Source organism: Streptomyces sp. SAS_270 (genome assembly GCF_052543295.1).
Map to the genome: position 1 here is coordinate 1 of NZ_JBMNDS010000055.1, position 55,420 is coordinate 55,420.

The following is a 55,420-nucleotide window of genomic DNA, read 5'->3' on the forward strand; positions in this document are numbered from 1 at the left end:
GACTCCGGGCGACGGCGCTTCGCCGTCCGGCGTCCGTCTACTCGGTGTCCGTGGAGGCGGGCGGGTGCGGCAGGAAGCCGCACATCGCGTCCCGCTGGGCGGTGCTGATGGTGTGGTCGAGGGCGTCGGTGACGGCGTTGGCCAGCGGGGCCGAGGCCTCGGTCAGCAGGCGTCGTGCCTTGTCGGTCAGCGCGACCTCGACACCGCGTTTGTCACCGCACACCGACTGTTTGGTGATCAGGCCCGCGTGCTGGAGACAGGCGACCTGGTAGGTGAGCCGGGTCTTGGGCCGGCCCAGGAGTTCCGCGATCTGCGTCATGCGCAGGCCGCCGGTGCCGGGCTGGTCGGCCAGCAGGCACAGCACCAGGAACTCGTCGTGCGAGACCCCGAAGGCGTTCTTGACGACGGGGCGCAGTTGCTGCTCGATGGCGCCCGTCGCCGCCAGCAGCAGCATCCATGCCCGCAGCTCGGGCGGCAGCAGCCCGCCCGCCTCGGGCGAGGACGACGAGGAGGGCGGCAGGTCCGCGGGGGCAGAAGGTTCGGGCATGCCCCGATTCTACCGGTCGTCCATTTTTGGATGAGAGGGTTGTTCAGATTTGGATAATGGGCTACCGTCAACTTATTCAAATTTGGACGACAGGCATCTGTGGGAGCCCCGTCAGTGGTGCGGGCGCCTCCTGTGGCCCTCAGTCGTCATCCGCCGCGGCGCGCGCCCGGCCCCTACGTCCCCAGGAGAACGCTCATGACCGTCGCCGTAGAAACCGGCCTGTGGCAGCTCGACCAGACGGCCACCACCGTCGCCGTCCGGCACAAGACGATGTGGGGCCTGGTCACCGTCAAGGGAGCCTTCACGGCCGTCAGCGGTCAGGGCGAGGTCCGGCCCGACGGCACCGCCCACGGCAGCATCACCCTGCACGCCGCCTCCGTCGACACCAAGCACGCCAAGCGGGACACCCACCTGCGCTCCGCCGACTTCCTCGACGTCGACAACCACCCCGAGATCACCTTTGCCGTGCGCGGTGCCGAGGCCGGCCAGGACGACTCCGTCCAGGTCACCGGTCAGCTGACCGTACGCGGCATCAGCCGGCCCCAGTCCTTCACCGCCAAGGTTTCCGACGCGGGGGCGGACGCGGTCACGCTGACCGCGGAGTTCACCGTGGACCGCGACCAGTTCGGCATGGGGTGGAACCAGCTGGGCATGATGCGCGGTCTGACCACCGTCACCGCGACCCTCCGCTTCAGCCGCGTGACGGCGTAGCCGGCACACCGCCGCTGCGCACCATCAGCGCCGAGGGGCGTCAGTCGACCGGATGGCCGGGGTCGATGCCCTGCGCGTCCGTCAGCCGGAACACCGCCGCTTTGCCGTCCCTGGCCCCGCCGTTCTCCAGCGGGGTCAGGACGAATCCCACGTGGTCGCCCCCGTCGACGCGCTGCTCGACCGCGCCGACGAACCAGGCGGGAGCATCCCGCAGGACGACGGTGCCCTCAGGGCCCGCCTTCCAGGCGACCCGCGCGAACTTGTCCACCTCGTCGCCGGTCTCCCCGCCGAACAGGGCCGCCAGCTCGGTCTGTTCGCGCCGGAGCAGATGCACGGCGAGCCGATCGGCGGACCTGGCCACGCGAAAGGTGTGGTTCTCCTTCGACAGCCAGACCACGAACCGCACCGGCCGGATCGAGCACTGGGAGGCGAACCCGACCAGACACCCCGCCCGCTCTCCGTCCGCTACGGCGGTCACCACGTACATGTCGGGATCGAGCAGGTCGGTGAACGCGTCCATGGCCGTCACGTCGTCACTCCTTCGCCTTCGCTCCCACCCACCTCACCACACATGCCACATCCGGCAACCGGCAACCCGCCAGGGCCTGGGAGTGTCGATGCCGGAGCGGAGCGTGGCCCGCGTACGCGGGTGAGGGGCGAGCACCGAAGTGCTCCCCCCTCACCCGATGCCGCGCCCTGGCGCTCACGCGGCCAGCACCACCGCCTCCACCGCCGGTGTCCGCAGCGCCCGCCGGGCCGTCACCAGGACCGTGCCCAGGGTCACCGTCGCCGCGACCGCGACGACGGAGAGCCAGATCCCCAGCCCCTGGTCCGGCCACACGGACTCCGTGCGAACGAGCGTGAACGGGACGATCCCGGCGATTGCCGCCACCGTGCCGAGGAAGACCCCGGTGACGGTCAGGATCAGACCCTCGACACCGACCATCCCGAGCACCTGGTTCGGCGTCGCCCCGGCGAGGCGCTGCCCGCCGAACTCACGGGCGCGGTAAGTCGTCGCCGCGTAGAGGGAGTTGATCAGCATGATGCAGGAGAAGGCCACGATGATGCCGACGACCACCAGGTTGAGGGTCTCCAGGTTCTTCGCGTCGATGGACTTCGGGACGCCCGAGGCCTTGATGGCGTCGCTCTCGACTCCCTGCATGTAGAGCGTCGCCGTCGCGATGCCCGTGAAGAGGATCAGCGGCATCAGGACACCGGACAGCTCGGCCGCCCGCCGCCGCATGTTGCGTACGGCCAGATAGCCGCTCGGCCCCGACAGCGGCAGCAGGTCGAGCAAGCCGCCGAGCAGCCGCGGAGCGAAGAGTGCGAACCCCACGGACAGCAGGATCGCCCCGTACGCGGCGGGCGCCATCAGCGCCGCATCCTTGGCGGAGAAGGCGAACGTCGAGGAGGCCGACACCCCGCCGAGGGCCAGGGTCGCGTAGGCGAGGAACTTCCGTGCCCCGCCCCGTTGCTGACGGCCACGCGTCGCCCGGCGCACCGCGAGGAAGGCCGCGCCGGCCGCCGCGAGCGCCGTGATACCGACGCCCGACATCAGAGCCGTGGAACCGAAGGAGTAGTCCACGGACCTCTTGACCTGGCCGCTGTCCTGGAAGATGTCCAGCAGCGCCCGGCCACCGAGCATCGCCGGGCCGATCGCCAGCAGTGCGCCCACCAGTGCCACGGCCATCGACTCGCCGACGACCATCCGCTTGATCTGCGCCGGGGTAGCCCCCGAACAACGCAACAGCTCGATCTCAGAGGTGCGTTGACGCACGTTCACCGTCAGCGTGGAGGCGACGGCGAAGAACACCAGCAGGCTGCCGTACCCGCCCACGACAGTCGCCGCGGTCGACAGGGACTCGGCGCTCCGCGAGTCGACGCCCGGCTGTCCCGCCGTGTCGTGCAGGGAGTTGAACATCATCAGGATCGCCGCGCCGAGGAAGGCGGACAGCAGGGTCGCCGTGAAGCGCCCGGGGCGCTTGCGGATCGAGCGAAGGGCCAGAGCGAGCATGGTTCACACCCCCACGAGTACGTCGTCGCCGAGGTGTGCCAGGCGCTCGGCCACCGCGTCGGCCGTCGGGGCCGCCATGCCGCCGGCGATCCGACCGTCGGCCAGGAAGACGACGGAGTCGGCGTACGAGGCGGCCACCGGGTCGTGCGTCACCATGACGACGGTCCTGCCGTGCAGCCGTACCGCTTCCTGCAGCAGGCTCAGCACATCCCGCGCACTGCGGGTGTCCAGCGCGCCGGTCGGCTCGTCCGCGAAGATCACGCTCGGCTCGGTGACCAGCGCGCGGGCGATGGCGACACGCTGTCGCTGGCCACCGGAGAGCTGGTCGGGCAGATGGCCGAGCCGGTCGCCGAGACCGACCGACGTCAGGACCTCCCGCACCCGCGCCCGGTCGACGCGCCGCCGCGCCAGCTTGAGCGGCAGGACCGTGTTCTGCGCCACGGTGAGCGTCGGCAGCAGGTTGTACTGCTGGAAGACGAAGCCGATCCGGTTGCGCCGGAACTTCGTCAGCTGCGCCTCACCGCTGCCCGTCATCTCCGCCCCGTCGACCCGCACGATCCCGCTGTCCGGCCGGTCCAGCCCGGCGGCGCACTGCAGCAGCGTCGACTTGCCCGACCCCGAGGGGCCCATGATCGCGGTGAAGCTGCCCCGCGCCAGGCTGAGGGTGACCCCGTCGAGCGCCGTCACGGCGTTCTCCGCGCTTCCGTAGGTCTTGCTGACCTTGACCAGCCGCAGAGCCTCTGAGGCGGGTCCCGAGTCGTTCGTACGCCGCGCCGTGTTGCGAAACATCGTCATCACTCTCCGTCCGGCACGCCCTGTGCCATGCCCAAGACGCTACGGAGATGAGGAGTCCGTCACATTGGGCGCAGGGCCCGTATCGGGGGGTGTACCCAGCGACACCCCGCATGGGTCACCAGAACGAGCCGACTGCCCGGTACGCCCGATGCAATGGACGGGTGACCGCGCCCCCGGACGACTGCCTCGCGCGCAACGAGTGGATCTGCGGCGCCTATCTGAGCACCCGCCGCCACATCCTCGTCGACGCCGTGATCCAGCACCTCCAGCTGACCTCGATCGCGGTACTCATCGGCCTCGTCCTCGCCGTCCCGCTGGCGGTGGGGGCCCGCCGCTGGGGGTGGGCGGCCGGCCCCGTCCTCGCCGTGACCACCGTGCTGTACACCGTCCCGTCGCTGGCCATGTTCTCGCTGCTCCTGCCGGTGTACGGGCTCTCGGCCGCACTGGTCGTCGCAGGGCTCGTCCTCTACTCGCTCACCCTGCTCGTGCGCAACATCCTCGCGGGCCTGCGCGCGGTCCCCGAGGAGACCCGGCAGGCCGCACGCGGCATGGGATACGGCCCGATCCGGTTGCTGCTCACCGTGGAGCTGCCGCTCGCCCTGCCCGCCGCGATGGCCGGACTGCGGATCGCCACCGTCTCCGCGGTGTCGCTGGCCACGGTCGGCGCGATTGTCGGCTTCGGAGGGCTCGGCAACCTCATCTACGCGGGCATGAACACGTACTTCAAGGCACAGGTGCTGACGGCGTCCGTGCTCTGCGTGCTGATCGCGATCGCCGCCGACCTGCTGCTGCTCGGCATGCAGTGGCTGATCACGCCCTGGACGAGGGCGGCGCGCGGATGACCGGGCGCCGGGCGCGTGCGGTGCGCCGATGAACACGCTGGCCGACGCCTGGGACTGGCTCACGGACTCCGCGCACTGGTGGGGCGACGACGGCATCTGGCACCGGCTCGCCCAGCATCTCCTGCTGACCGTCGTCTGCCTGGTCATCAGCTGTCTGATCGCGCTGCCGGTCGCGCTCGTCCTCGGTCACCTCGGCAAGGGCGGCGCACTCGCCGTCAACATCTCCAACGTCGGCCGGGCCGTGCCCACCTTCGCCGTTCTGGTCCTGCTGCTGCTCACCCCGCTCGGCGACTACGGCCAAGGGCCCACGGTCGTCGCCCTGGTCCTGTTCGCCGTGCCACCGCTGCTCACCAACGCGTACGTCGGGATGCGCGAGGTCGACCGCAATGTGGTCCGGGCGGCGCGCGGGATGGGGATGACCGGGAGACAGATGCTGTTTCAGGTGGAACTGCCACTTTCACTCCCGATGGTCCTGAACGGGGTGCGGCTCGCCGCCGTGCAACTCGTCGCCACCGCCACCATCGCCGCGCTCGCGGGCGGCGGCGGTCTCGGACGGATCATCACCGCGGGCTTCAACCTGGCGAGCACCCCGCAGGTCGTCGCCGGTGCCGTCCTCGTCGCCCTGTTCGCGCTGATCGTCGAGGGGCTCTTCGAGGTCGCGGAACGGCTCGCACCGCACTGGACGCGGGGCTCGCGATGAGACGGCACCGCTCGGCCCTGCCGCGGACGGGCGCCGGCCTCACCCTCACGGGCCTCCTGCTCCTCACCGGCTGCACCACCGGCCCCTCCCTGGAGAGCCGCGGCGAGGTCACCGCACCGCCCGGCGACAGCAAGCACCTCACCATCGGCTCGGCCGGTTTCACCGAGAGCGACCTGCTCGCCCAGATGTACGCGCTGTTGCTGAGGGAGGCCGGCTACCGGACCTCCCTGCTCACCGTCGTCAACCGCGAACTGTACGAACCCGCTCTGGAATCCGGTCAGATCGACGTCGTCGCCGAATATGCGGCCACCTTCGCGGACTGGCTGAACGCCAAGACCAACGGAGCCGACACACCCCCCGTCGGCTCGCCCGACCTCGGCGCCACGATGGCCGGCCTGAGGCGCCTCGCCACGCCCCGCGGCCTCACCGTCCTCGACGCCGGACAAGCCGTGGACCAGAACGCCTTCGCCGTGACCAAGGCGTACGCCCGGCAGCACGACCTCGAAACCCTCAGCGACCTGGGCGCTTCCGGGCTGCAGGTGCGGCTCGCGGCGGGCGACGAGTGCGTCCAACGGCCGTACTGCGAACCGGGATTGAAAAAGACCTACGGCATCGACGTCACCGCCGTCGATCCCAAGGGAGTCGGCACCACCCAGGCGAAGCGGGCCGTGCAGAACGGTCAGGACCAGCTCGTCCTGACCACCACCACGGACGCCACGCTCGGCGACTTCGGCCTCGTGCTGCTCGCCGACGACAAACACCTGCAGAACGCCGACTGCATCGTGCCCGTCGTCAACCGCTCCCGCGCGGGCGGCGAAGGCGTCACCAAGGCGCTCGGGGGACTCGACGACGTCCTCACGACGGCGGACCTGGCGTCGATGAACGAGCAGGTGGACAGCTGGCGCAGGCTGCCCGAGGACGTGGCGCGGACGTATCTGAAGGGCAAGGACCTGCTGAAGTGACGAGTCCGTGACGACAGTGACCGGACTGGTGCGGTGGACGGGTTCCCGAAGGTGGCCCAGGTCGGTAAACCATCTTCATGAAGGACAACGGGGGAGGTCACCGGACAAGGTGGCCGGCATTACGTGAAACGGTCGAAGGGGCGCGCACCGAGCAGCAGCCCAAAGGACTCAAGGACCTGGTCGAGCCCGGGTTCGACGGCGCCTACATGCAGTTCGGCGACGCCTTTCCGCAGCACCAGCTGGAGCTGCAGATCCTCTACGGCGACGCGCAACGCGCCTTCGAGGAGCGGACCCGGCAGTCGCTGCGGATCACCGTGCAGAGCGTGCTGCGCAACGTTCTCGGTGACCAGCGTCTGGGCGACTCGCCGCCCAACGCGCACCTGGCCAACTACCTGGACCGGGAGATCGACCGCATCAAGGTCCGCCTCAACCAGGACGGCGAACTCGCCGTCAGCCGGGGCCTCAACTTCGGTCTCGGCCTCGGTGTGGTGCTGCTGCTCGTGCCGCTGCTGACCGGGGAGAAACTGCTCGGCGCCCTGGGGATCGCGCTGAACTGCAGCGACCGGTGGAGCCTGACGGGTGCGCTCGTGTGCGGCGGCGTCGGTGCGTTCGGGGCGGTGCTCAGCGTTCTTGTGCGGCTGCGCAACAGCGGCGACCAGCTGATCCGCCGACCGGCCAACGGGCACAGGGAGGTGGCCGTCCCCGGCCAGGTCTCCCGCAGCCTGCGGCGCGGCGGCGTCTACCGCGTCTTCGTCGGCTGGTTCCTCGCGGTGGCCACCTACTTCCTGCTCAGCGCCGGTTTCGTCACCGTCGTCGACATCCCGGCCACGCCCGCCGACATCTGCCCCGCCCACGCGGGCCCGGCCACCGCCGGGAACGGCACCACCTTCTGGGGATTCTGGTGCGCCGTCGGCTTCGTGGCCGGCTTCAACGAACGCTGGGTGTACGGGTTGCTGGGCCACGAGGCCATGACGAAACAGTCGGGACCGCGCGCCTAACCGGGGCCCCTGCGCGCCGGGCCGGCCGCCGCTCCCGCCGCGGCCAGCCGTTCCCGTACGACGCTCAGCACGGGGTCCGCCTCGGCGCCCGCCCGGACCGCCGCGAACACATGACGGCCGGGTGGCTGCCCCTCGGGCTCGCGGATCACCAGGCCGGGCCGGTGCAGCGGCTGCACCAGACGCGGTACGAGTGCCACGCCCGCGCCCGCCTCGACGAGAGCGGCGAGCGACTGCCAGTCGTTCACGGCGTGCCGGATCTCCGGGGTGAACCCCCCGGCCGCGCAGACGGAGCGGGTCACCGCGCCGCAGCAGCTGCCGCCGTCCCCGACGACCCAGGGATCAGCGGCGAGTTCCCGCAGCGGGATCCGGTCGAGGTGGGCAAGACGGTGCGTGGCCGGCAGCGCCACGTCGAGGCGGTCGACGAGCAGATCGGTCCGCGAGTACCGGCGATCGGTGAACGGCGGCGCCGCGGCGAAGTCCACGGCCACCGCCAGATCGATGTCTCCCGCGTCCAGCCGGGTGAACAGATCCGGCGGCTCGGCCTCCACGACGGCGATGTCGAGCTCGGGCCGGGTCTCGGCCAGGTCCGCCAGCACGGCGGGCAGCAGTCCCGAGATCGCGCTGGAGAAGGCCCCGATGGTCAGGGCGCCACGCCGGCCGAGCTCCCAGGCCGCGAGATCGGCCCGCGCCCGCTCCAGCTGGGCGGCAATGACATCCGCGTGCTGGAGCACGACCCGGGCCTGCCCCGTGAGCCGCACTCCCCGCCCGCTCCGCTCGATCAGCGGAACGCCCAACTCGCGGGAAAGCGCGGCGAGTTGCTGCGAGACCGCAGAGGGCGTCAGATGCATCGCCGCCGCGGTCCTCGCCAGAGTGCCCCGCCGGTCCAGCTCCCGTAGGGCACCGAGGCGGCGCAGATCAATACTGAAGGTTCCACTTGCCTGTTCCATCGACAAACATTAACTGGACCTGAAGAACCGGCAGGACCGATCATCACCTCCATGACCTCGACCTCCACTCCGGCCTCCCGTTCCTTCCTGATCCTGCACGGCTGGCAGAACCACCGGCCGGAGGGCCACTGGCAGCGCGGGCTCGCCGACGAACTGGTCGCACGCGGCCACCGTGTGAGCTACCCGCAGCTTCCCGACCCGGACGACCCGGACGCGGAGGTGTGGCTCGCCGTACTGCACGCCCTCCTCGGCGCGGAGCGCGACTCCCGCGAGCGCGTGGTCGTCTGCCACAGCCTGGCCGTCCTCCTGTGGCTGCACGCGGTGGCCCGCGGCGGAGTACGGGCCGACCGGGTGCTCCTGGTCGCGCCCCCGTCAGCCGACGTACTCGCCGGGTACGAAGAGGTCGCCGCCTTCGCCCGGCCCGAGGTCACCGCCGCGCAGCTGCGGGACGCCGCGGGCACGACCCGACTCGTGGCCGGGGACGACGACCCGTACTGCCCGGGCGGCGCGGACCGGCACTACGGCCTGCCGCTCGACCTCGACACCGACGTCGTACCGGGCGGCGGACACCTCGACCTGGACGCGGGGTACGGGCCCTGGCCGTCGGTCCTCGACTGGTGCCTCGACCCGACCGTACGGATCTTGGGGCGGACGGACGGCGGAGCGAGCTCCTGACCGGACCCGGTGAAGTCCGCCACGGTTCGGGCGAGCGCTCACGCGTCGGCGACGGAGTCGAACGGCACCTGCCCCCGCGCCACGCCCCGCGCGTCCGCGTCCACCGAGCGCCGCAGCGCCTCGTGCAGCTTCGCCGGGGTGAGTACGCCGAGGAAGCGTGCCCCGTCCAGCACCGCGACCCAGCCCGCGTCGTGCTGGAGCATGACTCCGAAGGCCTGCTTCAAGGGGACGCCCACCGGCACCCAGGAGTTCATCCGGTGCGCGAGGTCGCGGACCGAGCCGCCGGTGGCGAGTTCGTCGACGCCGACCCATCCGTGCAGGTCGCCCCCCTCGTCCAGCACCACGGCCCATCTGGCGCCTTCCGTTCGCAGCCGGGCGGCGGCCCGCTCTGCGGGCTCGTCCAGGCGGGCGATCGGCGGCTGTTCGAGGTCGTCGGCCTGGATCTCGGTCACCGACAGCCGCTTCAGACCGCGGTCCGCGCCCACGAACTCGGCGACATAGGGCGTGGCGGGCGTGCCCAGCACCGCTCCCGGCGTGTCGAACTGCTCGATGCGCCCCTGCCCGTACACCGCGATCCGGTCACCGAGCCGCACCGCTTCCTCGATGTCGTGCGTGACCAGCAGCACCGTCTTGTGCACCGACGCCTGCATCCGCAGGAACTCGTCCTGCAACTGCTCCCGCACCACCGGGTCGACCGCGCCGAACGGCTCGTCCATGAGCAGGACCGGCGGCTCGGCGGCCAGCGCCCGCGCCACCCCGACCCGCTGCCGCTGACCGCCGGACAACTGGTCCGGATAACGCGAGCCGTACGTCTTCGGGTCCAGGCCCACCAGATCGAGCAGCTCGGCCGCGCGCGCCCGCGCCCTCGCCTTCTTCCAGCCGACGAGCGACGGCACGGTCGCCGTGTTGTCGAGGACGGTCCGGTGCGGGAACAGCCCGACCTGCTGGATGACGTAGCCGATGCGCCGCCGCAGTTGCACGGGGTCCACCGCGGCGATGTCCTCGCCGTTCACGAAGATCCGCCCGGACGTCGGCTCGATGAGGCGGTTGACCATCATCATGGTCGTCGTCTTGCCGCAGCCCGACGGGCCGACAAGGGTGACGAGTTCGCCCTCGGCGACCTCGAAGGAGAGATCGTCCACGGCCGTCGTACCGTCCGGATAACGCTTGGTGACCTGCTCGAACCGGATCATTTCCTCACGCTAACGGCGCCGCTGGGCCCCCGCCGTGTGGGCGGTGCCGGAGGGGGAACCCGTGGATGATGGACGAGCACGCTGGCATCCACGGGTCGTACTGGATCGAGACGGCGCCGCCCGGCGAACCAGCGCCCACGGCAGAGGGCGAGATCGCCGTCGACGTCGCCGTCGTCGGCGCGGGCATCGCCGGGCTCAGCACGGCCTGGGAGCTGGCGCGGCGGGGCCTGGGCGTCGCCGTACTGGAGGCCGATCGCGTCGCCGCCGGCGTCACCGGGCACACCACGGCCAAGCTCAGCGCGCTCCACACACTGGTCTACGAACAGCTCCGCAGCACCCGTGGCGCCGAAGCCGCGCGGCTGTACGCGCGCTCGCAGACGGAGGCGATCCGGCGCGCCGCCGAGATCGTGGACCTGCTCGGCATCGACTGCGACTGGGAGGACACGTCGGCGTACACCTACGTCCAGGATGCGGCCCGCGCCGACGAACTGCGGGCCGAGGCCGCGGCGGCAGCGGAGGCCGGTCTGCCCGCGGAGTACGTGACCGAGACGGAGCTGCCGTTCCCGGTCGCGGGCGCGGTCCGGGTCGACGAGCAGGCCCAGTTCCACCCCCGCAAGTACCTGCTGGCGCTTGCCGACGACATCCGGCGGCTCGGCGGCGTCGTACACGAACGGACCCGGGTGGTCGGCCTCAAGGAGGGCGAACCCTGTGTGCTGACGACCGAGACCGGGGCGAAGGTGCACGCCAACGACGTGGTGGTCGCCACCCACTACCCGGTCTTCGACCGGGCGCTGCTCTTCAGCCGTCTCTCGCCGCGCCGCGAACTGGTCGTGGCCGCTCCCATCGACGAGACCAAGGCACCGGGCGGTATGTACATCACCCCCGAGCAGAACACCCGCTCACTGCGCACGGCTCCGCTCGGCGACGGAAAACGCCTGCTCATCGTGACCGGGGACCACTTCACGCCGGGCGCCGGCGGCGACGTGGAGGCACGGTTCGAGAACCTGGCGAACTGGGCGGCGGACCACTTCGGCGACATCACCGTCACCCACCGGTGGGCCACCCAGGACAACGACTCCACCGACTCCGTGCCGCTCGTCGGACCACTGCACCCCGCGAGCCGTCACGCGTACGTGGCCACCGGATTCGGCGGCTGGGGACTCAGCGGCGGCATCATGGCGGGTCGCCTGCTCTGCGACCGCATCACCGGGCGGACCAACCCGTGGAGCGGTCTGTACGACCCCCGCCGCATCGCCTCCGTCGTACGCGAGGGCGCGACCTTCCTCAAGCACCAGGCCGGGGTGGCGCGGCACTTCGTCGGCGACCGGCTGCCACCCCAGTCGGGACCCTCGGTGGACGACATCGCCCCGGGCGACGGCGCCGTCGTCCAGGTGTCCGGCGGACGCTGCGCCGTCCACCGGGACAAGGCGGGAGAGCTGCACGCGGTCTCCGCGCGCTGCACGCACCTGGGCTGCCTCGTGGCGTTCAACCGCGCCGAACAGGCCTGGGAATGCCCGTGCCACGGCTCCCGGTTCGACCCGGACGGCCGGATCGTGCAGGGCCCCGCCGTACGGCCGCTGGAGCCGCGCGACCTCTGAACGCGCAAAGCGCCGGTTCGGTCCCGACGCCCTTTCAGGTCACCAGGATGACCTCAAGGGTGCGGGGACCGTGCACGCCTTCGACCCGGTCCAGTTCGATGTCGCTGGTGGCCGACGGACCGGAGATCCATGTCAACGGGCGGGCCGGGTCGAGGCGTTCGAGGGCCTGGGGCACCGAGGAGACGACCTGGTCGGGCACGCGGACGACACAGATGTGGTGGTCGGGCACCAGGGTGATGCGGCGGCGGCCCTGGTCGGGGCTTCCGTCCAGTACGAGGGTGCCGGTCTCGGCGATGGCCACCGCACACGCCGTGACCACACCGGCGACCCCGTCGAGGTCGTGCGGTGTGCTGTCGGCCCGGTCCGGGACACGGGTGACATCCGTGCCGGCCAGCCATGTCTCGTCCAGGCCGGGCGGAACGAGCACGGACGACGCCTTCCGGTCCGCCAGCAACCCGGCGATCACATCTGCCAGTTCACCGGCGGTGCAGCGGTGCACGATCGCCCGGTACTCCGCCAGGTTCTCGGCGAGCAGATCCACCGTCTGCTCGACGTTCCGCTCGCCGTGCTCGCGGACGTAGCCGCGCTCGATGGCCTGCTCGTACGGCGGGTCGTCGGGCCGTGCGGCCGGTACGTCCGCGAGCGCGCGCCGTACCCGGCCCAGGATCCGTTCCCTGCTGCTCACTTGGCGTCCTTTCCACCGTGCGTGCGCTGCCACCAGTCGCGGAACGGCTCCGCGGGCACCGCCGGCAGGTCCCGGGTACCGCTCCACGCCTTGCCCGGGCCGGGCAGCGTGCGCGGATGGAAGCGTCGGGTGCGCGACGCGAGCCGCTGGCCGGTGCGCAGCGCGCCGGGGTGGCTGAACGCCCAGCGGGCCGCGCGCATCGCGGCCCGCTCGGCGGCGTGCCCCTTCGCGGGGCGGAGCACCACCTTGTTGCCGTCCCGGGTCACCGGCCCGCCCTGCGCGACGCGTTCGCGCAGGTGCACCAGCACCTCGGGGATGTCGATGGCGACCGGGCACACCTCGTAGCAGGCGCCGCACAGACTCGACGCGTACGGCAGCGAGGCGTCGATCTCGCTCTGCGTGCCCCGGAGTTGGGGACTGAGGATGGCGCCGATGGGCCCCGGGTAGACCGAGCCGTAGGCGTGGCCGCCCGCCCGCTCGTACACCGGGCAGACGTTGAGGCAGGCCGAGCAGCGGATGCAGCGCAGGGCCTGGCGGCCGACCTCGTCGGCGAGGGTGTCGGTGCGGCCGTTGTCGAGCAGGACCAGGTGGAAGACCTTCGGGCCGTCCCCGTCGGTGGTGCCGGTCCAGGTCGAGGTGTACGGGTTCATGCGCTCGGCCGTCGAGGAGCGAGGGAGGGTCTGCAGGAACACCTCCAGGTCGCGCCAGCTGGGCACGATCTTCTCGATGCCGACCACCGAGATCAGTGTCTCCGGCAGGGTCAGGCACATCCGTCCGTTGCCCTCGGACTCGACGACCACCAGCGTGCCGGTCTCGGCGACCATGAAGTTGGCACCGGAGACGCCGACCTTGGCGCGCAGGAACTTCTCGCGCAGATGCAGCCGGGCGGCCTCGGCGAGTTCGGCGGGCGAGTCGGTGAGTCCCTCGGGTGCCGGGCGGCCCCACTCGCTCATCTCACGGGCGAAGATCTCGCGGATCTCACCGCGGTTGCGGTGGATCGCGGGGACGAGGATGTGCGAGGGGCGGTCCTTGCCCAACTGCACGATCAGCTCGGCGAGATCGGTCTCGTAGGCGAGGATGCCCTCGGCCTCCAGCGCTTCGTTGAGGGCGATCTCCTGCGTCGCCATGGACTTGACCTTGACGACCTCGCTCTCGCCGGTCGCCTTCACGAGTTCGGCGACGATGCGATTGGCCTCCTCGGCGTCGGGCGCCCAGTGCACGATGCCGCCCGCCGCTGTGACCGACTCCTCCAACTGCACGAGGTAGCGGTCGAGATGACGGAGCGTGTGGTCCTTGATCTCCTTGCCGGCCTCGCGCAGCTCCGCCCAGTCGGACACCTCGGCGACCGCGTTGGCGCGCTTGGCGCGGATGGTGTGCGTGGCGTGGCGGAGGTTGCCGCGCAGGGTCTGGTTGTTGACGGCTTCGTGCGCGGCCTTGGGGAAGGCCGGCATGCCGACGAACGTCCCGCTCATGTGCTCGGCTCCACTTCCGTGCTCCCGCTCATACCAGCGGCTCCTCTTCCGTGCTCGCCAGGATCTCCGCGATGTGCACCGGCCGCATGCCGGTCCTCAGCCGGGTCATGGTCCCGCCGATGTGCATCAGACAGGAGTTGTCGGCGGCGCACAGCACCTCGGCGCCGGTCGACTCGGCGTGGCGCACCTTGTCGGCGCCCATCGCCGCGGAGACATCGGAGTTCTTCATGGCGAAGGTCCCGCCGAAGCCGCAGCACTCCTCGGCGCCGGGCAGTTCCCGCAGCTCAAGCCCCTTGACCGCCTCCAGGAGCCGCCGGGGGCGGTCGCCCAGGCCGAGGCTGCGCAGGCCGTGACAGGTGGGGTGGTAGGTGACGGTGTGCGGGTAGTGGGCGCCCACGTCCGTCACGCCGAGCACGTCCACGAGGAACTCGGTGAGTTCGTACGTCTTCGGCACCACCGGCGCCACCGCCCGGGCGAGCGTGTCCCCGCGCCCCTCGGCACGCGCCCGTTCACCCATTCGCGGATACAGCTCGCGCACCATGGCCCCGCAGGACCCCGAGGGCGTCACGATCGCGTCGTACTCCCCGAAGACATCGGAGAACTTGCGGGCCAGCGGCTCGGCCTCATGGCGGTACCCCGTGTTGTAGTGGGCCTGTCCGCAGCAGGTCTGCCCCTGCGGGAAGTCCACATCGACGCCTAGCCTGGTCAGGAGTTTCACCACCGCACGGCCTGTGTCCGGATACAGCGTGTCGTTGACACAGGTCAGGAACAGGGCGACACGCATCGCAGCTCCTTGTGCTCGATCATCGGATGTATGCAGAGTACGCGCCGGGCGGGCCGAGTGGGAGTCCGGGTCACCGGCCGGTGAGCCGGTTCTCCGCCGCGCGCCACGCCGCCGTGTCGCCCCGCGGTACGTACCGCTCCAGTGGCTGCGTACGGGCCAGCAGCTCGCGCATCGCCGTACGGTCGCCGACCAGCCCGTGCGCACGGGCCTGGACGAGGACGTTGCCGAGTGCGGCCGCCTCCGCCGGGCCCGCCACGACCGGGAGGCCGCAGGCGTCGGCGGTCAGCTGGCACAGCAGGGTGTTGCGGGTGCCGCCGCCGACGATGTGGACGACGTCGACCGGGTGGTCGGCGAGCTCCTGGGCCTCGGCGATCGCCCGGCGGTGGGCGAGTGCGAGGGAGTCCAGGATGCAGCGGGTGATCTCGGCGCGGGACCCGGGCACCGGTTGGCCGGAGGTCCGGCAGGCGTCGGCGATCCGCTCCGGCATCCGGCCCGGCGCCAGGAACGCCGCGTCGCCCGCGTCCACGACCGACCGCAGCGCCGGCACGTCGGCGGCGGCCGACAGCAGCTCCCCGAGGTCGGGGTGCCCCCATTCCCGTAGGCACTCCTGGAGCAGCCACAGTCCCATGATGTTGCGCAGATAGCGGACGGTGCCGTCCAGACCGAGCTCGTTGGTGAAGTTGGCCAGCCGGCTCGCCTCCGACAGGACCGGCGCGTCCAGCTCCAGGCCCGCCAGGGACCAGGTGCCGGTGCAGATGTAGGCGAAGCGCTCGTCGGAGCCTGCGGGCACCGCGGCCACCGCGGAGGCCGTGTCGTGCGAGCCGACCGTGGTCACCGGGACCGGACCGCTCAGCCCGGTCGCCTCCAGCACCTCGGGACGCAGCAGGCCCGCCGGATCGCCCGGCTGCCGCAGCGGCGGGAACAGGCTGAGGTCGATGCCCAGCCGGGCGGCGAGGTCGTAGGACCACGCGCGCGTCCGGGGATCGATCAGCTGGGTGGTGGAGGCGTTGGTCAGCTCGGTGCCCGCCTCGCCCGTGAGCCAGTAGGTCAGCAGGTCGGGGATGAGCAACAGGCGCCGGGCGGAGGAGAGTTGGGTCGAGGCGCGAGCCGCCGTCAACTGGTAGAGCGTGTTGAACGGCGCGTACTGCAGGCCGGTGGCCGCGTACAGCTCCGCGGCCGGGACCGTCGCCCACACCTTCTCCGCCACGCCTTCGGTGCGCTCGTCGCGGTAGTGCACCGGGTTGCCGAGCAGTGCCCCGTCCGCGTCGAGGAGCCCGTAGTCGACGGCCCAGCTGTCGATGCCGACGGAGTCCACCCGGCCGGCTGCGCGCAGCCCGTCGAGGACCCCGGCGTACAGGGCGAGGATGTCCCAGCGCAGGCCCTCGGGGACGCGCACCGGCCGGTTGGGGAACCGGTGCGCCTCGGTCAGATCAAGGGAGTCCGGCCCGACCCGGCCGACCATGACGCGCCCGCTGGACGCGCCGAGGTCGACGGCGGCGTACGACTTCACGCCGGTGCTCATCGCAGGAACGCGGCGGCCACGCCGGCGTCGACCGGTACGTGCAGCCCGGTGGTGTGCGTCAGCTCGCCGCCCGTGAGGGCGAAGACGGCGTTCGCGACGTGCTCCGGCAGCACCTCACGCTTGAGGATGGTCCGCTGGGCGTAGAACTCGCCGAGCTTCTCCTCCTCGATGCCGTAGGTCGCCGCCCGCTGCGCGCCCCAGCCGGCCGCGAAGATGCCGGAGCCGCGCACGACGCCGTCCGGGTTGACACCGTTGACGCGGATGCCGTGCTCGCCCAGCTCGGCGGCGAGCAGCCGTACCTGGTGGGCCTGGTCGGCCTTGGTCGCGGAGTAGGCGATGTTGTTGGGGCCGGCGAAGACGGCGTTCTTGGAGGCGATGTAGACGATGTCGCCGCCCAGCTCCTGCTGCACCATCACCCGGGCCGCCTCGCGCGAGACGAGGAAGGAGCCGCGGGCCATGATGTCGTGCTGCAGGTCCCAGTCCTTCGCCGAGGTCTCCAGCAGCGGCTTGGAGATGGAGATGCCGGCGTTGTTGACGACCAGGTCGACGCCGCCGAAGGCCAGCACCGCCGCCTTGAACGCCTCGGCGATCTGCTCCTCGGACGTGACGTCCACGGTGACCGCGACGGCCTTGTCCGCACCGCCCAGCTCCGCCGCGACCGCCTGAGCGTTCTCGGCGTTGAGGTCGGCGACGACGACGCACGCGCCCTCGGCGGCCAGCCGGTGCGCGATCGCCTTGCCGATGCCGCTGCCCGCGCCGGTCACCAGCGCCACCCGGGTGGCCAGCGGCTTGGGCTTCGGCATCCGCTGCAGCTTGGCCTCCTCCAGCGCCCAGTACTCGATGCGGAACTTCTCCGACTCCTCGATCGGCGCGTAGGACGAGACGGCCTCGGCCCCGTGCATCACGTTGATCGCGTTGACGTAGAACTCGCCGGCCACGCGTGCGGTCTGCTTGTCCTTGCCGAAGCTGAACATGCCGACGCCGGGGACGAGGACGATCGCCGGGTCGGCGCCGCGCATCGCGGGGGAGTCGGGCAGGGCGTGCCGCTCGTAGTAGGCGGCGTACTCCGCGCGGTACTCGGTGTGCAGTTCCTTCAGCCGTGCGATCGCCTCGGCGAGGTCGGCCGTCGGCGGCAGGTCGAGGACCAGCGGCCTGACCTTCGTGCGCAGGAAGTGGTCCGGGCAGGACGTGCCGAGGGCCGCCAGCCGCGGGTGCTCGGCACGGGCCACGAAGTCGAGGACCGTGTCGGAGTCGGTGAAGTGGCCGACCTGCGGCCTGTCCTGGGAGGCGATCGCCCGGATGTACGGCGCCAGGGCCGCGGCCCGCTCGCGCCGCTCGGCCTCGGGCAGCGCGCCGTACCCGTCGATGACCGCTCCGAACGGCTCCGCCCTGCCCCGCTCGACGAGGAACGCCTCGGCGGTACGGATGATGTGCAGCGAGTTGGCCTCGCACTCCTCGGCCGTGTCGCCCCACGCCGTGATGCCGTGCCCGCCGAGGACGCAGCCGATCGCCTGCGGGTTGGCCTCCTTGACGGCCGCAATGTCCAGACCGAGCTGGAAGCCGGGCCGGCGCCACGGCACCCACACCACGCTGTCGCCGAAGCACTCCGCGGTGAGCTTCTCGCCGTCGGCGGCGCAGGCGAGCGCGATGCCGGAGTCGGGGTGCAGGTGGTCGACGTGAGCGGCGTCCACCAGACCGTGCATCGCGGTGTCGATGGAGGGGGCCGCGCCGCCCTTGCCGTGCAGGCAGTAGTCGAACGCGGCGACCATCTCGTCCTCGCGCTCGACGCCCGGGTAGACGCCCTTCAGCGCGTGCAGCCGGTCCAGCCGCAACGCGGCCAGCCCCGCCTCGGTGAGGGTGCCCAGGTCACCCCCCGACCCCTTCACCCACATCAGCTCGACGTCACCACCGGTCACGGGATCGGTGTCGGTGCCCTTCGCGGACGTGTTGCCGCCCGCGTAGTTCGTGTTGCGGGGATCGGCGCCGAGCCGATGGGAACGGGCGAGGAGAGCGGCGGCTTGGGGGTGCGGTGCCATGGTGTTCTCAGTCCTTCAGGAGAGGGGTGTACTTACGACGCTGGGAGGAGCGCTCCGAAGGGGCGCGGGGAACTGCGCGCCCAGCCGAACTCGACCTCGACCGACGGGGATGCCACGGACCGCACCCCTACGGCGAGTGGTCAGGCGCCCCACCCGGCCTGCTGCCCGCCGACGCGCTCGGCGGCGATCCGCTCGGCCCAGCCGGAGGCGCGGTACGCGGCGATCGGATCGGGGTCCAGCCCGAGCTCCGAACGCACCTCGCGCAGCAGCGGCCGTACATCCGTGTTGTACGCGTCCATGATCACGGCGTTCGCCTCCAGCACGTCCCCCGAGCGCTGGGCGGCGGCAAGAGCGTCGCTGTCCACCAGGAGCGCCTTCGCCGTGGCCTCCTGGACGTTCATCACCGACCGGATGATCGCGGGAATCTTCGCCTCGATGTTGTGGCACTGGTCGAGCATGAACGCGACGTCCGGGGTGAAGCCGCCGCCGCGGATCACCTCGTACATGATCCGGAAGAGCTGGAAGGGGTCGGCGGCGCCCACCATCAGGTCGTCGTCGGCGTAGAAGCGCGAGTTGAAGTCGAAGCCGCCGAGCTTCTTCTCGCGCAGCAGCGTGGCGACGATGAACTCGATGTTGGTGCCGGGGGCGTGGTGCCCGGTGTCGACGACGACCTGCGCCTTGTCGCCGAGCTTGAGGCAGTGCGCGTAGGCGGTGCCCCAGTCCGGGACGTCGGTCGCGTAGAAGGCGGGCTCGAAGAACTTGTACTCAAGAAGCATGCGCTGGTCGTCGCCGAGCCGCTCGTAGACCCGGGCCAGGCCCTCGGCGAGCCGGTCCTGCCGCTCACGGAGGTCGTCCTGGCCGGGGTAATTGGTGCCGTCGGCGAACCAGAGCTTCAGGTCCTTGGAACCCGTCGCGTCCATGATGTCCACGCACTCGAGCAGGTGATCGACGGCCTTGCGGCGCACCGCCGCGTCCGGGTGACAGATGGAACCCAGCTTGTAGTCGTCGTCCTGGAAAGTGTTGGAGTTGATCGCGCCCAGCTTCAGGCCGCGATCCTCGGCGTGCTTGGCCAGCGCCGCGTAGTCCTCGACCTTGTCCCAGGGAATGTGCAGGGCGACGGTCGGCGCCGCGCCGGTGAAGGCGTGCACCTGGGCGGCGTCGTCCAGCTTCTCCTGCGGCGTACGGGGTACGCCGGGCTGCGCGAAGACCTTGAAACGGGTACCCGAGTTCCCGTACGCCCATGACGGCGTTTCGACGGCCTGGGTCTTGAGGGCGGCCTTCACCGCTGCGCGCTCGGTCACTTCGGGGCTCCTGGGACGTCGGGTCGGAAAGACGTGTTGTCTGAAACGATTCAAGAAGGGAAGTTAGGAGTCACTCGAACGGGTGTCAAGCCTTCTGACCCAGCCTGCTCTCCGTGACGCGGTTGTGACCTTGACTATCGAAAACTTTTCGACACGAACCCATTGACGCGACATGGGTGACATGCCTAACGTCCCGGCAACCCAGTTGAAACCTTTCACGACGTCGTGAGGCCCCCGGCCCGCGTCGTAGAGGAGCCCCTCATGACCCACCGGTCCGATCCGGGTCCGGCCCCCGTGCTGGCACTGAAGGACATCTCCAAGTCCTTCGGCGCGGTGCGCGCCCTGCGGGACGTGTCCCTCGACCTGTTCCCCGGCGAAGTGCACGCCCTCGCCGGCGAGAACGGCGCGGGCAAGTCGACCCTCATCAAGACGCTCGCCGGTGTGCACCGACCGGACACCGGCAGCGTGCTGCTCGACGGCGAGCCGACCGTCTTCCACGGACCCGCCGATGCCCGCGACGCCGGCATCGCCGTGATCTACCAGGAGCCCACGCTCTTCCCCGACCTTTCGATCGCCGAGAACATCTTCATGGGCCGCCAGCCCCGGCGCGCCCTCGGCCGGATCGACCACAAGGCCACCCACGCCGCCACCCTCGCCCTGATGCAGCGGCTCGGCGTCGAGCTCGACCCCGACCGCCCCGCGCGCGGCCTGTCCATCGCCGACCAGCAGATCGTCGAGATCGCCAAGGCCCTCTCCTTCGACGCACGCGTCCTGATCATGGACGAGCCGACCGCGGCCCTGACCGGCAGCGAGGTGGCACGCCTCTTCGGCGTCGTCCGCACCCTGCGCGAGCAGGGCTCGGCGGTGCTGTTCATCTCGCACCGCCTGGAGGAGATCTTCCAGATCTGCCGACGGGTCACCACGCTGCGCGACGGCGCCCTCATCTCCAGCGAGCCGCTGGACGGCATGACCGAGGACGACCTCGTACGGCGGATGGTCGGCCGCGACCTCGACGAGCTGTACCCGAAGCAGGACGTGCGGCCCGGCGAGGTGGCGCTCAGCGTGCGCCGGCTGACCCGCGAGGGCGTCTTCACCGACGTCTCCTTCGACGTCCGGCGCGGCGAGATCGTCGGCCTCGCCGGACTCGTCGGCGCCGGACGCACCGAGGTCGCCCGGGCCGTCTTCGGCATCGACCGGTGGGACGCCGGCGAAGTCGAGCTGGACGGGCGCACCCTGACGAACGGGGCCCCCTCCACCGCCATGGCCGCCGGGCTCGCCCTCGTCCCCGAGGACCGGCGCGCCCAGGGCCTGGTGATGGACATGTCCATCGAGCGCAACATCGGGCTCACCGGCCTGCGCACGACCGTCAAGGCCGGCCTGATGGACCGCGGCGCCGAGCGCAGCCGCTCGCTCGACTGGGCCGTCAAGCTCCAGGTGAAGTACGCCAGGATCGCCGACACCGTCAACACGCTGTCCGGCGGCAACCAGCAGAAGGTCGTCCTCGCCAAGTGGCTGGCCACCGGCCCCAAGGTGCTCATCGTCGACGAGCCGACCCGCGGCATCGACGTCGGCACCAAGGCCGAAGTGCACCGACTGCTCAGCGAGTTGGCCGCCGACGGCGTGGCGGTGCTGATGATCTCCTCCGACCTGCCCGAGATCCTCGGCATGGCCGACCGCGTGCTCGTGATGCACGAGGGCCGCCTGACCGCCGAGATCCCGCGTTCCGAAGCCACCGAGGAATCCGTGATGGCCGCAGCCACCGGGAGGGCCGCCGCATGACGGTGACCGCTCCCAACCCCGCCCCCGCCGCCGAGGCGCCCAAGTCCAGCGGCACGCGCCTGGTCGACCGAGTCTTCAAGATGCGCGAACTCGCCATCCTGGTCGTCTTCCTGGTGATGATCGGCATCACACAGGCCGGCAACAGCGAGTTCCTGTCCGAGCAGGGCATCAAGGACCTGCTGCTGAACGCGACCATCCTGGTCCTGGTCGCCACCGGCCAGTCCCTGGTCGTCATCACCCGCAACGTCGACCTGTCGGTCGGCTCGACGCTCGGCATCAGTGCCTTCGCCGCCGGTACGTACCTCCAGGGCGGCGGCAACCCCGTCATCGCCATCGCCCTGGCAGTGCTGCTGGGCGTCGGCTTCGGCCTCCTCAACGGGCTGCTCGTGAGTCTCGGCCAGGTGCCCGCGCTCGTCGTCACGCTCGGCACCCTCTACATCATCCGGGGCATCGACTCGATCTGGGTCGGCTCACGCCAGATCACGGCGGCCGACCTGCCCGGCGGGTTCGTGGACTTCGGCTCCGGCGGTCTGTCGGCCGTTCCGTGGCTGGCGCTCATCGCACTGGCCGTGCTGATCGCCACCGCCTACTACCTCAAGCACTTCGGCAGCGGACGCGAGCTGTACGCGCTCGGCTCCAACCCCGAGGCCGCACGGCTCGCCGGCATCCCGGTGCGCAAGCGGATCCTGGCCGCGTACACCTTCTGCGGCGGCCTCGCGGGCCTCGCCGGCGCGATGTACCTGGCCCGCTTCGGCAACGTCGACTCCGGCACCGGCAACGGCTACGAACTCACCGTCGTCAGCGCGGTCGTCGTCGGCGGCGTCGTCTTCACCGGCGGCTCCGGCAGCGTCTACGGCGCCGCCCTCGGCGCTCTGCTGCTGACCTCCATCAACAGTGTGCTGCCCGCCCTCGGCGTCAGCTCCGTATGGGTGCTCGCCATCAACGGCATCCTGCTCATCCTCGCCATCGCGGTCGACCGGGTCGTCGCCCTGCGCGTGGCGTCCGCTCTGAAGAAGAGGAACGCCCGTCATGGCTGACTCCAACTGGACACGGGCCATCCGCTGGGACACGGTCGTCGGCGCCCTCCTCCTCGTGGTCCTGCTGATGTCGTTCGGCTTCGTCGACGGCTTCGGCAACGCCTTCAACCTGTCCTTCCTGATCGGCAGCACGCTGCCGATCGCGCTGATCGCGCTGCCGATGACCCTGCTGGTCGTCGCCGGTGAGATCGACCTGTCGGTGGCCTCCACCGCCGGACTCTCCGGCTCCGTGATGGGCGCCCTGTGGAACCAGGGCATGACCATCGAGACGATCATCCCGATCTGCCTCCTCCTCGGAGTCGTCTGCGGGTTCGTCAACGGCCTGCTGGTGACCCGGCTCGGACTGCCCTCCCTCGCCGTCACCATCGGCACCCTCGCCGCCTACCGGGGCATCGCACAGATCGTGCTCGGCTCGGACGCGGTGACCGACTTCCCCACCCAGTACCTGAACTTCGCGGCCGGACGCCTCGGCGACACCTTCCTCCCGCAGGCCTTCCTGCCCTTCCTGGTCCTGCTCGCCATCGCCGTGGTCGTGCTGCACGCCACCCCGTTCGGGCGCTCGCTCTTCGCGATCGGCGCGAGCGAGGAGGCCGCCCGGTTCGCCGGCATCCGCGTCAAGCGGCACAAGCTGCTGCTGTTCGTGGCGACCGGGTTCATGGCCTCGCTCACCGGCATCTTCTGGGCGTTCCACTACGCCAGCGCCCGCTACGACAACGCCACCGGACTCGAACTGGGCGTCATCGCGGCCGTCCTCCTCGGAGGTATCGACTTCGACGGCGGCAAGGGCACGCTCGGCGGCGCGATCGCGGGAGTCTTCCTGCTCGGCGTGCTGCAGAACGTGATGAGCCTCCAGGACGTCTCCGCCCAGTCGCAGATCGTCGTCACCGGCGTCCTGCTCGTCCTCTCCGTGCTCGGCCCCCGGGTCGCTCGCCAGATCGCCGTGGCGAGGGCGGGCCGCAGAACCGCCGCCCCGCCGGTGCCACCCGTCTCCAAGGCATCCACTCCGGCCGCGTAACTCCCACCCGGCCGCCCTTCAACCGCTCCGCTCACCCTCGAAAAGGACCCTCACCATGCGCAAGTCCTCGATCCGCCGTACCTGTGCGGCCCTCGCCGCCGTCACCTCCCTCGCGCTGGCCGCCACCGCCTGCGGCGGCACCACCAAGAACGACGTCAAGGACGACACGGGCTCCGCCGCCAGCGCCGGCAAGGCCGACCCGAACGCGGCCACCAAGAAGGGCCTGACCGTCGGCTTCCTGCCCAAGCAGGTCAACAACCCGTACTTCACCTCCGCCGACAAGGGCGGCGAGAAGGCTCTCAAGGAGCTGGGCTCCAGCTACAAGGAGGTCGGCCCCTCCAGCGCCACCGACACCTCCGGCCAGGTGAGCTACGTCAACACGCTCACCCAGCAGCAGGTCAACGCGATCGCCGTGTCCGCGCAGGACCCGGGCGCCCTGTGCACCGCCCTCAAGCAGGCCATGACGAACAAGATCAAGGTCGTCACCTACGACTCCGACACCAAGACCGACTGCCGCAACGCCTTCGTCTCGCAGGCCAGCGCCGAGGACCTGGGCCGCACCGAGGTGCAGCTGCTCGCCGAGCAGATCGGCTACAAGGGCGAGATCGCGATCCTGTCCGCCGCGCAGACCGCGACGAACCAGAACACCTGGATCGACTTCATGAAGGACGAGCTGAAGGACCCCAAGTACAAGAACATCAAGCTGGTGAAGGTCGCGTACGGCAACGACGACGCCCAGCAGTCCTTCCAGCAGACCCAGGGCCTCCTCCAGGAGCACCCCAAGCTCGCCGGGATCATCTCCCCGACCACCGTCGGCATCAAGGCGGCCGCCCAGTACCTGTCCGGCTCCAAGTACAAGGGCAAGGTCAAGCTGACCGGCCTCGGCACCCCCAACGACATGCGCAAGTACGTCAAGAACGGCACCGTCGAGGGCTTCGAGCTGTGGGACCCGGCGAAGCTCGGCGAGCTGGCCGCGCGCACGGCCGTCGCGTTGTCCTCCGGACAGATCACCGGCAAGGAGGGCGAGACCTTCAAGGCCGGCGACATGGGCTCGTACACCATCGGCAAGGACGGCGTGATCAGCCTCGGCAAGCCGACCGTCTTCAGCGCGAAGAACATCGACCAGTTCAACTTCTGAGTCAGGAGCGGTACTTCATGCAGCGCGTCTGTTTCCTCCTCAAGGTCCGCGAGGACCGGCTCGCCGAGTACCGCGAACGCCACGCCGCCGTGTGGCCGGAGATGCTCGAAGCTCTCTCGGCCACCGGCTGGCACAACTACTCCCTCTTCCTCAGGGACGACGGCCTGCTCGTCGGCTACCTGGAGACCGAGGACTTCGCCGCCGCCGTCGCCGGCATGGAGGCCACCGAGGTCAACGCCCGCTGGCAGGCCGAGATGTCCCCGTTCTTCGAATCGCTCGACGGGGCCCGCCCCGACGAGGCGATGAAACCGCTCACCGAAGTGTTCCACCTCGTCTGACCCTGCTCGTCCCCCGTCCCCGCACGACAACGGAGTCCCCGAGATGAGACGACGCACCCTGCTGGCCGGCGCCCTCGCCGGAGCCGTGGTGACCCCCGCCTTCGCCGCCGGCACCGCACGGGCGGCCAACCCCGGCCCCTCGGTCACCCAGACCGGTACCACGACGCTCGACAGCCAGGCCCTGTTCTTCGTCTCCTACGACGGCCTGGTCAACAACAACTCGTTCCAGAAGAACGGCCTGCTGACGTACAAGGGCTACCAGTACGCCGCCTGGTACACCTCCACCAGGAACGCCGTGGTGGCACGCCGGGCGCTCGGAGCGAGCAGTTGGTCCAAGGTCACCCTCTCCCACCAGCTCAAGAGCAGCGACTCGCACAACGTCATCTCCATGGGCGTTTCCAAGGTGGACGGCCGGCTGCACCTGAACATGGACTCGCACAGCGACGGCTACTTCTACGTGAAGTCCATAGCCGGACTGCTGGACAACCCCGGCACCACGTCCTGGACCTCCGCCGTCTTCGGCTCGATCCAGACCTCGCTGGACGGCCTCGCCCTCACCACCCAGTTCACCTACCCGCAAATCGTCTCCACCCCCGAGGGCAAGCTGCAGCTCAGCTACCGCGTCGGCATCTCCGGCAACGGCCGCAACGCGCTCGCCGAGTACGACGGCTCGACCTGGACCGCGCTGGGGGAGTGGAGCAGCTCCACCGGCACCTACACCAGCACGCACGGCTCCTCGACGGCCCGCAACATGTACCTGCACGGCATCGACTACGACGTCAACGGCCGACTGCACTCCTTCTTCACCTGGCGCGAGCAGAACGCCGCCGTGATGTGCAACAGCGGCGGCATCACCAACCACGACACCGGCTACGTCTACTCCACCGACCGCGGCCGCACCTGGCGCAACGACACGGCCGCGCTCGTCGCCACCACGGGCACCTCCGACACGGTCGCGGTGACCGACGCGGGCCTGGTCGTCGACGCCCTGAACCCGGACCACTCCCTGATGAACCAGGAGAGCCAGTTCACCGACTCCGCCGGCCTGCCGCACGCGATCATCAGCTACGTCCCCGGCCGCTTCGGTCAGTGCACCACCAACTACGTCAGCGACCGCACGGCCAACGGCCGGGCCTTCCACCTCCGCAAGAACTCCTCCGGCACCTGGCAGAAGACCGAGATCCCGGTCGCGCTGAACTCCAGCCAGCGCACCAAGCTGGTCCTCGACAAGTACGACAACGCCTACGCCGTGTTCCCCTTCGGCCGCATAGCCGCCGCGTCCAAGGCCTCGGGCTACACGGACTGGGCGGTGCTGTACGACGGCAGCGCCCTGAACGCGTTCGGCGAGGTCGTGATCGACGAGCTGCGGGTGAAGTCGGACAACGTCCTGGCCTTCATGTACCAGGAGACGTCGACCGGCACCACGGCCTCGGCGCTCCACGTCGTGGAATTCGCGCTGCCCGCCTGACCCGAGCTGCCGTACGGGGCGGCGACGGTAATGTGAAGGTCTGCCTGCCGTCGCCGCCCCACGTTCTACTGGAGGTCTCTGTCCGATGTCCCAGTCGGTGGGTATCAAGGACGTCGCCCGCGCCGCCGGAGTGTCGGTGGGCACCGTTTCCAACGTGATCAACCGTCCGGACTCGGTGGCCTCCGAGACCCGCGCCCGGGTCCTGTCCGCGATAGACCGGCTCGGCTACGTCCGCAGCGAGTCCGCGCGCCAGCTGCGTGCCGGCCGCAGCCGGATCATGGGCCTGCTCGTCCTCGACATGGGCAACCCCTTCTTCGTCGACGTCGCCCGCGGCGCCGAGCGGGCCGCGCGCGAGGCCGGCCTCGGCGTGATGGTCTGCAACAGCGGACAGAGCGCGGGCGAGGAGGCGGAGTACCTGTCGCTCTTCGCCGAGCAGCGGGTGCGCGGGGTCCTGCTGACGCCCGCCGACGCGACCGGCCGCAACATCCAGGCGTTCCGCCGCCACGGCATCCCGTTCGTGCTGGTCGACCGGGTCGCCGAGGGCACCACCGAATGCTCGGTCTCCGTGGACGACGTGGCGGGCGGCGCACTCGCCGTACGGCACCTCGTCGACGCCGGACACCGCTCCATCGCGTACGTCAGCGGGCCGCCCGGCTTCAACCAGGTCCGCGACCGGCGCGCGGGCGCCCTCGAAGCGCTCGCCGAGGCCGGTCTCGGCCCGGACCGGCTGCGCGAGCTGCCCACCGAGCGCCTCGACGTCGCCGCGGGCCGCGACGCGGGAGCCCGCCTCCTCGGTCTCGCCGACCGCCCGACCGCCGTGTTCTGCGCCAACGACCTGCTCGCCCTCGGCGTCCTGCAGGCCATGTACGCGGCAGGCGTCGGCGTCCCCGACGACCTCGCGATCGTCGGCTACGACGACATCGAGTTCGCCGCGGCAGCGGCCGTCCCCCTCACGTCCGTCCGCCAGCCGGCCGTCACCATGGGCGCCCTCGCCGCCGAACTCCTCCTGGAGGAGACCGAGACCGAGACCGCCGTGACCCCGCACGCCCACCGCCGGGTCGTCCTCCAGCCGGAGCTGGTGGTACGACGCTCCAGCCTGTCGGCACGCTGAGAAAGCGGTCAGTGGCTCCAGCGGCCCGCCGCGGCCCGCACCGGCCTCCACAGCTGATCCGCCGTGCAGTAAGGAATTCTTGATCCCCGGGCTCGGCCACCGGTCGAACATGTGCTGAACTGGGACGCGGTCCGCCATCCGTCCGTCTCGGGAGCCCCGTTGACCGTCAGTTATCGCCAGCCCGGTGTCGTCCTCACCGACCGCCACTTCAGTGTGCCCCTCGATCACGGCAACCCCTCCGGGGAGCAGATCGAGCTGTACGCGCGGGAGGTCGTCGCGAGTGAGAAGGCGGGGACCGACCTGCCGTGGCTGGTCTACCTCCAGGGCGGGCCCGGGTTCGGCGCCAACCGGTTCGTCGGCAAGCCGGCCTGGCTCGGCCGGGCACTGAAGGAGTACCGGGTGCTGCTGCTCGACCAGCGCGGCACGGGCCACTCCACGCCCGCCAACCGGCAGACCCTGCCGCTGCGCGGCGGCCCCCGCGCGCAGGCCGACTATCTGACGCACTTCCGCGCCGACTCCATCGTCCGCGACTGCGAGGCCATCCGCCCCGCGCTCACCGGCGGCGCCCCCTGGACCGTCCTCGGCCAGAGCTTCGGCGGGTTCTGCACGGTGAACTACCTGTCCACAGCGCCCGAGGGCTTGCGCGCCGCCGTCATCACCGGCGGCCTGCCCTCACTGGACGCGCACGCCGACGAGATCTACCGCGCCGCCTACCCGCGCATCGAACGCAAGGTCGCCGCGCACTACGCCCGCTACCCGCAGGACGTCGAACGGGCCCGGCAGATCGCCGAGTACCTGCTCCAGCACGAGCCCGTCCTGATCGGCGGCTACAAGCTCACCGTCGAGGCCTTCCAGTCGCTCGGCATCCTCCTCGGCGGCAGCGAGGGCAGCCACCGGCTGCACTTCCTGCTGGAGCACGCCTTCGTCCCGACCCCCGGGGGCCCGGCCCTCTCCGACGCCTTCCAGGAGGAGGTCCAGGGCCTCCTGTCGTACGCGGGCCACCCGCTGTACGCCCTCGTCCACGAGGCGATCTACGGCCAGGACACGCGTCCCACCGACTGGTCCGCCGAACGGGTGCGCGCCGAGTTCCCGCAGTTCGACGCGGCCAAGACGCTCACCGAGGACCGGCCGCTGCTGTTCACCGGCGAGTCCGTACACCCCTGGATGTTCGACACCGACCCGGCGCTGCGCCCGCTGCGCGAGACCGCCGAGGAACTGGCCTCCCGCACGGACTGGACACCGCTGTACGACTCCGCGCGCCTGGCCGCCAACGAGGTGCCGGTCGCCGCGGCCGTCTACCACGACGACATGTACGTCGACACCGAGCACGCGCTGCGCACGGCCCGCTCCGTGCGCGGCCTGCGCACCTGGGTCACCGACGAGTTCGAGCACGACGGCGTACGGGCCGGCGGACAGCGGGTCCTGGACCGGCTGCTGGCCCTCACCCGCGACGAAAACTGACCCGCCGCCCTCCGGCACGTCCTAGTCTGCGGGCATGACAGAGCCGACGAATCCCCAGCTCAAGCCCATGCCCGACGACTGGCAGCGCGCCCTCGCCGTCGTCGCCCACCCGGACGACCTCGAGTACGGCTGCTCGGCGGCGATCGCCGGGTGGACCGACGCCGGTCGCGAGGTCGTCTATGTGCTGGCGACCCGCGGCGAGGCCGGCATCGACACGCTGGAGCCCGCCAAGTGCGGCCCGCTGCGCGAGGCGGAACAGCGGGCGAGCGCGGCCGTCGTCGGCGTGTCGGAGGTGGAGTTCCTGGATCACCACGACGGCGTCATCGAGTACGGCACGGCGCTGCGCCGGGACATCGCCGCCGCGATCCGCCGCCACCGACCGGAGCTGGTGATCACCCTCAACCACCGCGACACCTGGGGCGGGGTGGTCTGGAACACCCCCGACCACGTGGCGGTGGGACGCGCCACCCTGGACGCCGCCGGGGACGCCGGGAACCGGTGGATCTTCCCCGAGCTCATCGAGCAGGGCCTCGCACCCTGGAACGGTGTCCGCTGGGTCGCCGTCGCCGGTTCCTCGACACCCACCCACGCGGTCGACGCGACGCCCGGACTGGAGCGCGCGGTGAACTCGCTGCTCGAACACCGCACGTACATCGAGGTGTTGACGAGTGAGGACCCGGAGACGTACTGCCGCGACTTCCTGAACACGAGCACCCGGGCCGCGGGTGAGCGCTTCGGCGGGAAACCGGCCGTCGCGTTCGAACTCTTCAACCGATAGCCCACGCCCCCTAGGGTTCTGACGACTCGTCAGAACCCGGAGGGCCGGCCGATGATCGACATCACACGTACCGACATCCCGGAGGGTGAGGAGCGGCTGCGCCTCGACATCGAGGACGGGCTAGGCATCCTCACCCTCTGCCACCCGGGCAAGCTCAACGCGTGGAGCTGGGAGTCCACCCGCCAACTCGGGCTGTTCGCCGACCGGATCCGCTTCGACACCTCCCTGCGTGCCGTCCTGTTGCGGGCCGAGGGGCGGGCCTTCTGCGCGGGCATCGACGTGGCGGCGCCCGGCGGCGTGATCAGCGGACGCTCGGACGCCGAGCGTGCCCGCAACTACTACGAGGGCATCCGCTGGGCGCACGAACGGTTCGCCGCCTTCGCCCGGCTCCCGCAGCCGGTGGTCGCGGCCGTGCACGGCTACTGCCTCGGCTTCGGATTCGAGCTCGCGCTGATGGCGGACATCAGAGTCGTCGCCGACGACGCGGTCTTCGCGCTCCCGGAGGCACAGATCGGGGTCGCGGTCGACGCGGGAGGCGACCTGCGGATCGCCCGCGAGTCGGGTGCCGGATGGGCGAAACTCCTCGCCCTTACCGGGCGCCGCATCGACGCCGCCACGGCCGAGCGCCTGCACCTGGCCCAACTCGTCGTCACCCCCGACGAGTTGGACAAGACCGCCCGGGCCGTCGCCGCCGAAATCGCCGCGAACGCGCCCCTCGCCGTCCAGGGCGTCAAACGCGACATCGACGCCTACGCGGACGCGGGGCTCGCCGCGGCCCTCGACCGCACCGCGATGTCCGCCGCGCTCACCCTCACCTCCGAGGACGCGCGGGAGGGGTACGCGGCAAGGGGCGCCCGGCATGCGTCGGCCTTCCGGGGGAAGTGACCCGTGTGTTTTGATCAGGCGTTGATCTTGTGACGGAAACGACGGAACACGACGGACACGGCACTTCCATGGGGGAACGATGAACGAGAACGACCTCGCGCGGCAATTCGAGGACCACCGCGGCCATTTGAGGGCGGTGGCCTACCGGATGCTCGGCTCGCTCAGCGAGGCGGACGACGCCGTTCAGGAGACCTGGCTCAAGCTCAGCGGCTCCGACACCGAGGACATCAGGAACCTCGGCGGGTGGCTCACCACCGTCGTGGGACGGGTCTGCCTCAACATGCTGCGCTCGCGCACCTCCCGCCGGGAAGAACCCATGGACACCTACGTTCCCGACCCGGTGGTGAGCTCCCTGGAGCGGATCGACCCCGAGCAGGAGGTGCTGCTCGCCGACTCCGTCGGACTCGCCCTCCTGGTGATCCTGGAAACCCTGGAGCCCGCGGAACGGCTCGCCTTCGTGCTCCACGACATGTTCGCGGTGCCCTTCGACGACATCGCGTCCATCGTGGGCCGCTCCTCGGCCGCCACCCGTCAGCTCGCCAGCCGCGCCCGCCGCCGCGTCCAGGGCTCCGCCCCCACGCCCGACCCCGACCTCGGTCGCCAGAAGAAGGTGCTCGACGCGTTCCTCGCCGCCGCCCGCGGTGGCGACTTCGAGGCGCTCGTCGCCGTCCTCGACCCCGATGTGGTGCTGCGCGCCGACGCCGGAGCGCTCGTCGGCGGCGCGGCCGTGTCCAAGCTTGTCCGCGGTGCCGAAGCGGTGGCCGGACAGGCGGTCATGTTCCGCAGCGTCGCCGTGTCCTCCCGGCTCGTGCTCGTCAACGGCTCGGTGGGCGTCGTCACGATGCTCGACGGCAAGCCGATGGGCGTCATGGGCGTCACGGTCGCGGACGGACGGATCGTCGCCGTCGACATCCTCGCCGACCCCGAGCGGCTCGCCCGCCTCGACCTCTCGGCGCTGGAGGCCGCCGATTCCTGACGCCGTCCGGCCGGAGTGCAGCCCGGCGGCCGGCGCCGGGCTCCACTCCGGGCCTTGGGGTGGCGCTTCCCAGGTGTGGGTGCCGGCGCGACGAGCGGTCACCCCGTGAAGGGGTCCCGCCCCATCTGGTCCCGCACCGGCACCACCGGCGGGCCGACCAGCGCCCGGCGCTGCCAGTTCGCACCGTCCACCACCAGCGTGTGCCCGGTGATGAAACGGGCGTAGGGGGAGGCCAGGAAGGTCGCCGCCCAGCCCAGTTCGCGCGGCGCGCCGACCCGCAGGGCGGGCTGCCGGCGGTCCTGGTCGGCGGCGTGCTCCAGCGTGCCGCGGATGTCCGCCGTCATGTCCTCGTGCGGCATCAGCCCGGGCACCAGCCCGTTCACCTGGATGCCGTACGGCCCCCACTCCACGGCCAGCGTCTCCACGAGATTGCGCACACCCGCCTTGGCCGCCGCGCTGTGGGCGTAGCCGGGGCCGCCGGTCCAGGCGTACGAGGCCCCCACATTGATGATCGAGCCGGGCGTCCGTGCGGCCAGATGGCGGCGTCCGAACTCGCGGGTCATGAGGAACGTGCCGGTGAGCGTGATGTCCACGACCGCCCGCCAGGCGTGCGCGGACATGTCCTCGGCGGGCACGGGGAAGTTGGCGGCCGCGTTGTTGACGAGCACGTCGGGCAGTGGGCAGGCGTCGAACAGCGCGCCGATGCGGGCCGGGTCCCGTATGTCGCACACGGCCGCCGTCACCCGTGTGCCCAGCTCCGCCAACTCCTGTTGCGCGGGCCGCAGATGATCCTCACTGCGGCTCGCGATCACGAGATCGGCGCCGAGCCGCGCGAACTCCGCCGCGATCGCCTTCCCGAGGCCGGTGCCGCCGCCCGTGACCAGGACCAGCGTTCCGTCGTAGGTGCCGGGCGGCAGTGCTGCGGCACCCTGCGGGGGAGGGGCGGGCAGCCCGGAAAGGCGCGTGTCGTGGTCCATGGCCGACTCGATACCCGGTGTCGCGCGAAACCTCCAGAGGTACGTCGGCTGCTGAGCCGTGGGCTTCGGATTCGCCGGCCCCGGCGGTGTGCTCCGTTCAGGGGGTCGCACGTATCCGCGAGCGTCGGTGACCGCCGGTGCGGGGAAGGCATGTCCGAGCACAGGGGCCCGTACGGCCAGGCGGACGGGCACCCGCGACCGACCACGGGAGACCAAACCGATGACGTCCCAGCCCGACACAGACACCCCCAGCGCGCACGACTGGACGCTCGACGACCTTCCCGGACTGGAGTTCGACCCGCTGCTGGCCAAGCTCCTGGCCGAGGAGCCCGTCGCCCGCATCCGCCTGCCGTACTTCTCCGACCACGAGGCCTGGCTGGTGACGCGGTACGAGGACGTCAAGCTGGTCACCTCCGACCCCCGCTTCAGCCGCGAGGAACTCGTCGACCGCACCGTGACGAGCATGCTGAGCGAACCGGTCGCCTCGAAGCTGGCCCTCGGCTACGCCGACCCGCCGTACCACACCAAGCTGCGCAAGGTCATCAACAAGGCGTTCACCGGGCGGCACATGAAGCGGCTGCGGCCGATGGCCGAGCAGACGGCAGGGGAGCTGCTGGACGCGGTGGAGCGGCACGGGCCGCCCGCCGACCTGATGGAGATGCTGCACAAGCCGTTCCCGCTGGCCGTGATCGGTGACCTGCTGGGTGTACCGAGGGAGGACCGGGCGCGGGTCGCCCCGTGGACCGACACGATCCTCTCCGCCACGGCGGACGCCGGGGCGAGCAGAGCGGCCCGGGCCGAAGTGCGCGCGTACATCGTGGAGTTGCTGCGCAGCCGCAAGGGCGCGAAGGGGGAGGAGAGCGAGGATCTCGCGGGGGTACTGGCGCAGGCGTGCGACGCCGGGGAGATCACCGAGGACGTGGCGGTGTCCCTGGCCACCATCATCATGGTCAGCGCCGCGCACGCGGTCCGCTACAACAGCGCCAACATGGTCTACATGCTCCTGACCCATCCGGAGCACCTGGCCCGGCTTCGTGCCCGGCCGGAACTGCTCCCGCAGGCGGTCGACGAACTGCTGCGGCACATCCCGCACCGCAATGGCGTGGGACTCGCCCGGATCGCCACCGAGGACGTCGAGGTCGGCGGGGTCCTGATCCGCGAGGGAGAGGCCGTCTACGCGTCCTACCTCACCGCGAACCGGGATCCGGAGGTCTTCGAGAACCCGGAGGCGCTGGACTTCGACCGGGAGGCCCTCTCGCACCTGTCCTTCGGGCACGGCCCGCACCACTGCATGGGCGCCATGATGGCGAGGATGGAGTCCGAGGTCATGCTCTCCGGGCTGCTGACACGCTTCCCGGAACTGCGGCTGGCCGAGCCGCCGGAGAAGACGGTCTTCCAGAGCAAGGGAACCATCAGGGGACCGCAGTCGCTCCTCGTCACCTGGTGACGCGCCGCCGGCCGCCGGGTGGCGGGTTCAGGCGGCGACCGGCAGCCGGTCGGTCGCCCGCAGCGGGCCCACCACCTGGCCGTCGGGCAGCAGCTCACCGGTGTCGTCGAAGACGATCGTTCCGTTGCACAGGACGTACCAGCCCTGCTCCGGATGGGCCGACACGATCACGGCGGCGTGGTGGTCGGGGCGGGCGGCGGTCGGGCACGGTGGCCGATGGGTGCACATGATGTCCCTCCTGCGTCTGTTCATACCTCTATAGCTCGTAAGGTCGGCGGAGCCGTGGCGGCTCATGCGGCGCTGTGGCCCAGTTTTAGCGGAACTTGTTTTCGCCTGTATTAGCGACCTCTCCGATGCCGGGAAATCATCGGTGAGTTCCGTCCTCCGCAGGGGAGTTGGACGCTCCGGTCCGAACCCCGCGGGCGTACGCCAGGGGTGCCTCACGACGGCTCCGGCCGCAGGACAGTTCGCACCGTCCGTACTCTAGGGCCGCCTCCTCGAGTGCGCGTGCAGCGTCCCTCTCGCCGCCCAGGGCCGCGCAGCCGTGGAAGCGGCCGTGGCACGGGCGCCCGCGGCGGGCGGGCGACGGTCCGGGCCGTGCCGGGCCGATCAGTAAGCTGGGGACATGCGTGACGACACCGGAACAGCCCAGAACACCCTCGCTGACCTGCGGGCCGACTGCGGTCAGTGCTTCGGACTGTGCTGTGTCGCCCTGCCCTTCGCGGCCTCGGCCGACTTCGCCATCGACAAGGCAGCCGGGAAACCGTGCCCGAACCTGCGGACCGACTCCCGGTGCGGCATCCACACCGAGCTGCGGCAGAAGGGCTTCACGGGCTGCACGGTCTACGACTGCTTCGGCGCGGGCCAGAAGGTCTCCCAGGTCACCTTCGGCGGCCGGGACTGGCGCTCGGGCACCAGTGAGGACGCCCGGCAGATGTTCGACGTGTTCCCCGTCGTGCGTCAGCTCCACGAACTGCTCTGGTACCTCACCGAGGCGCTCACCCTCCCCGCCGCCCGCCCTGTCCACGCCGACCTGCGCCGGATGCTCGACAGGACGGAGCGACTCACCCGCCGAACCCCGGACGAGCTGGGGGAGCTGGACGTGGGCGCGCACCGCCAGGACGTGAACGTCCTGCTGCTGCGTACCAGCGAACTCGTCCGTGCCCGGGCCGTGGCCGGCCGGGCCGGCAAGGGCCGCCCCAAGGACCGCCGGGGCGCCGACCTGATGGGCGCCCGTCTGAAGGGCGCCGACCTGCGGGGAGCCAACCTGCGTGGCGCCTACCTGATCGCCGCGGACCTGACCGGTGCCGACCTGCGCGGCGCGGACATGATCGGCGCCGATCTGCGCGACACCGATCTCACGGACGCCGACCTGACCGGCGCCTTCTTCCTCACCCAGCCCCAGCTGAACGCGGCCCGGGGCAGCGCCGCAACCAGGCTGCCCGAGTCAGTCGCCCGCCCGGGCCACTGGACAGCCGGGAGCTGAGGCCCCTTCGGGGACGGGGGCGGCGGGCAACTCCGCGGTGGGCGCGGCACGTTCGAGGTGCAGTCGCAGCCCGTCCGGCATCAGGGTGAGTCGCTCGGCCACCCGCAGCCGGTAGTCGGGGTCGGCCCGCAGATCGTAGCGGCGCAGCAGCAGCCCCAGCACGAGCGTGGCCTCGTGCAGAGCGAACTGGCGGCCGATGCAGGCCCGCGCCCCGGTGCCGAAGGGCTTGAAGGTGTGCGCCGGGCGCGCGCGGACCGCCTTCGCGTCGAAGCGGTCCGGGTCGAACTGCTCGGCGTCCTCGCCCCACACCTCCCGGTCCCGGTGCAGCATCGCCGTCAGGACCAGCGCCCAGGCGCCCTGCCGCATCGGGTGGACCCCGCCCAGCACCGTGTCCTGGCGGGCCTCACGGGCGAAGGCGGGCGCCGTCGGCCACAGCCGCAGCGCTTCGTCGAGCACTCGGCGGACGTAACGCAGCCTGGCGACCTGGTCGTAGCCGGGCCGGTCCGTGTCGCCCCAGACTCGCCGTACCTCGGCCCGTGCGCGGGCCGCGATCTCAGGGTGCCGGGAGAGGTAGTGCAGGGCGAAGGAGAGGGCGCCCGAGGTGGTCTCGTGGCCCGCGATCAGGAAGGTGATGACCTGGCGGCGGATGTTCTCCGGCGTCAGGCGCTCCCCGGTCGCCGGGTGGGCGGTCTCCAGCATCCGGTCGAGCAGGTCGCCCTCCCCGCTCCCGCCGCGGCGGGCCGCCACGACCGCGTCGACCGTGCGGTTGAGGAGCGCCGTGTCGGCCTCGTTGCGGCGGGTGGCGCCGCGCAGCACCAGGGGCGCAAGCGGCTCGGGGACGATGTTGCGGCGCTGCGCGTACGTCAGCGTGCCCACCATCGCCTGCACGAAGGGGTGCGGACGGGCCCGCTCGAAGGAGCCGAAGTCGTGGCCGAAGCCGGTGCGGGAGATCGTCTCCAGCGTCAGCTTCGTCATGTCGCCGGGCACGTCCACCGCGCGCCCCGCCGTCCGCTCCCGGTCCCAGTGCTCGATCAGCCGCTCGGTCACGGCGAGCATCATCGGGTGGTAGCCCTCCATGGCCTCACGGCTGAAGCCCGGGGCCAGGACGTCGTGTGCCAGCTGCCAGTTCGGCTCGTGGTTGTACGCGGTGAACAGGCCGTCCCCGGCGACCGGCCGGAGATTGGCGACCCCCAGGCCCACGTGCTTGGCGAACCGTGCCTCGTCCGCCAGCTCCCCGGCGAGCTCCGCGCCCCCGACGAAGACGATCTCCTTGGCGAAGGCCCTTCGCCGGAATATCGGCCCCAGGGCTCGGCCGAGGCTCAGTGAATCCTGTACGGGCGTGCGCAGGTTGGCGCCGAGCACGTCGCCGATCAGTGGGACGCGGCGCGGCGGGTGGGGGATGCGGTGCAGTTCCGGCCAGCCGAGTTCCGCACTGCGAAAGCCCTTGGGCAGTGCGGTCCGTGTCGTCTCCGCCATGACGCCGTCTCCCTTGGTCCTGCGGCTGATTGACTCTGTTCACTGACTCTGTTGTACGTGGGTTCAATAGCGCGTTTCAGTGTGATCCCGTTGTTGAACCGACGTCAAGTAGAGTGCGGGCATGGCCGGGAAGCAGGGGGAGCGCACGCGCCGTCGGCTCAGCACCGAGGAGCGCAGGGAGCAACTGCTCACGGTGGGGGCGCGGCTGTTCTCGGAGTCGCCGTACGACGACGTGTGGATCGAGCAGGTCGCCGAGATCGCCGGCGTCTCGCGCGGCCTGCTGTACCACTACTTCCCGACCAAACGGGACTTCTTCGCGGCGGTCGTGGAGCGCGAGAGCAAGCGGATGCTGCGTATGACGGCCGCGGTTCCCGGCGTACCGGTCCGCGACCAACTCGCCGCCGGGCTCGACACGTTCCTGGAGTACGTCGAGGCGCACGCGCACGGTTTCCGCGCCTTCCACCGGGCCGACGCGGCGGGCGACCAGGCCGTACGCAAGGTCTACCGGCAGTCCCTGGCCGCCCAGGAGCGGCAGATCCTGGCAGCGCTCGCGGCCGACCCCGAGATCGGCCGCGCGGGTGAGGACCAGCTCGAACTCCGCATCGCCGTACGCGGCTGGCTGGCCTTCACCACGGCCGTCTGTCTGGAGTGGCTCAGGGGGGCGGAGCTGTCCCGCGACCAGGTGCGTGACCTGTGCGCACGGGCGCTGTTGGGTGTGATCGCGCCCTGAGGGGCGTCTTCACCTGGCCTGATCCCACTCGTACTCGCAAGACCCTCACGGAGGCGTGGTTGGCGTGCGCCCGGATCTTCGATAGCTTAGGCAAGGCTTACCTAAGGGAGGTTTGGGATGGGTGACCGTCATACCTGGACGGCCGCGCCCGCCGCGGCGGAGCACGCCCGCTCGGTGCTCGCCGCGGCCTGGTCCTGCGCGGTGACCGCGCAGGGCGGTCGGGAGGAGTTCGTCGGCGCACACACCGTCGCCGCGGACGGCAGGGTGCTGCTGCACGTACCGGAGGACAGCGCGCTGCTCGCCGCCGCGATCTGCGCGCCGCGCGGGGAGCCGTCCGCGATCCTGGAGTTCGCCGACGTCGCGCCCGTCCCCGTGCGCAGCCGGATCCGCGCCCGGCTGTGGATGTCGGGCTGGTTCGTGCCCGACGACGGGCACCTGGCGTTCCGCCCCTCGCGCATCGTGCTGCGCCGGCCGGCGGGGACGGTCGTGATCGGCCTCGACGACTTCGCCGGCGCCGAGCCCGACCCGCTGGCCGGCGCCGAGGCCCAGCTTCTGACCCACCTCGCCGACGCGCACCCGGACGCTGTCGAACGGCTCACCCGACTCGTCGAGCCCGACAGCCTGCACGGCGCGGTCCGCGTCCAGCCGCTCGCCGTCGACCGGCACGGGCTGACGCTGCGCATCGAACGCGCCCGCGGAAACGGCGACGTACGCCTGCCGTTCCACGCGCCGGCAGACGACGTCACGCAGCTCACGGAGCGCATGCACGTCCTGCTCACGCAGGCGAGTTCCGCGACCTGCCCCCGCGCGCTACAGCGGCAGCGCACAGACGGCGACGGGTGAGGCGAACGGCTCGCCCGCACGCCGCAGTTCACCGCTCCCGCGGTCCACGTGGAAGACGGTCACCGTGCCCGACCGCTGATTCGCCGCGAACAGCAGCGCCCCGTCCGGGGAGAAGGCGATGTGCCGCGGGAAGTCGCCGCCGACCGGCACGGTGTCCAGCAGGCGAAGCCGGGCGCCGCCGGCCTCGACCGCGTAACGCGTCAGGCTGTTGTGGCCCCGGTTGGCGAGATACGCGAACGACCCGTCCGACGTCACCAGGATCTGCGCCGGGTAACTCGTGCCCCCGCCCGTGCCCGTGGACTGCGGATCGCCTGGCGTGAGACGCCCGGTGGCCGGGTCGTACGCGCAGACGCCGACCGTGTTGTCGACCTCGTTCGCGAGGTAGGCGAAGCGGCCGCCGGGGTGGAAGGTGAGATGGCGCGGCCCTGCGCCCGGTCGTGTGTGGGCCTGGGAGACCTCGGTGAGCGTGCCCTCGGACAGGTCGAGGCGGTAGGTGTAGACGGTGTCGGTGCCCAGGTCGACGGCGAGCACATGGCCGCCGTCGGGGCCGGTGACGAACTGGTGGGCGTGCGGCCCCTCCTGACCCGGTCCCGGCGCGGGGCTGGAGTGCCTGACCAGGGCGGTGCGCTCGCCGAGCGCGCCGGAGGCCTCGATGGGGTGCACGGCCACGCTGCCCGAACCGTAGTTGGCGCTCAGCAGCCACCGGCCGCCCGGATGCACCGACAGATGGCAGGGCCCCGACCCGCCGGTGCCGCGGCTGCCCAGCACCTTGCCGCCCGACGAATCCGGTGACAGCCGTACGGCCGTCACCGCGCCCTTCTCGCGCTCATCGACGGCGTAGAGCGTACGGCCGTTGGGATGCAGCGCCAGATACGACGGATCACCGACTCCGGTGATCGTGCCGGTTCCGGTCAGGTGACCCGTGGTGGGGTCGTAGGAGGCGACACCGATCCCCTTCCCGCCGCCCTCGGCCGACGTGTACGTGCCGAGGAGCAACGGGCGCGGGCCGGAGCCGCCCGACGGCGACGCGGTGGGGTCGGCCTGCGGCGCCGTCGTGGGCCCGGGCTGCGGCGCCGTGGGTGAGCCGGTCCGCGGCCCGGGGCCGGCGGCGGACGGGCCCGGCCGGGGTGCGACCGGCGCCGGGACCGTCGCCATCGCGGCGGCCGCGCCCAGCGCCGCGACCAGGCGCCGCCTGCTCCAGCCGCCGCCGGAGGCCTCCCACGCCGGTTCTGCACCACTGCTCATGCCTGCACCTCGGGTGTCGGTTGCCTCAGGGCCGACAGCCACCTTGGCGGCAAGCACACCTCGAACGCAAGAACAGCAACAGGCGTTGCGCAGGGCGCAATACTCTGCGGGCGTGTCCGGACGCCTACCAGTCGCCGTCCCCGACCGGCTTTCCGGGCGCGTCCCCGAGCGGCTTCACCTGGTGGGGCGAGGGCTCCTGCCAGGGCTCGTGGTCGTCACCGAGCCACTCACCGACCTGCTTGACCACACCCAGCGTGTCCGTGGGGGCGAGATCCACGGCGTCGTTGTCGTAGTAGTCGTACCAGGGGAGCCCGGCCTGCGTGTAGGCCGCGCGGTCCACGGGGGAGGGCGGCGGCGCCTCGCCGGTGATCCGGCGCCACTCGGGCGGTGTCACCAGATGGACGAACACCCGCCCGCCGGGCGTCTCGGCCCACGCCGTGAGCGGCCGGTCGTCGCGGTAGATCTCCTGACGCATCGAGCCGCCCACACCGAGGCCCATCGCCGCGGGCTTGCGTGGGGCGCCGCGCGAGGCGCCGCCGCTCGGAGCGCTGCCGGGGGCCGCAGGGGCACCGGGCGCCGGAGGGGCACCGAAGGCGGGCGCAGCGGCCATGGGAACCGCGGCTCCGTAGCCTCCGAAGTTCTGCGCCGTCTCCCGTCGGCGTTCCTCGGCCAGCCGCTCCGCCGCACGCCACGCGGCCAGCTCCGCGCCGTTCAGCGGGAAGGACTGCAGCTGTACGCCGCCCCACACCTCCTCGCCGGTGACCTGGCCCTCGACGGTGGCACCCAGCCCCAGCGGCACCGCCACGAACTGGCGGACCGTGCCCTTGCCGGAGTTGATGCCGTCGAGCCACGGCTGCCGGGGCAGCACCACGTAGTTCTGCGGGTCGCGGGTGAGCCGGGAGCTCCACGGCTTGCCCGACACCGCGCACACCTTGCCCACGCCCACCTGCAGCGCGGCCGGCTCCGTCGTCCCCGAGAAGCTCAGCCACATGGCCTCGCGCAGATACACCGGCAGCATCACACCGCCGCGCGCCCGCCACTCGGCCGGCACCGTGTCAGGGAAGTCCTCGACGCGGCGGACCGGGAACTCGCCCAGGCCCGGCGGCAGCTGGTGCGTGCCCTTCTCGGGCAGCCGCAGGGTCCGGATGAACCGCACCCGCACCCCGCCCGGCAACAGCAGTGTGTTTCCGTCGATCCGCACGGTGGCGTCGGTCATCCGTCTGCTCCCCTCGTCGTCGCCGCGCCGCCGGCCCCTGATCGCCGGCGCGCGGCCGCTTCCTCACGTAGAACGTCGGGAGGCGGTGGGGCGGTTCCGGTTCCGGCGCAGCGCTCGCGGGACACGCAGCTGTCGTCGCAGACGCGTGACGCGCGGACGGCGCTCGCGCTGCTCGCGTGTGCAGCGGTCCAGCTCCTCCAGGAGCCGTCGCGAGCGGTGCTCCGTGTCGAGCTCGTCGAGGATGCGGTTGACCTCGGTCAGGACAGCGCCGTGCAACTGCCACTGGCGGGCGTCGCGCTGGACCTCTTCGAGCAACAGGGCGGCGAGCTTGTCGCGGGTGGCGGCCGCCGTGGTGAGCTGGTCGGCGAGCCGGGACTCCGCCGACTGCGCACTGATGCTGACGTCGGTGGTCACCAGCACCGCGAAACTGACCACGGCGTCGCCCACCTCGCCCAGGAGCCGTTCCACCGCCGCGCCCGTCTGCGGCTCGAACAGCGGCTCGGGCTCCCGTGCCTTGGCGAGATCGGTGAGGCTGCGCGCCAGTACCCGAAGGACCACCGTGCAGATCTCCAGGGTGTCGAGACCGGTACGCAGCACCACTCGGTGCAGCAGGCCCTCCCGCACACGGGGATTGAGCCGCAGGCTGTCCTCGGCCTGCTTGAGCGCCGCGTCGACCTCGATGATGTCGTGGTCCAGACGCCGCGCCTCATGAAGCCGCGCTGTGGCGTGGGCGACGGGGGTGCGGCCGGCCGCCTCCTCGCCCATTCGCAGCATCAACTGCCGTACCCGGCGCGCCAGATCCTCGATCGACTCCCCGGCCGCGCCCACCCACACCGGGGGAGCGAAGAGCAGATTGCAGCCGAGCCCGACCACGGCGCCGATCACGGTCTCCAGCACCCTGGCCCAGGCCGTGTCCCCCACCCGGGTCACGCCCAGGACGAGCATGGCGCTGATCGCCACCTCCGGCACGAACTCGCTGACCCGGACCAGGTGTCCGACCGCGAGCGAGGCGAGAATGAGCAGCGCCAGACTCCACCACGTCAGACCCACCAGCACACTGAAGGCGATGGCGACCACGACGCCGGCCACCACGGAGTTCACCCGGCGGACACCGGTGGTCAGGGTGGCGTAGAGCGTGACCTGCACGACCAGGAGCGCGGTCAGCGGCGCGGTGAGCGGTGCGGATTCGGGACTGATCCGCAGCGCCACCACATAGGCGATCGTTGCCGCCGCCGCCGATCGCACCGACTGGAGGACCACGGGTTCCCGGCGCCACTTCGCGAGCTGCGCGCCCGCCGTGCCCCACTCCCGGCGCAGCTTGACCAAGGGACCACCTGCCTTGGCCGATGCACCACGTACCTCTTGCATCCCTGGGGTCTTCCCTCTCGCCGCCGCGCCGAACGTGTTCATTGAGGACTGTAACTGTCCGCAAGAGAGCCTAGGTTGTTCTCATCAGCCGGTAGGCCTTCACCCGAAGGCCATCAGGAGGGGACCAGGATGAGCAACGTCGAGGGCATGGAACTGCTGACACGGGCGCACAGCTACCTGCGTGAGGTCGCCGCCGCCGTCCCGGAGCAGGCCTGGGGAGCGCCGACTCCGTGCAGTGAATGGACGGTACGGCAGGTTCTCAACCATGCGCGACTCGACCAGCAGGCCTACGGCGCCGCGATCACCGGCGCCGGGCAGCCCGACTCCGACCCCTTCCACCCGGCGGACGCGCTGGACACCGACGCCCAGGCCGTACTGGACAAGGTGCTGCGCGATGTGGCGGACGCCTACGCGCCGTTGCCCGCCGGCACGGAGCAGGTGCCGACCCCGCTGGGACCGCTGCCCTACGCACTCGCCGCCGCCGCGGCCGCCATGGACGCCGCCGTGCACGCCTGGGACATGGCTGTGGCGACGGGCCAGGACGCGCCGCTGGAGGACGACATCGCCGAGGGGATCCGGCTCGCGGCGGACGGGCTCGTCGATCATCTCCGGGACTCCTTCGGGGTGTTCGCGCCGGCCCGCGAGGCAGCGGAGGGCGCCGGCCCGGCCGAGTCGCTGCTCGCCTTCCTGGGGCGCGACCCGCACTGGACGCCTGTCGGCTCCTGAGGGTCCGCGCCATGGTGTAGCGGGCTACACCTGGCATTGGGGAGCCCGGTCCCTCGTGGCGGCGAGCGCGCGAGGGGATCGTGGCCGGGAGAGATCGCAACCGATCGACGGCCCCGTGAGGGGCCGTTTTCGCCCCGAAGGAAGTCGCCGTGCAGGGGAGCCGGAAGCGGGCCGAGGCGGCTCGGTCCTGACGTTGCCCGGGCTCTGCCCCGCCCGCGCTCCCTTCGGCGCGGCTTCCGTAGTGAGGAAGGTCCACTCCATGGCCACGAATCGACGACGTCGACGCCGTACCCCCGTCATCGCCACCGCTTTGGCGGCCGTCGCGCTGACCGCCGGACTCGTCACCGGCTGCGACCCCGACAGCTTCGACGACTCGCTGAACTGCCTGCACAACTCGGACACGATCGCCGACAGCCTCAAGGCCATCCATGAGGCCGGCCTGGACGCGGCGAAGGATCCGACGCGGACCGACGAGTCCATCGACACCATCGACAAGAACCTCGACAAGATCGCAGACGGCACGGAGAGCACGGACGACGACAAGGTCGACAAGGCGGTCGACGACCTCGACGACGCGATCGCCGACTACAACAAGGCCGTCCTGAACGGCGACACCCACCCGGACTCCGGCAGGATCGACGCCGCCGCCGACGAGCTGAGGAACGTCTGCACGTCATGACCTCGGCAACCGCCGGCGCGGGCGCCGATCAGTCATGCAGGAGTCACTCGGGCGAAGCGGCACCCGGGTCTCGCCCGCCGCTCTTCGCGCGCCCCCGCTCCTGCAGCGTCGTCCGCCACGCGGGCACCGGCTCCTGCGGCTCGGCCTGCTCGCGGTGGCCGCCCCGTGCGAAGAAGCCGGCCAGCGGAAGCAGCGCGGCCCCGACGGTGACGGCGTCGGGACCGAGCGTGCCGAGGCCGATCCGGACGTGGCCGGCCGGGTAGGCGAGGGAGTACGAGGTGGCGTGGTCCCGTACGGAGTCCAGGAAGCGGTTGCCGAGCATCAGTCCGGCCCAGCCCTCGACCAGGATGCGTTCGGGCTGGAAGAGGTTGATCAGGTCCGAGAAGCCCGCGCCGACGTACTCGGCGGTCTCCTCCAGGACGGTCCGGGCCGCCGTGTCCGCCTCCGGCGTGGTGCCGTCGGCGCGCGGACCGGGGTGGGCGGCGGCCAGCATCGCGGCCAGCGCGGTCTCCTCGTCCACCCCGGCCGGCGGCTGTCCGCCGGCCTCCGCCCAGCGTTCCAGGAGCGCCTCCGCCCCTGCGTACGCCTCCAGGCAGCCCTGAGCCCCGCAACGGCAGCGGCGCCCTCCGACGCGGACGGTCAGGTGACCCCACTCCAGAGCCCGGCCGGGCCGGATGTCGTCGGCCACGACGCAGGCGCCGACACCGGAGCCCAGGAGCACCACGACGGCGTTGCGGGCGCCGCGCCCGGCGCCGAACCACATCTCCGCCTGTCCGAGCGTCTTCGCGCCGTTGTCGATGAAATAGGGCACCGACTGCGGCAGATGACTCGACTCGCGCAGCAGGCGCTCCAGCGGTACGGCGTCCCAGCCGATGGTCTGCCCGTGCACCACGGCGCCCTCCCCGGGCGCCCCGACGACGATGCCCGGCACACCGATGCCGACGCCGAGCAGCCGCTCGACCGCGATCCCGGCCCGGTCCATGACCTCACCGATGCCGTCGCGCACATGGCCGACGACGACGCCGACGTCGTAGCGGTCGATGGGCCGGGGGCCTTCGGTGACCAGCGGGCGCTCCACCCGCGCGAACTCGGTGAGTGCCAGGTCGAAGAGCTCGATCCGGACCCGGGTCTCGCCGATGTCCACGCCGATCATGTAGCCGCTGTGCGGACTGATGCGCAGCAGTGTGCGCGGCCGCCCGCCGGCGGAGTCCACGCTTCCGGCCTCCTCCACCAGGCCCTCGGCGACCAGTTCGGCCACCACGTTGCTGATGGACCCGGAGCTCAGCCCGGTGGCGGGGCCCAGCGAGAACCGGCTGAGAGGCCCGTCGAAGTACAACCGCTGCAGTACCGCGGTCCGGTTCTCCCGCCGCAGGTCACGCACCGTACGGCCGCCGCGCACGCTCACGCTGCCCCCTTGTTCTGAAGTGATGGATCGCAACATACCTCTGTGAGAGCCCTTGACGCGACCTTCACTTACCGTTTAACTCACGCCGTAAATTAAGCCATGGGGCTTTGAGGTCCGAGCGTGGGGCGCTGCTGCGGACCTCCCTCCCGGCGTTCTGTCACCCCTCGAAAGGCTCCTGAAGTCATGCGCAGAGTCAGAGCCGCGGCCGTCGGTGCCGTCACCGTTTCCCTCGTCCTCACCGCGGCTGCCTGTGGTGGCGGTTCCTCCTCCGGCGGGGGCGGGTCCAACGACTCGCCGAAGACCCTCACCTACTGGGCCTCCAATCAGGGCGCCACCGTCGAGGTCGACAAGAAGGTCCTGCGGCCCGAACTCGACAAGTTCGAGAAGCGGACCGGGATCAAGGTGAAGCTGGAGGTCGTGCCCTGGTCGGACCTGCTCAACCGGATCCTCACCGCGACCACCTCCGGCCAGGGCCCCGACGTCCTGAACATCGGAAACACCTGGAGCGCCTCCCTGCAGGCCACCGGGGCGCTGCTGCCGTGGGACGCCAAGAACTTCGCGAGGATCGGCGGGAAGGGCCGCTTCGTCGACTCCGCGCTCGGCTCGACGGGAGCGCAGGGCCAGGACCCGGCCGCGGTCCCGCTGTACTCGATGTCGTACGCGCTCTACTACAACAAGAAGATGTTCGCCGCGGCCGGGATATCCAAGCCGCCGGCCACCTGGGCGGAGCTGATCGCCGACGGCAAGAAGCTCTCCAAGGACGGCAAGTGGGGCCTTGGCGCGGAAGGTTCGAATCCCTCGGAGAACATCCACCACGCCTTCGTCTTCGCCAAGCAGCACGGCGCGGACTTCTTCACCGCCGACGGCAAGGCGGACTTCACCGGTGACGGCGTGGTCAGCGCGGTCAAGCAGTACGTCGACCTGATGGCCAAGGACAGGATCATCGCGCCCGGCAACGCCGAGTACGCGCAGAACCAGTCCGTCAGCGACTTCGCCAAGGGCAAGAACGCCATGCTGCTGTGGCAGGGCGCGTCCGCCAACCTCACCTCCCAGGGCATGAGTCAGGACGCTTACGGCATCGCTCCGGTCCCCGTGCAGTCCGGCACCCCGGGAACGGGCACGAGCGTCAACTCGATGGTCGCGGGCATCAACCTGGCCGTCTTCAAGAACACCGACAACCTCGACGGTGCCACGAAGTTCGTGAAGTTCATGACCTCCGACGCCGAGCAGAAGATCCTCAACACCGCGTACAGCTCGATCCCGCCGGTGCGGGCCGCACAGTCGGAGGCCGCCTTCAACACCCCGGCGAACGCCGTCCTGAAGGAGACCCTCGCGGCCAGCGCCGCCGCGCTTCCACAGGTCGCCGACGAGTCCCAGTTCGAGACCGCCGTCGGCACCGCCGTCAAGAACCTGTTCGCCGACGCGGCCGCCGGACGCCCGGTGACCACCGCCTCGGTGAAGGCCGAACTCGACAAGGCCCAGCAGCAGATGCCCAAGAAGTGAGCACAGGCACCCCATGACGACCACTGTCCCCACCGAGGCCGGTGCGAAGGCCGTGCACAAGGAACCCCCGGGTGCGGCGCGCGGCCCCCGCCGCCCCGGGCGGATCCGCCGCATCGGACTGCCCTACCTGCTGCTCCTGCCCGCCCTGGTCCTCGAACTCCTCGTCCACCTCGTCCCGATGGTGATCGGCATCGTGATGAGCTTCAAGGAGCTCACGCAGTTCTACATCCGCGACTGGGGCACCGCGCCCTGGACCGGCCTCGACAACTACAAGGTGTCGGTGGACTTCAGCGCACCGGTGGGCGAGGCACTGCTCCACTCGTTCCTCGTCACCGTCGCCTTCACCCTGCTGTCCGTCGCCCTGTGCTGGCTGATCGGCACGGCGGCCGCCCTGTACATGCAGGACACCTTCCGCGGCCGCGGCCTGCTCCGGGCCCTGTTCCTGGTGCCGTACGCCCTGCCGGTCTACGCGGCCGTCATCACCTGGGTGTTCATGTTCCAGCACGACAACGGCCTGGTGAACCACGTCCTGCACGACCAGCTGCACCTCACCGACAAGCCGTCCTTCTGGCTCATCGGCGACAACAGCTTCTACGCCCTGCTCACCGTGTCGGTGTGGAAGGGCTGGCCGTTCGCGTTCCTCATCGTCACGGCCGGCCTGCAGAACATCCCGGGCGAACTGTACGAGGCGGCCGCCCTCGACGGGGCGGGCATGTGGCAGCGGATCCGCCGCATCACCCTGCCGTCGCTGCGCCCGGTCAACCAGGTCCTCGTGCTGGTCCTGTTCCTGTGGACGTTCAACGACTTCAACACGCCGTACGTGCTCTTCGGCAGGTCCGCTCCCGAGGCCGCGGACCTGATCTCGGTCCACATCTACCAGGCGTCGTTCGTCACCTGGAACTTCGGAACCGGCTCCGCCATGTCCGTCCTGCTGCTGCTGTTCCTGCTCGCCGTGACGGGCGGCTACCTCCTGCTGACCTCCCGGGGAAGGAAGACGGCCGATGTCTGAGGCATCCACCAGGGCGACCACGCCACGCTCGCCGATGGCCCCGCCGCGCTCCTTCTTCTGGTCCCGGCGGATCTTCCTCACCCTGCTCGCCGGGTTCGTGCTGCTCCCGGTCTACGTCATGGTGTCCAGCTCGCTCAAGCCCCTCGCGGACGTCTCGGGGAAGTTCCGCTGGATGCCGAGCGGCCTGACCCTGCGCCCGTACATCGACATCTGGTCGACGATCCCGCTCGCCCGGTACTTCGTGAACTCCCTGATCGTGGCGGGAGCCGCGACGGTCTGCTCGGTGGTGATCGCCGTCTTCGCCGCGTACGCCGTCAGCCGCTACGAGTTCCGGGGCAAGCGCACCTTCACGGTCACCGTGCTGTCCACGCAGATGTTCCCCGGCATCCTCTTCCTGCTCCCGCTGTTCCTCCTCTACGTCAACATCGGCAACGCCACCGGCATCGCGCTGTTCGGCTCGCGCGGCGGGCTGATCCTCACCTATCTGACCTTCTCGCTGCCGTTCTCGATCTGGATGCTGATCGGGTACTTCGACTCGGTGCCGCGCGACCTGGACGAGGCGGCGCTGGTGGACGGCTGCGGACCGTTCGGCGCGCTGTTCCGCGTCGTCGTACCGGCCGCGATCCCCGGCATCGTCGCGGTCGCCGTCTACGCCTTCATGACCGCCTGGGGCGAAGTGCTCTTCGCCTCCGTCATGACCAACGACACCACCCGCACGCTCGCTGTCGGCCTCCAGGGCTACTCCACGCTCAACAACGTCTACTGGAACCAGATCATGGCCGCCTCGCTCGTCGTCAGCGTCCCCGTGGTCGCCGGGTTCCTGCTGCTGCAGCGTTACCTCGTCGCCGGCCTCACCGCGGGCGCGGTGAAGTAACTCCCCACCCCCGCCCGCTCGTTCACCCACCCCTGCCGAGAGGTTCTTCGTGTCCGAACTGCCCGAGTCGATAGATCTCACCGCCTTCCCCCACGACTTCGCCTGGGGCACCGCCACATCCGCCTACCAGATCGAGGGAGCGGTCACGGAGGACGGACGGGCCCCCTCGATCTGGGACACCTTCTCCCACACACCCGGCAAGGTCGCGGGCGACGACCACGGCGACGTGGCCTGCGACCACTACCACCGCTGGCCCGAGGACATCGCACTGATGCGGCGCCTCGGCACCGACGCCTACCGCATGTCGATCGCCTGGCCCCGCGTCGTACCCGGCGGCGACGGGCCCGTGAACGCCAAGGGCCTCGACTTCTACGACCGTGTGGTGGACGCCCTGCTCGCCGCCGGGATCACCCCGAGCGTCACGGTCTACCATTGGGACCTTCCCCAGACCCTCCAGGACCGCGGCGGCTGGACCGAACGGGACACCGCCGAACACCTCGCCGCCTACGCCTCCGTGGTCGCCGCACGGCTGGGCGACCGCGTCTCCCAATGGGCCACCCTCAACGAACCGCTGTGCTCCGCATGGATCGGCCATCTCGAAGGCCGGATGGCCCCCGGGCTCACCGACCTGACCGCCGCCGTCCGCGCCTCGTACCACCTGCTGCTCGGCCATGGCCTGGCCACGCAGGCGATACGTGCGGCGGCCCCCGGCGCACAGATCGGCCTCGTCACCAACCACTCCACCATCGAACCGGCCTCCTGCCGCCCCGAGGACATCGCCGCGGCCGCACGCATGGACGGACACACCAACCGCTGGTGGCTCGACCCCGTGTACGGCAGAGGCTTCCCCGCCGACATGCGCGAGCTCTACGGGATCGAACTGCCTGAGCGCTCAAATGACTTGGCGACCATCGCCGCGCCCCTGGACTGGCACGGCCTCAACTACTACTTCCCCGCCACCATCGCCGACGACCCCGACGGACCCGTGCCGTACGCGCGCGAGATCCGTCTGCCGGACGTGACGCGGACCGGCATGGACTGGCAGATCGACGCCGACGGCCTGGAGGCCCTGCTGCTGCGCCTCACCGACGACTACGGCGTACGGCGGCTCTACGTCACCGAGAACGGCTCCGCCTTCCCCGACAGAGTCGACCCCGACGGCGCCGTCGACGACCCCGGACGGACCCGCTACCTGGAGCAGCATCTGGCCGCCTGCGCCCGCGCCCTGCGCAAGGGGGCGCCGCTCGCGGGCTACTACGCCTGGTCGCTGCTGGACAACTTCGAATGGGCCTACGGCTACGACAAGCGCTTCGGCCTCGTCCACGTCGACTACCCGACCCAGCGGCGCACCGTCAAGGCCAGCGGACACCGGTACGCGGACATCATCCGCGCCCACCGGCAAGGCACCACCGTCGCCTGAGCCGACGATCGGCGGGCACGGGGGCCGGTTCACGTCACCGCGGACTCCTCGGCAGGACGGTGCTCCAGCGGCAGTTGCAGGACGACCTCGAAACCCCCCTCCGGGCGGGGCCGGGCCCGCAGCCGGCCGCCGACGGAGCGGGCGCGCTCGTGCATGCCGACGAGACCGTAACCGCTGTTCGGGACGGCGGAGTCGGAGCGTCTGCCGCGCCCGCCGTTGGTGACGGCGATGCCCAGCCGGTCGGGGGAGTAGGTGAGCCGTACCTCGGCCGTGCGGGTGTCGGCGTGTTTGGTGACGTTGGTGAGCGCCTCCTGCACGACGCGGTACACGGTGAGGTCCGCCCCGGCGGAGAGCGGCCGGGGCGCTCCTTCGGTGGTGACCGTGACGGTCAGCCCGGCGCCCTCGAACGAGGCGGCCAGGTCCGGGAGTCGAGCGAGGCCCGGGGTGTCCTCCGCGGGCCTCGTCGTTTCGTTCGCGTCGCGCAACAGGCCGACGGTGGCCTTGAGTTCGCGCAGCGCCACGGAGGTGATGCCCGTGAGCTCGGAGACGATCCTCTCGGCCTCCTCCGGTCGCGTGCGCAGGAAGCGGGCCACCGTGCCGGCTTGGATGTTCGCCAGCACCAGGTGGTGGGCGACCACGTCGTGCAGATCGCGGGCGATACGCATGCGCTCCTCGGTGACCCGGTGCCGGGCCTCCTCCTCCCGGGTGCGTTCGGCGTGCTCGGCGCGGGCCTGTACGGCCTCCAGGTAGGCCGCGCGCAGCCGGGTCACCGTGCCCAGCGAGGTGGGCAGCAGCAGCCAGAACGCGGGGCCGAGCAGCTTGAGGACCAGCGGTTCGTCGTCGGGACCGGCGAGCAGCGCCGTGCCGATCAGCAGGGCGACGCCGGTGAAGGCGAAGGTGTTCGCGGTGCGTCGGCCCGTGCGGACGGCCAGCGCGTACAACGCGACCATGAGAGGGCCAAGCAGCAGCGCCGTGACGAGGTATCCGAGCGCGATCCCGGCCGCGGCGCACACGAGGTTCAGTGCCACCGCGGTGCGGGGGCGGGAGCGGCGCCACAGCAGGACCGTGCAGGACACACCGGTCATGAGCAGGCCGGGCCACCACGGAATTCCAGGGGCGCCGCCCTGGAGCGAGACCATGCTCCCCGGAAGGGAACCGGCGAGAAGTGCGACGGCGACCGCCGCGTCGACGACACGAGGGTGGCAGCTCAGGTACCGCTGCAAGCTCTGGATCATGAAAGTGGGGTTCCTGCCCGAGGGGCGTCCGCAGTGGGTCCGACCGGCCGAGACCCCTTCGACGAACCGTGGAAGGGGCCGCTCCGTGGAAGGGGTCGCTCTCGCCGGTCGCGGGCTCGGCTACTCGTCGAAGGTGACGACGACCTTCTCCGCGGCCCCGGGCGTCAGCACCAGCTCGAAGGCCTGCTCGACCTCGGAGAACGGCACCCGGTGGCTGATGAGCCGGGCGAACCGCTCCTGGTGTTCCGCGAGTTCGGGGGTGACCTCGAAGATCTCGGTGGGGTAGCCCTGGGAGGCGATCAGGGTGAGCTCGCTGCGGAGCATGCCGCCGAGGTCGATGGCGTCGGACTTCTTCTGTACGGCGACCATGACCATCCTGGCGCCCCACTTGGCGGAGGCGACGGTGGCGTCGAAGACGGCGGGGGCGCCGGCGGCGTCGAGGTAGAGGTCGGTGCCGGCGCGGGGCTGGCCGAGTGCGTTGGCCGCGGCACCGTGCAACTCCGTCAGCCGGGCGGTGATGTCCTCGGTGGCGGAGTTGATGACGGCGTCGGCGCCGACGGCGAGCGCGGTCTCCAGGCGCTCGGGGATGACATCGGCCACGACCACGTGCTGTACGCCGCGCAGCTTGAGCCAGATCGTGGCGCCCAGCCCGATGGGCCCGGCGCCGAAGACGACGACCTTGTCGGTGGAGGTGGCCCGGGAGCGGTTGACGGCGTGCCGGGCCACGGCCATCGGCTCGTTGAGCGCGGCAACAGCGAACGGCATCGTCTCGGGGAACACCGCCACACTCGTACCGACGACGGCGTTCTCGATGAGCAGGTGGTCGCTCATGGCGCCGAACTTCCCGCCGCAGCCGATGATTCCCGTGGGGGCGGCCTGCGGATTGACGACCACGCGGTCGCCCACCTTCAGGTCGGTGACCTCGGCGCCCACCTCGACGATCTCGCCGGCCGGCTCATGGCCCAGGGCCACGGGGATCAGCTCGCCGCCCGCGTGCCCGCGGGCCGGCATGCCGCCCATGTGCAGGAAGGTGGCGTCGGTGCCGCAGATGCCGCAGGCGCGGACCTTCATCAGAACGTCCTTCGGGCCCGGCGCTGGACGCTCGACGTCCACCACGTCGACCTTGCCGACGGCGCCGGTCCGAACGGACTTCATCGTGGCCATGGGGAGGCACTCCTTCTTCGTGGTGCGGGGGTCTGGTGGCGCACTTCGCGGTGCGGGCTCGGCGCTCGCGGCAGTGAGCCGGGGCCGTGGTGCGTGGTGCCTCGGGCCGGGACGTGGCTCGGGGAGGCGGTCGTCGCCGATGTGCCCTCGGGCCCGGCTCCGGACGGGGGGAGTACTTCCGGTCGCCGGGCCCGAGGAGTGCACCGCCCCGTCCCCACGGGATTCGGTGCACGGGGCGCCTCCGCTCAAGGCGCCCGGCCCATTTTGCTTGAGTTAGGCAATCGTATTCGAGTTACTTAAGTCAAGCAAGCTTTTGATTCCGGTGGCGCGTCTGCCGAGGTGGGTTCAGGCATGCTCGGGCCGGGCGGGGCCCCGGAAGAGGCTGACTCCCGCTCCCAGTGACACCACGCCCATGCCGACGCTGGTGATCAGGCCCTGCGTGCCGTCGACGACGAACGGGGCGGCCGCGGCGACGACCAGGTTGAACAGGAACAGGAACCACAGGACGGGCCGGGAGGAGAGCAGCGCCTTCACGGGAGTTTCCTTTCGGGGGAGCGGCGGGCTTCCCGATCGGGAGCCACTGGCCTTGCGAGATCAACGATCCCGTTTCCCGGGCGCCGTCACGAGGGAGCGCCCTCCCCAACCGGTGGTGTAGCCCGCTACACCACGCGGGTGCGCCACCGCCTGCGGGCGGCGCGGTGCGAGTTGTGCGCTGTTACTCGGTGGAGGCGGCGCGGCTACGGGACCGGTAGCCGGCGACCTTCGCGAGGTTGCCGCAGCGGTCCATGGAGCACCAGCGGCGGCGGCGGGCCTGGGAGTCGTCGAGGAAGAGCAGCGAACAGGCCGGGTTCTCGCACTTCTTGACCCTCGTCAGCAGAGGACCGGTGACGAGGAGGACGGCGTCACGGGCCACGGTTGCCAGGGCCGCGGGCGCCGCATGGTCCGCTTTCCAGCGCAGCGGCGGCCGCGGCTTCGCCGACTCCGCGAGCTGGGGGGCGAGATCGGGGCGGCAGGCCTCCTCGTTGACCAGGGCGGCATCGGCGGGATCCGGCGGCACCCCGTCCATCGCGGCGCGGACGAGTCGGTGGAGGGCCTCGCGCAGCGTGCGCGCCTGCGTGAGGTCGCGGGCGGTGGCCCCTGCGGGCTCGTCGTCCGTGCCGGACGCCGTGCTCAGCCCTGCCTCGTCGATCCAGCGGGCCAGGGCGTCGGGGTCGGTCAGTCGCTCGACGGGGGTGCCGTAGCGGCGGCCGAGCGTGGCGATGAAGTCCAGGCACGGGCGCCCGCCGATGAACGGGAACGCGAGCATCGGGTCGGCGGTGGCCGTCGGAGGGGCGGCGGATTCGCGGGGCATGAGCTGAGCCTACCGCTTGACACCGGTTCATAGGGTGTCGCAGGCTGACACCAGTTCAACCGGTGTTGCCGCCCCGTGAGTCGGGGTGTGCCGCTCCGGTGTCGCCACGAGAAGGCAGGTGCGGTATGCGTGCGGTGCGGATCGAGGAGTTCGGCGGACCCGAGGTGCTGGTGCCGGTGGAGGTGCCCGACCCGGTGGCCGGACCCGGCCAGGTGCTGGTGCGGGTCGCCGCGGCGGGCGTGAACCGGGCGGACGCGCTCATCCGCGCCGGGGTCTACCACCGGGCCGGGCGCCCGCCGCTCATCCCGGGCGTGGAGGCCGCCGGCACCGTCGTCGCGGTCGGGGACGGGGTGACCGGGATCGGGGTCGGGCAGCGGGTGATGGCCCTGGACGGCGTGAACGCACCCGGCTTCTACGCCGAGTTGGCCGCCGTACCCGCGGAACAGGTGGCCGTGGTGCCGGAGGGCCTGGATCTCACGGAGGCCGCCGCGCTCCCCGTGGCCTGGCTCTCCGCCTGGTACTGCCTGCGCCACCTGGCCAAGGTCACAAAGGACGACACCGTGGTCGTGAAGGCCGCCGCGAGCGGGGTCGGCAGCGCTGCCGTGCAGATCGCCGCCGAGGCCGGAGCGCGCGTCATCGCGCTGGCCGGTTCACCGGAGAAGGCCGCCTGGGCCGCGGCGTTCGGCGCCCACGCCGCCGTGGACAGCTCCGTGCACCCCGACGACGCCGAGGTCGACGAGGTGCTGCGGCTGACCGAGGGGCGCGGTGCGGACGTCGTCCTGGACACCGTCGGCGGTCGCGCCTTCGGACGCAGTCTGCGCCAGGTCGGGCACGGCGGGCGGGTGGTCGCCCTCGCCAACGTCGCCCTGGAGCCGAGCACCGTCGACACCCGCGACTTCTACCCGAAGAACGCGTCCGTCCTCGGCTTCCAGCTGACCAACCTGCAGATCCACGGCTACGATCCGCGCGCGGACATGCGGGAGATCGCCGAGCGCGTCGCCGCCGGCACGTATCGCGTGCCGGTGGAGACGGTCGTTCCGCTGGAGCGGGCACGTGAGGCCCATGAGCGGCTGGCGCGGCGCGACAACCGGGGCAAGATCGTGCTCGCGGTGACCCGCGACTGACCGCCCCGCGCCCTACCGCCGACGTCGGTCGCGGAAGGTGCGGCGCAGATCGTCGACCCAGCCCTCGGGCAGTTCCCAGGGGATGAAATGGCCGCCCTCGGGGTGCGCGGTGAGATTGACGTGGTGATACCAGCCGGCGCGGTCCGAGTCGAGGAAGTTCTGGACGCGCCGCTCGGTGGTGACGCCGGGCGGGTTCTCGTGGCCCACGAAGGTGATGCCGGTCGGGGCCTCGACGACCGGACGGCGGTCGTGCGACGGGCTCCACGGGTAGCGGTTGGCGTTGGCGTAGTAGCGCATCGACGTGCCGATGGCGTTGTTCACCCAGAAGATCATGGTGTGGGTGAGGAGATCGTCCTTGGAGAAGACGCTCTCGA

At 71.1% G+C, this 55,420-nt stretch carries 53 protein-coding genes (1 of these 53 cut by a window edge); 29 read left to right on the top strand and 24 right to left on the bottom strand.

Going from position 1 to position 55,420, the window contains the following annotated elements:
- Window positions 1–37: 37 nt before the first annotated feature.
- Complete coding sequence (locus ACN6LB_RS30030) at window positions 38–547, bottom strand: MarR family winged helix-turn-helix transcriptional regulator (protein ID WP_445028608.1); 510 nt, start codon at window positions 545–547, stop codon at window positions 38–40.
- Window positions 548–742: 195 nt separating this feature from the next.
- Here ACN6LB_RS30030 and ACN6LB_RS30035 point away from each other — a divergent pair, with 195 nt between their 5' ends.
- On the top strand, window positions 743–1,258 hold the full coding sequence (locus ACN6LB_RS30035) for a YceI family protein (RefSeq protein WP_445028609.1): 516 nt from the start codon (window positions 743–745) through the stop codon (window positions 1,256–1,258).
- 40 nt (window positions 1,259–1,298) lie between these two features.
- On the opposite strand, the gene ACN6LB_RS30040 is transcribed toward ACN6LB_RS30035, so the two are convergent.
- The 3 genes from ACN6LB_RS30040 to ACN6LB_RS30050 form a co-directional block, all read right to left on the bottom strand.
- Window positions 1,299–1,787, bottom strand: coding sequence for a flavin reductase family protein (locus ACN6LB_RS30040; RefSeq protein ID WP_445028610.1), 489 nt, complete (start codon window positions 1,785–1,787; stop codon window positions 1,299–1,301).
- 174 nt (window positions 1,788–1,961) lie between these two features.
- Window positions 1,962–3,272: an FtsX-like permease family protein gene (locus ACN6LB_RS30045; protein WP_445028611.1), complete on the bottom strand. Its 1,311-nt coding sequence runs from the start codon at window positions 3,270–3,272 to the stop codon at window positions 1,962–1,964.
- 3 nt (window positions 3,273–3,275) lie between these two features.
- Window positions 3,276–4,067, bottom strand: a complete 792-nt coding sequence (locus tag ACN6LB_RS30050; RefSeq protein ID WP_445028612.1) for an ABC transporter ATP-binding protein — start codon at window positions 4,065–4,067, stop codon at window positions 3,276–3,278.
- Window positions 4,068–4,228: 161 nt separating this feature from the next.
- On the opposite strand from ACN6LB_RS30050, the gene ACN6LB_RS30055 reads away from it, so the two are divergent.
- The 4 genes from ACN6LB_RS30055 to ACN6LB_RS30070 all read left to right on the top strand — a co-directional run bounded on the left by ACN6LB_RS30055 (window position 4,229) and on the right by ACN6LB_RS30070 (window position 7,569).
- The gene (locus ACN6LB_RS30055) at window positions 4,229–4,909 is read left to right on the top strand and encodes an ABC transporter permease (protein WP_445028613.1); all 681 of its coding nucleotides are present in this window, start codon (window positions 4,229–4,231) and stop codon (window positions 4,907–4,909) included.
- 28 nt (window positions 4,910–4,937) lie between these two features.
- Complete coding sequence (locus ACN6LB_RS30060; RefSeq protein WP_445028614.1) at window positions 4,938–5,609, top strand: ABC transporter permease; 672 nt, start codon at window positions 4,938–4,940, stop codon at window positions 5,607–5,609.
- Window positions 5,606–6,571 carry an ABC transporter substrate-binding protein gene (locus tag ACN6LB_RS30065; RefSeq protein ID WP_445028615.1) on the top strand — a complete coding sequence of 322 codons (966 nt, stop codon included), beginning with the start codon at window positions 5,606–5,608 and terminating at the stop codon, window positions 6,569–6,571. The genes ACN6LB_RS30060 and ACN6LB_RS30065 overlap by 4 nt, the downstream gene beginning before the upstream one ends.
- A gap of 77 nt (window positions 6,572–6,648) precedes the next feature.
- Window positions 6,649–7,569, top strand: coding sequence for a hypothetical protein (locus ACN6LB_RS30070; protein WP_445028616.1), 921 nt, complete (start codon window positions 6,649–6,651; stop codon window positions 7,567–7,569).
- Here the strand turns inward: ACN6LB_RS30070 and ACN6LB_RS30075 are convergent.
- Window positions 7,566–8,516 carry a LysR family transcriptional regulator gene (locus tag ACN6LB_RS30075; protein WP_445028617.1) on the bottom strand — a complete coding sequence of 317 codons (951 nt, stop codon included), beginning with the start codon at window positions 8,514–8,516 and terminating at the stop codon, window positions 7,566–7,568. The genes ACN6LB_RS30070 and ACN6LB_RS30075 overlap by 4 nt on opposite strands.
- Before the next feature lie 51 nt (window positions 8,517–8,567).
- Between ACN6LB_RS30075 and ACN6LB_RS30080 the strand changes: the two genes are divergently transcribed.
- Entirely contained in the window at window positions 8,568–9,191 is a 624-nt protein-coding gene (locus tag ACN6LB_RS30080; RefSeq protein WP_445028618.1) for an RBBP9/YdeN family alpha/beta hydrolase, read from the top strand.
- A gap of 38 nt (window positions 9,192–9,229) precedes the next feature.
- Here the strand turns inward: ACN6LB_RS30080 and ACN6LB_RS30085 are convergent, their stop codons facing one another.
- Window positions 9,230–10,384: a betaine/proline/choline family ABC transporter ATP-binding protein gene (locus ACN6LB_RS30085; protein WP_445028619.1), complete on the bottom strand. Its 1,155-nt coding sequence runs from the start codon at window positions 10,382–10,384 to the stop codon at window positions 9,230–9,232.
- Between the two features lie 68 nt (window positions 10,385–10,452).
- Between ACN6LB_RS30085 and ACN6LB_RS30090 the strand changes: the two genes are divergently transcribed.
- The gene (locus ACN6LB_RS30090) at window positions 10,453–11,982 is read left to right on the top strand and encodes an FAD-dependent oxidoreductase (RefSeq protein WP_445028620.1); all 1,530 of its coding nucleotides are present in this window, start codon (window positions 10,453–10,455) and stop codon (window positions 11,980–11,982) included.
- A gap of 34 nt (window positions 11,983–12,016) precedes the next feature.
- Here ACN6LB_RS30090 and ACN6LB_RS30095 read toward each other — a convergent pair whose 3' ends face one another.
- The 6 genes from ACN6LB_RS30095 to rhaI form a co-directional block, all read right to left on the bottom strand.
- Window positions 12,017–12,667 carry a LutC/YkgG family protein gene (locus ACN6LB_RS30095; RefSeq protein ID WP_445028621.1) on the bottom strand — a complete coding sequence of 217 codons (651 nt, stop codon included), beginning with the start codon at window positions 12,665–12,667 and terminating at the stop codon, window positions 12,017–12,019.
- On the bottom strand, window positions 12,664–14,139 hold the full coding sequence (locus ACN6LB_RS30100) for a LutB/LldF family L-lactate oxidation iron-sulfur protein (protein ID WP_445028622.1): 1,476 nt from the start codon (window positions 14,137–14,139) through the stop codon (window positions 12,664–12,666). Before ACN6LB_RS30100 ends, ACN6LB_RS30095 begins: the two co-directional genes overlap by 4 nt.
- A 28-nt stretch (window positions 14,140–14,167) precedes the next feature.
- Entirely contained in the window at window positions 14,168–14,923 is a 756-nt protein-coding gene (locus ACN6LB_RS30105; RefSeq protein WP_356145487.1) for a (Fe-S)-binding protein, read from the bottom strand.
- Window positions 14,924–14,993: 70 nt separating this feature from the next.
- Complete coding sequence (locus ACN6LB_RS30110; RefSeq protein WP_445028623.1) at window positions 14,994–16,445, bottom strand: rhamnulokinase; 1,452 nt, start codon at window positions 16,443–16,445, stop codon at window positions 14,994–14,996.
- A complete protein-coding gene (locus ACN6LB_RS30115) occupies window positions 16,442–18,481 on the bottom strand; it encodes a bifunctional aldolase/short-chain dehydrogenase (protein ID WP_445028624.1) in 2,040 nt (679 codons plus the stop codon). Before ACN6LB_RS30115 ends, ACN6LB_RS30110 begins: the two co-directional genes overlap by 4 nt.
- Before the next feature lie 140 nt (window positions 18,482–18,621).
- The gene (gene rhaI, locus ACN6LB_RS30120; RefSeq protein WP_445028625.1) at window positions 18,622–19,782 is read right to left on the bottom strand and encodes an L-rhamnose isomerase; all 1,161 of its coding nucleotides are present in this window, start codon (window positions 19,780–19,782) and stop codon (window positions 18,622–18,624) included.
- A gap of 261 nt (window positions 19,783–20,043) precedes the next feature.
- Between rhaI and ACN6LB_RS30125 the strand changes: the two genes are divergently transcribed.
- The 11 genes from ACN6LB_RS30125 (at window position 20,044) to sigJ (ending at window position 31,768) form a co-directional block, all read left to right on the top strand.
- On the top strand, window positions 20,044–21,561 hold the full coding sequence (locus ACN6LB_RS30125; RefSeq protein WP_356145478.1) for a sugar ABC transporter ATP-binding protein: 1,518 nt from the start codon (window positions 20,044–20,046) through the stop codon (window positions 21,559–21,561).
- Entirely contained in the window at window positions 21,558–22,598 is a 1,041-nt protein-coding gene (locus ACN6LB_RS30130; protein ID WP_356145476.1) for an ABC transporter permease, read from the top strand. Before ACN6LB_RS30125 ends, ACN6LB_RS30130 begins: the two co-directional genes overlap by 4 nt.
- Window positions 22,591–23,613 (top strand): ABC transporter permease, encoded by a 1,023-nt coding sequence (locus ACN6LB_RS30135; RefSeq protein ID WP_445028626.1) that lies wholly within the window; start codon window positions 22,591–22,593, stop codon window positions 23,611–23,613. Before ACN6LB_RS30130 ends, ACN6LB_RS30135 begins: the two co-directional genes overlap by 8 nt.
- Before the next feature lie 55 nt (window positions 23,614–23,668).
- On the top strand, window positions 23,669–24,751 hold the full coding sequence (rhaS, locus tag ACN6LB_RS30140) for a rhamnose ABC transporter substrate-binding protein (RefSeq protein WP_445028627.1): 1,083 nt from the start codon (window positions 23,669–23,671) through the stop codon (window positions 24,749–24,751).
- A gap of 17 nt (window positions 24,752–24,768) precedes the next feature.
- A complete protein-coding gene (locus ACN6LB_RS30145) occupies window positions 24,769–25,089 on the top strand; it encodes an L-rhamnose mutarotase (RefSeq protein WP_445028628.1) in 321 nt (106 codons plus the stop codon).
- A gap of 43 nt (window positions 25,090–25,132) precedes the next feature.
- Window positions 25,133–26,557 carry a BNR repeat-containing protein gene (locus ACN6LB_RS30150; protein ID WP_445028629.1) on the top strand — a complete coding sequence of 475 codons (1,425 nt, stop codon included), beginning with the start codon at window positions 25,133–25,135 and terminating at the stop codon, window positions 26,555–26,557.
- Between the two features lie 85 nt (window positions 26,558–26,642).
- The gene (locus ACN6LB_RS30155; RefSeq protein WP_445028630.1) at window positions 26,643–27,668 is read left to right on the top strand and encodes a LacI family DNA-binding transcriptional regulator; all 1,026 of its coding nucleotides are present in this window, start codon (window positions 26,643–26,645) and stop codon (window positions 27,666–27,668) included.
- Window positions 27,669–27,827: 159 nt separating this feature from the next.
- Window positions 27,828–29,129, top strand: a complete 1,302-nt coding sequence (locus tag ACN6LB_RS30160) for an alpha/beta fold hydrolase (protein ID WP_445028631.1) — start codon at window positions 27,828–27,830, stop codon at window positions 29,127–29,129.
- 34 nt (window positions 29,130–29,163) lie between these two features.
- A complete protein-coding gene (locus ACN6LB_RS30165) occupies window positions 29,164–29,907 on the top strand; it encodes a PIG-L deacetylase family protein (protein WP_445028632.1) in 744 nt (247 codons plus the stop codon).
- A 51-nt stretch (window positions 29,908–29,958) separates the two neighbouring features.
- On the top strand, window positions 29,959–30,792 hold the full coding sequence (locus tag ACN6LB_RS30170; protein WP_356145458.1) for an enoyl-CoA hydratase/isomerase family protein: 834 nt from the start codon (window positions 29,959–29,961) through the stop codon (window positions 30,790–30,792).
- A 79-nt stretch (window positions 30,793–30,871) separates the two neighbouring features.
- Window positions 30,872–31,768, top strand: a complete 897-nt coding sequence (gene sigJ / locus ACN6LB_RS30175; protein WP_445028633.1) for an RNA polymerase sigma factor SigJ — start codon at window positions 30,872–30,874, stop codon at window positions 31,766–31,768.
- Window positions 31,769–31,866: 98 nt separating this feature from the next.
- Here sigJ and ACN6LB_RS30180 read toward each other — a convergent pair whose 3' ends face one another.
- The gene (locus ACN6LB_RS30180) at window positions 31,867–32,745 is read right to left on the bottom strand and encodes an SDR family oxidoreductase (RefSeq protein WP_445028634.1); all 879 of its coding nucleotides are present in this window, start codon (window positions 32,743–32,745) and stop codon (window positions 31,867–31,869) included.
- Window positions 32,746–32,965: 220 nt separating this feature from the next.
- On the opposite strand from ACN6LB_RS30180, the gene ACN6LB_RS30185 reads away from it, so the two are divergent.
- Entirely contained in the window at window positions 32,966–34,192 is a 1,227-nt protein-coding gene (locus ACN6LB_RS30185) for a cytochrome P450 (protein WP_356144148.1), read from the top strand.
- A gap of 27 nt (window positions 34,193–34,219) precedes the next feature.
- On the opposite strand, the gene ACN6LB_RS30190 is transcribed toward ACN6LB_RS30185, so the two are convergent.
- Complete coding sequence (locus ACN6LB_RS30190) at window positions 34,220–34,420, bottom strand: DUF5999 family protein (protein ID WP_356144146.1); 201 nt, start codon at window positions 34,418–34,420, stop codon at window positions 34,220–34,222.
- A gap of 397 nt (window positions 34,421–34,817) precedes the next feature.
- Here ACN6LB_RS30190 and ACN6LB_RS30195 point away from each other — a divergent pair, with 397 nt between their 5' ends.
- Window positions 34,818–35,678: a pentapeptide repeat-containing protein gene (locus ACN6LB_RS30195; protein ID WP_445028635.1), complete on the top strand. Its 861-nt coding sequence runs from the start codon at window positions 34,818–34,820 to the stop codon at window positions 35,676–35,678.
- Here the strand turns inward: ACN6LB_RS30195 and ACN6LB_RS30200 are convergent.
- On the bottom strand, window positions 35,640–37,154 hold the full coding sequence (locus tag ACN6LB_RS30200; protein WP_445028636.1) for a cytochrome P450: 1,515 nt from the start codon (window positions 37,152–37,154) through the stop codon (window positions 35,640–35,642). The genes ACN6LB_RS30195 and ACN6LB_RS30200 overlap by 39 nt on opposite strands.
- A 121-nt stretch (window positions 37,155–37,275) precedes the next feature.
- Here ACN6LB_RS30200 and ACN6LB_RS30205 point away from each other — a divergent pair, with 121 nt between their 5' ends.
- Both ACN6LB_RS30205 and ACN6LB_RS30210 read left to right on the top strand, forming a co-directional pair.
- A complete protein-coding gene (locus ACN6LB_RS30205; protein WP_445028637.1) occupies window positions 37,276–37,884 on the top strand; it encodes a TetR/AcrR family transcriptional regulator in 609 nt (202 codons plus the stop codon).
- Between the two features lie 117 nt (window positions 37,885–38,001).
- On the top strand, window positions 38,002–38,727 hold the full coding sequence (locus tag ACN6LB_RS30210; RefSeq protein ID WP_445028638.1) for a DUF2470 domain-containing protein: 726 nt from the start codon (window positions 38,002–38,004) through the stop codon (window positions 38,725–38,727).
- Here the strand turns inward: ACN6LB_RS30210 and ACN6LB_RS30215 are convergent.
- The 3 genes from ACN6LB_RS30215 to ACN6LB_RS30225 all read right to left on the bottom strand — a co-directional run bounded on the left by ACN6LB_RS30215 (window position 38,695) and on the right by ACN6LB_RS30225 (window position 42,514).
- The gene (locus ACN6LB_RS30215) at window positions 38,695–39,972 is read right to left on the bottom strand and encodes a beta-propeller fold lactonase family protein (RefSeq protein WP_445028639.1); all 1,278 of its coding nucleotides are present in this window, start codon (window positions 39,970–39,972) and stop codon (window positions 38,695–38,697) included. The genes ACN6LB_RS30210 and ACN6LB_RS30215 overlap by 33 nt on opposite strands.
- A 124-nt stretch (window positions 39,973–40,096) precedes the next feature.
- On the bottom strand, window positions 40,097–41,188 hold the full coding sequence (locus ACN6LB_RS30220) for a hypothetical protein (protein ID WP_445028640.1): 1,092 nt from the start codon (window positions 41,186–41,188) through the stop codon (window positions 40,097–40,099).
- Between the two features lie 63 nt (window positions 41,189–41,251).
- Window positions 41,252–42,514: an FUSC family protein gene (locus ACN6LB_RS30225; RefSeq protein WP_445028641.1), complete on the bottom strand. Its 1,263-nt coding sequence runs from the start codon at window positions 42,512–42,514 to the stop codon at window positions 41,252–41,254.
- 171 nt (window positions 42,515–42,685) lie between these two features.
- Here ACN6LB_RS30225 and ACN6LB_RS30230 point away from each other — a divergent pair, with 171 nt between their 5' ends.
- Together ACN6LB_RS30230 and ACN6LB_RS30235 are read left to right on the top strand one after the other, a co-directional pair.
- Window positions 42,686–43,282 carry a TIGR03086 family metal-binding protein gene (locus ACN6LB_RS30230; protein WP_445028642.1) on the top strand — a complete coding sequence of 199 codons (597 nt, stop codon included), beginning with the start codon at window positions 42,686–42,688 and terminating at the stop codon, window positions 43,280–43,282.
- Between the two features lie 259 nt (window positions 43,283–43,541).
- Complete coding sequence (locus ACN6LB_RS30235; protein ID WP_445028643.1) at window positions 43,542–43,961, top strand: hypothetical protein; 420 nt, start codon at window positions 43,542–43,544, stop codon at window positions 43,959–43,961.
- Window positions 43,962–44,004: 43 nt separating this feature from the next.
- On the opposite strand, the gene ACN6LB_RS30240 is transcribed toward ACN6LB_RS30235, so the two are convergent.
- A complete protein-coding gene (locus tag ACN6LB_RS30240) occupies window positions 44,005–45,366 on the bottom strand; it encodes an ROK family protein (protein WP_445028644.1) in 1,362 nt (453 codons plus the stop codon).
- 183 nt (window positions 45,367–45,549) lie between these two features.
- Between ACN6LB_RS30240 and ACN6LB_RS30245 the strand changes: the two genes are divergently transcribed.
- The 4 genes from ACN6LB_RS30245 to ACN6LB_RS30260 are packed head-to-tail and all read left to right on the top strand — an operon-like array spanning window position 45,550 to window position 50,172.
- Window positions 45,550–46,869 (top strand): ABC transporter substrate-binding protein, encoded by a 1,320-nt coding sequence (locus tag ACN6LB_RS30245; protein WP_445028645.1) that lies wholly within the window; start codon window positions 45,550–45,552, stop codon window positions 46,867–46,869.
- A gap of 13 nt (window positions 46,870–46,882) precedes the next feature.
- The gene (locus tag ACN6LB_RS30250; RefSeq protein WP_445028646.1) at window positions 46,883–47,878 is read left to right on the top strand and encodes a carbohydrate ABC transporter permease; all 996 of its coding nucleotides are present in this window, start codon (window positions 46,883–46,885) and stop codon (window positions 47,876–47,878) included.
- Window positions 47,879–47,912: 34 nt separating this feature from the next.
- The gene (locus ACN6LB_RS30255) at window positions 47,913–48,752 is read left to right on the top strand and encodes a carbohydrate ABC transporter permease (protein WP_445028661.1); all 840 of its coding nucleotides are present in this window, start codon (window positions 47,913–47,915) and stop codon (window positions 48,750–48,752) included.
- A 58-nt stretch (window positions 48,753–48,810) separates the two neighbouring features.
- A complete protein-coding gene (locus ACN6LB_RS30260) occupies window positions 48,811–50,172 on the top strand; it encodes a GH1 family beta-glucosidase (protein WP_445028662.1) in 1,362 nt (453 codons plus the stop codon).
- Between the two features lie 29 nt (window positions 50,173–50,201).
- Here ACN6LB_RS30260 and ACN6LB_RS30265 read toward each other — a convergent pair whose 3' ends face one another.
- From ACN6LB_RS30265 to ACN6LB_RS30280, 4 genes are all read right to left on the bottom strand, one after another.
- Window positions 50,202–51,407: a sensor histidine kinase gene (locus ACN6LB_RS30265; protein WP_445028647.1), complete on the bottom strand. Its 1,206-nt coding sequence runs from the start codon at window positions 51,405–51,407 to the stop codon at window positions 50,202–50,204.
- 120 nt (window positions 51,408–51,527) lie between these two features.
- Complete coding sequence (locus ACN6LB_RS30270; protein WP_445028648.1) at window positions 51,528–52,571, bottom strand: zinc-dependent alcohol dehydrogenase; 1,044 nt, start codon at window positions 52,569–52,571, stop codon at window positions 51,528–51,530.
- A 345-nt stretch (window positions 52,572–52,916) separates the two neighbouring features.
- Window positions 52,917–53,105, bottom strand: coding sequence for a hypothetical protein (locus ACN6LB_RS30275; protein WP_445028649.1), 189 nt, complete (start codon window positions 53,103–53,105; stop codon window positions 52,917–52,919).
- A gap of 181 nt (window positions 53,106–53,286) precedes the next feature.
- A complete protein-coding gene (locus tag ACN6LB_RS30280; protein WP_445028650.1) occupies window positions 53,287–53,922 on the bottom strand; it encodes a CGNR zinc finger domain-containing protein in 636 nt (211 codons plus the stop codon).
- Window positions 53,923–54,047: 125 nt separating this feature from the next.
- On the opposite strand from ACN6LB_RS30280, the gene ACN6LB_RS30285 reads away from it, so the two are divergent.
- Window positions 54,048–55,046, top strand: coding sequence for a quinone oxidoreductase family protein (locus ACN6LB_RS30285; protein WP_445028651.1), 999 nt, complete (start codon window positions 54,048–54,050; stop codon window positions 55,044–55,046).
- Between the two features lie 12 nt (window positions 55,047–55,058).
- Here ACN6LB_RS30285 and ACN6LB_RS30290 read toward each other — a convergent pair whose 3' ends face one another.
- On the bottom strand, window positions 55,059–55,420 hold the end of the coding sequence (locus ACN6LB_RS30290; protein ID WP_445028652.1) for an epoxide hydrolase family protein. 871 nt of this gene lie beyond the right edge of the window; only the last 362 of its 1,233 coding nucleotides appear in the window; its start codon lies off the right edge, out of view; its stop codon occupies window positions 55,059–55,061.

Coding starts and splice junctions, on each gene's coding strand:
- ACN6LB_RS30030 (WP_445028608.1), bottom strand. CDS start 547: ATGCCCGAACCTTCTGCCCCCGCGGACCTGCCGCCCTCCTCGTCGTCC.
- ACN6LB_RS30035 (WP_445028609.1), top strand. CDS start 743: ATGACCGTCGCCGTAGAAACCGGCCTGTGGCAGCTCGACCAGACGGCC.
- ACN6LB_RS30045 (WP_445028611.1), bottom strand. CDS start 3,272: ATGCTCGCTCTGGCCCTTCGCTCGATCCGCAAGCGCCCCGGGCGCTTC.
- ACN6LB_RS30050 (WP_445028612.1), bottom strand. CDS start 4,067: ATGACGATGTTTCGCAACACGGCGCGGCGTACGAACGACTCGGGACCC.
- ACN6LB_RS30060 (WP_445028614.1), top strand. CDS start 4,938: ATGAACACGCTGGCCGACGCCTGGGACTGGCTCACGGACTCCGCGCAC.
- ACN6LB_RS30065 (WP_445028615.1), top strand. CDS start 5,606: ATGAGACGGCACCGCTCGGCCCTGCCGCGGACGGGCGCCGGCCTCACC.
- ACN6LB_RS30070 (WP_445028616.1), top strand. CDS start 6,649: ATGAAGGACAACGGGGGAGGTCACCGGACAAGGTGGCCGGCATTACGT.
- ACN6LB_RS30075 (WP_445028617.1), bottom strand. CDS start 8,516: ATGGAACAGGCAAGTGGAACCTTCAGTATTGATCTGCGCCGCCTCGGT.
- ACN6LB_RS30080 (WP_445028618.1), top strand. CDS start 8,568: ATGACCTCGACCTCCACTCCGGCCTCCCGTTCCTTCCTGATCCTGCAC.
- ACN6LB_RS30085 (WP_445028619.1), bottom strand. CDS start 10,384: ATGATCCGGTTCGAGCAGGTCACCAAGCGTTATCCGGACGGTACGACG.
- ACN6LB_RS30090 (WP_445028620.1), top strand. CDS start 10,453: ATGGACGAGCACGCTGGCATCCACGGGTCGTACTGGATCGAGACGGCG.
- ACN6LB_RS30100 (WP_445028622.1), bottom strand. CDS start 14,139: ATGAGCGGGACGTTCGTCGGCATGCCGGCCTTCCCCAAGGCCGCGCAC.
- ACN6LB_RS30105 (WP_356145487.1), bottom strand. CDS start 14,923: ATGCGTGTCGCCCTGTTCCTGACCTGTGTCAACGACACGCTGTATCCG.
- ACN6LB_RS30110 (WP_445028623.1), bottom strand. CDS start 16,445: ATGAGCACCGGCGTGAAGTCGTACGCCGCCGTCGACCTCGGCGCGTCC.
- ACN6LB_RS30115 (WP_445028624.1), bottom strand. CDS start 18,481: ATGGCACCGCACCCCCAAGCCGCCGCTCTCCTCGCCCGTTCCCATCGG.
- ACN6LB_RS30125 (WP_356145478.1), top strand. CDS start 20,044: ATGACCCACCGGTCCGATCCGGGTCCGGCCCCCGTGCTGGCACTGAAG.
- ACN6LB_RS30130 (WP_356145476.1), top strand. CDS start 21,558: ATGACGGTGACCGCTCCCAACCCCGCCCCCGCCGCCGAGGCGCCCAAG.
- ACN6LB_RS30135 (WP_445028626.1), top strand. CDS start 22,591: ATGGCTGACTCCAACTGGACACGGGCCATCCGCTGGGACACGGTCGTC.
- rhaS (WP_445028627.1), top strand. CDS start 23,669: ATGCGCAAGTCCTCGATCCGCCGTACCTGTGCGGCCCTCGCCGCCGTC.
- ACN6LB_RS30145 (WP_445028628.1), top strand. CDS start 24,769: ATGCAGCGCGTCTGTTTCCTCCTCAAGGTCCGCGAGGACCGGCTCGCC.
- ACN6LB_RS30150 (WP_445028629.1), top strand. CDS start 25,133: ATGAGACGACGCACCCTGCTGGCCGGCGCCCTCGCCGGAGCCGTGGTG.
- ACN6LB_RS30155 (WP_445028630.1), top strand. CDS start 26,643: ATGTCCCAGTCGGTGGGTATCAAGGACGTCGCCCGCGCCGCCGGAGTG.
- ACN6LB_RS30165 (WP_445028632.1), top strand. CDS start 29,164: ATGACAGAGCCGACGAATCCCCAGCTCAAGCCCATGCCCGACGACTGG.
- ACN6LB_RS30170 (WP_356145458.1), top strand. CDS start 29,959: ATGATCGACATCACACGTACCGACATCCCGGAGGGTGAGGAGCGGCTG.
- sigJ (WP_445028633.1), top strand. CDS start 30,872: ATGAACGAGAACGACCTCGCGCGGCAATTCGAGGACCACCGCGGCCAT.
- ACN6LB_RS30180 (WP_445028634.1), bottom strand. CDS start 32,745: ATGGACCACGACACGCGCCTTTCCGGGCTGCCCGCCCCTCCCCCGCAG.
- ACN6LB_RS30185 (WP_356144148.1), top strand. CDS start 32,966: ATGACGTCCCAGCCCGACACAGACACCCCCAGCGCGCACGACTGGACG.
- ACN6LB_RS30190 (WP_356144146.1), bottom strand. CDS start 34,420: ATGTGCACCCATCGGCCACCGTGCCCGACCGCCGCCCGCCCCGACCAC.
- ACN6LB_RS30195 (WP_445028635.1), top strand. CDS start 34,818: ATGCGTGACGACACCGGAACAGCCCAGAACACCCTCGCTGACCTGCGG.
- ACN6LB_RS30200 (WP_445028636.1), bottom strand. CDS start 37,154: ATGGCGGAGACGACACGGACCGCACTGCCCAAGGGCTTTCGCAGTGCG.
- ACN6LB_RS30205 (WP_445028637.1), top strand. CDS start 37,276: ATGGCCGGGAAGCAGGGGGAGCGCACGCGCCGTCGGCTCAGCACCGAG.
- ACN6LB_RS30210 (WP_445028638.1), top strand. CDS start 38,002: ATGGGTGACCGTCATACCTGGACGGCCGCGCCCGCCGCGGCGGAGCAC.
- ACN6LB_RS30215 (WP_445028639.1), bottom strand. CDS start 39,972: ATGAGCAGTGGTGCAGAACCGGCGTGGGAGGCCTCCGGCGGCGGCTGG.
- ACN6LB_RS30220 (WP_445028640.1), bottom strand. CDS start 41,188: ATGACCGACGCCACCGTGCGGATCGACGGAAACACACTGCTGTTGCCG.
- ACN6LB_RS30230 (WP_445028642.1), top strand. CDS start 42,686: ATGAGCAACGTCGAGGGCATGGAACTGCTGACACGGGCGCACAGCTAC.
- ACN6LB_RS30235 (WP_445028643.1), top strand. CDS start 43,542: ATGGCCACGAATCGACGACGTCGACGCCGTACCCCCGTCATCGCCACC.
- ACN6LB_RS30245 (WP_445028645.1), top strand. CDS start 45,550: ATGCGCAGAGTCAGAGCCGCGGCCGTCGGTGCCGTCACCGTTTCCCTC.
- ACN6LB_RS30250 (WP_445028646.1), top strand. CDS start 46,883: ATGACGACCACTGTCCCCACCGAGGCCGGTGCGAAGGCCGTGCACAAG.
- ACN6LB_RS30255 (WP_445028661.1), top strand. CDS start 47,913: ATGGCCCCGCCGCGCTCCTTCTTCTGGTCCCGGCGGATCTTCCTCACC.
- ACN6LB_RS30265 (WP_445028647.1), bottom strand. CDS start 51,407: ATGATCCAGAGCTTGCAGCGGTACCTGAGCTGCCACCCTCGTGTCGTC.
- ACN6LB_RS30270 (WP_445028648.1), bottom strand. CDS start 52,571: ATGGCCACGATGAAGTCCGTTCGGACCGGCGCCGTCGGCAAGGTCGAC.
- ACN6LB_RS30280 (WP_445028650.1), bottom strand. CDS start 53,922: ATGCCCCGCGAATCCGCCGCCCCTCCGACGGCCACCGCCGACCCGATG.
- ACN6LB_RS30285 (WP_445028651.1), top strand. CDS start 54,048: ATGCGTGCGGTGCGGATCGAGGAGTTCGGCGGACCCGAGGTGCTGGTG.